General features: G+C 59.1%; 49 protein-coding genes and 4 pseudogenes (1 of these 53 cut by a window edge). 30 read left to right on the forward strand and 23 right to left on the reverse strand.

Annotated features, from left to right (window positions below; genetic code table 11):
- Positions 1–74: pseudogene (locus ACA048_RS07480) on the forward strand (fructose-bisphosphate aldolase); it begins 219 nt to the left of the window's first position.
- Between the two features lie 42 nt (positions 75–116).
- On the opposite strand, the gene ACA048_RS07485 reads toward ACA048_RS07480, so the two are convergent.
- From ACA048_RS07485 to ACA048_RS07500, 4 genes are all read right to left on the reverse strand, one after another.
- Complete coding sequence (locus ACA048_RS07485) at positions 117–1,058, reverse strand: LysR family transcriptional regulator (RefSeq protein WP_497628581.1); 942 nt, start codon at positions 1,056–1,058, stop codon at positions 117–119.
- 69 nt (positions 1,059–1,127) lie between these two features.
- Positions 1,128–2,657 (reverse strand): tripartite tricarboxylate transporter permease, encoded by a 1,530-nt coding sequence (locus tag ACA048_RS07490; RefSeq protein ID WP_497628582.1) that lies wholly within the window; start codon positions 2,655–2,657, stop codon positions 1,128–1,130.
- Positions 2,654–3,187: a tripartite tricarboxylate transporter TctB family protein gene (locus ACA048_RS07495; RefSeq protein ID WP_140665809.1), complete on the reverse strand. Its 534-nt coding sequence runs from the start codon at positions 3,185–3,187 to the stop codon at positions 2,654–2,656. The genes ACA048_RS07490 and ACA048_RS07495 overlap by 4 nt, the downstream gene beginning before the upstream one ends.
- Positions 3,188–3,239: 52 nt before the next feature.
- Positions 3,240–4,256, reverse strand: a complete 1,017-nt coding sequence (locus tag ACA048_RS07500) for a Bug family tripartite tricarboxylate transporter substrate binding protein (RefSeq protein ID WP_497628583.1) — start codon at positions 4,254–4,256, stop codon at positions 3,240–3,242.
- Positions 4,257–4,664: 408 nt separating this feature from the next.
- Here ACA048_RS07500 and ACA048_RS07505 point away from each other — a divergent pair, with 408 nt between their 5' ends.
- Genes ACA048_RS07505 through ACA048_RS07515 form a run of 3 tightly spaced genes read left to right on the forward strand, consistent with a single transcriptional unit; the run spans position 4,665 to position 7,922 of the window.
- On the forward strand, positions 4,665–5,978 hold the full coding sequence (locus tag ACA048_RS07505) for an MFS transporter (protein ID WP_497629819.1): 1,314 nt from the start codon (positions 4,665–4,667) through the stop codon (positions 5,976–5,978).
- Positions 5,971–6,927 carry an amidohydrolase family protein gene (locus ACA048_RS07510; protein ID WP_497628584.1) on the forward strand — a complete coding sequence of 319 codons (957 nt, stop codon included), beginning with the start codon at positions 5,971–5,973 and terminating at the stop codon, positions 6,925–6,927. Before ACA048_RS07505 ends, ACA048_RS07510 begins: the two co-directional genes overlap by 8 nt.
- Positions 6,924–7,922, forward strand: a complete 999-nt coding sequence (locus ACA048_RS07515; RefSeq protein ID WP_497628585.1) for a 4-hydroxythreonine-4-phosphate dehydrogenase PdxA — start codon at positions 6,924–6,926, stop codon at positions 7,920–7,922. Before ACA048_RS07510 ends, ACA048_RS07515 begins: the two co-directional genes overlap by 4 nt.
- A gap of 202 nt (positions 7,923–8,124) precedes the next feature.
- Here the strand turns inward: ACA048_RS07515 and ACA048_RS07520 are convergent, their stop codons facing one another.
- Positions 8,125–11,019: a ribonucleoside-diphosphate reductase subunit alpha gene (locus tag ACA048_RS07520; protein WP_497628586.1), complete on the reverse strand. Its 2,895-nt coding sequence runs from the start codon at positions 11,017–11,019 to the stop codon at positions 8,125–8,127.
- A gap of 734 nt (positions 11,020–11,753) precedes the next feature.
- On the opposite strand from ACA048_RS07520, the gene ACA048_RS07525 reads away from it, so the two are divergent.
- Together ACA048_RS07525 and ACA048_RS07530 are read left to right on the forward strand one after the other, a co-directional pair.
- Positions 11,754–12,476 (forward strand): response regulator, encoded by a 723-nt coding sequence (locus ACA048_RS07525; RefSeq protein WP_497628587.1) that lies wholly within the window; start codon positions 11,754–11,756, stop codon positions 12,474–12,476.
- Positions 12,473–14,083: an ATP-binding protein gene (locus ACA048_RS07530; protein WP_497628588.1), complete on the forward strand. Its 1,611-nt coding sequence runs from the start codon at positions 12,473–12,475 to the stop codon at positions 14,081–14,083. Before ACA048_RS07525 ends, ACA048_RS07530 begins: the two co-directional genes overlap by 4 nt.
- Positions 14,084–14,212: 129 nt before the next feature.
- Here ACA048_RS07530 and ACA048_RS07535 read toward each other — a convergent pair whose 3' ends face one another.
- Both ACA048_RS07535 and ACA048_RS07540 read right to left on the reverse strand, forming a co-directional pair.
- Positions 14,213–14,938: a 4'-phosphopantetheinyl transferase family protein gene (locus ACA048_RS07535; RefSeq protein WP_497628589.1), complete on the reverse strand. Its 726-nt coding sequence runs from the start codon at positions 14,936–14,938 to the stop codon at positions 14,213–14,215.
- A gap of 63 nt (positions 14,939–15,001) precedes the next feature.
- Positions 15,002–15,793 carry a dienelactone hydrolase family protein gene (locus ACA048_RS07540; RefSeq protein WP_497628590.1) on the reverse strand — a complete coding sequence of 264 codons (792 nt, stop codon included), beginning with the start codon at positions 15,791–15,793 and terminating at the stop codon, positions 15,002–15,004.
- A gap of 144 nt (positions 15,794–15,937) precedes the next feature.
- Here ACA048_RS07540 and ACA048_RS07545 point away from each other — a divergent pair, with 144 nt between their 5' ends.
- From ACA048_RS07545 to ACA048_RS07580, 8 genes and pseudogenes are all read left to right on the forward strand, one after another.
- Positions 15,938–16,243: a hypothetical protein gene (locus tag ACA048_RS07545; RefSeq protein ID WP_497628591.1), complete on the forward strand. Its 306-nt coding sequence runs from the start codon at positions 15,938–15,940 to the stop codon at positions 16,241–16,243.
- A gap of 54 nt (positions 16,244–16,297) precedes the next feature.
- Entirely contained in the window at positions 16,298–16,975 is a 678-nt protein-coding gene (locus ACA048_RS07550) for a response regulator (protein WP_497628592.1), read from the forward strand.
- Positions 16,972–18,315, forward strand: coding sequence for an ATP-binding protein (locus ACA048_RS07555; protein ID WP_497628593.1), 1,344 nt, complete (start codon positions 16,972–16,974; stop codon positions 18,313–18,315). Before ACA048_RS07550 ends, ACA048_RS07555 begins: the two co-directional genes overlap by 4 nt.
- Before the next feature lie 159 nt (positions 18,316–18,474).
- Positions 18,475–20,895, forward strand: a complete 2,421-nt coding sequence (locus ACA048_RS07560; RefSeq protein WP_497628594.1) for a hypothetical protein — start codon at positions 18,475–18,477, stop codon at positions 20,893–20,895.
- Between the two features lie 391 nt (positions 20,896–21,286).
- Positions 21,287–21,607: pseudogene (locus ACA048_RS07565) on the forward strand (DUF6124 family protein); the annotation flags it as partial.
- Between the two features lies 1 nt (position 21,608).
- Positions 21,609–21,749 (forward strand): annotated as a pseudogene (locus ACA048_RS07570) (histidine kinase); the annotation flags it as partial.
- A 159-nt stretch (positions 21,750–21,908) separates the two neighbouring features.
- Positions 21,909–24,563, forward strand: coding sequence for an immunoglobulin-like domain-containing protein (locus ACA048_RS07575; RefSeq protein ID WP_497628595.1), 2,655 nt, complete (start codon positions 21,909–21,911; stop codon positions 24,561–24,563).
- 504 nt (positions 24,564–25,067) lie between these two features.
- Positions 25,068–25,424, forward strand: coding sequence for a DUF6124 family protein (locus ACA048_RS07580; RefSeq protein WP_497628596.1), 357 nt, complete (start codon positions 25,068–25,070; stop codon positions 25,422–25,424).
- Positions 25,425–25,576: 152 nt separating this feature from the next.
- Here the strand turns inward: ACA048_RS07580 and ACA048_RS07585 are convergent, their stop codons facing one another.
- The gene (locus tag ACA048_RS07585; RefSeq protein WP_497628597.1) at positions 25,577–26,575 is read right to left on the reverse strand and encodes an AraC family transcriptional regulator; all 999 of its coding nucleotides are present in this window, start codon (positions 26,573–26,575) and stop codon (positions 25,577–25,579) included.
- A gap of 340 nt (positions 26,576–26,915) precedes the next feature.
- On the opposite strand from ACA048_RS07585, the gene ACA048_RS07590 reads away from it, so the two are divergent.
- Positions 26,916–28,250, forward strand: a complete 1,335-nt coding sequence (locus tag ACA048_RS07590) for a dicarboxylate/amino acid:cation symporter (protein ID WP_497628598.1) — start codon at positions 26,916–26,918, stop codon at positions 28,248–28,250.
- A gap of 144 nt (positions 28,251–28,394) precedes the next feature.
- The gene (locus tag ACA048_RS07595; protein WP_497628599.1) at positions 28,395–29,576 is read left to right on the forward strand and encodes a CaiB/BaiF CoA transferase family protein; all 1,182 of its coding nucleotides are present in this window, start codon (positions 28,395–28,397) and stop codon (positions 29,574–29,576) included.
- A 118-nt stretch (positions 29,577–29,694) separates the two neighbouring features.
- On the opposite strand, the gene ACA048_RS07600 is transcribed toward ACA048_RS07595, so the two are convergent.
- Both ACA048_RS07600 and ACA048_RS07605 read right to left on the reverse strand, forming a co-directional pair.
- Positions 29,695–30,189, reverse strand: a complete 495-nt coding sequence (locus ACA048_RS07600; RefSeq protein ID WP_497628600.1) for a SprT family zinc-dependent metalloprotease — start codon at positions 30,187–30,189, stop codon at positions 29,695–29,697.
- A 160-nt stretch (positions 30,190–30,349) separates the two neighbouring features.
- Positions 30,350–30,952, reverse strand: a complete 603-nt coding sequence (locus ACA048_RS07605; RefSeq protein ID WP_497628601.1) for a Yip1 family protein — start codon at positions 30,950–30,952, stop codon at positions 30,350–30,352.
- Positions 30,953–31,366: 414 nt separating this feature from the next.
- On the opposite strand from ACA048_RS07605, the gene ttcA reads away from it, so the two are divergent.
- Together ttcA and ACA048_RS07615 are read left to right on the forward strand one after the other, a co-directional pair.
- Positions 31,367–32,191, forward strand: coding sequence for a tRNA 2-thiocytidine(32) synthetase TtcA (gene ttcA / locus ACA048_RS07610; protein WP_497628602.1), 825 nt, complete (start codon positions 31,367–31,369; stop codon positions 32,189–32,191).
- A gap of 75 nt (positions 32,192–32,266) precedes the next feature.
- Positions 32,267–32,941 (forward strand): DNA-3-methyladenine glycosylase I, encoded by a 675-nt coding sequence (locus ACA048_RS07615; protein WP_497628603.1) that lies wholly within the window; start codon positions 32,267–32,269, stop codon positions 32,939–32,941.
- 97 nt (positions 32,942–33,038) lie between these two features.
- On the opposite strand, the gene ACA048_RS07620 is transcribed toward ACA048_RS07615, so the two are convergent.
- Genes ACA048_RS07620 through arsC form a run of 3 tightly spaced genes read right to left on the reverse strand, consistent with a single transcriptional unit; the run spans position 33,039 to position 34,412 of the window.
- Entirely contained in the window at positions 33,039–33,464 is a 426-nt protein-coding gene (locus ACA048_RS07620) for a DUF2069 domain-containing protein (protein ID WP_497628604.1), read from the reverse strand.
- A gap of 1 nt (position 33,465) precedes the next feature.
- Positions 33,466–34,062 carry an NAD(P)H:quinone oxidoreductase gene (gene wrbA, locus ACA048_RS07625; protein ID WP_223519738.1) on the reverse strand — a complete coding sequence of 199 codons (597 nt, stop codon included), beginning with the start codon at positions 34,060–34,062 and terminating at the stop codon, positions 33,466–33,468.
- Positions 34,059–34,412 carry an arsenate reductase (glutaredoxin) gene (gene arsC, locus ACA048_RS07630; protein WP_497628605.1) on the reverse strand — a complete coding sequence of 118 codons (354 nt, stop codon included), beginning with the start codon at positions 34,410–34,412 and terminating at the stop codon, positions 34,059–34,061. Before arsC ends, wrbA begins: the two co-directional genes overlap by 4 nt.
- Positions 34,413–34,526: 114 nt before the next feature.
- Between arsC and ACA048_RS07635 the strand changes: the two genes are divergently transcribed.
- On the forward strand, positions 34,527–34,994 hold the full coding sequence (locus tag ACA048_RS07635; protein ID WP_497628606.1) for a TlpA disulfide reductase family protein: 468 nt from the start codon (positions 34,527–34,529) through the stop codon (positions 34,992–34,994).
- A gap of 95 nt (positions 34,995–35,089) precedes the next feature.
- On the opposite strand, the gene ACA048_RS07640 is transcribed toward ACA048_RS07635, so the two are convergent.
- The 4 genes from ACA048_RS07640 to ACA048_RS07655 form a co-directional block, all read right to left on the reverse strand.
- Positions 35,090–35,494, reverse strand: a complete 405-nt coding sequence (locus ACA048_RS07640) for an META domain-containing protein (RefSeq protein WP_497628607.1) — start codon at positions 35,492–35,494, stop codon at positions 35,090–35,092.
- Complete coding sequence (locus tag ACA048_RS07645) at positions 35,494–35,928, reverse strand: hypothetical protein (RefSeq protein WP_497628608.1); 435 nt, start codon at positions 35,926–35,928, stop codon at positions 35,494–35,496. The genes ACA048_RS07640 and ACA048_RS07645 overlap by 1 nt, the downstream gene beginning before the upstream one ends.
- A gap of 155 nt (positions 35,929–36,083) precedes the next feature.
- Entirely contained in the window at positions 36,084–37,073 is a 990-nt protein-coding gene (locus ACA048_RS07650) for a 2-hydroxyacid dehydrogenase (RefSeq protein WP_497628609.1), read from the reverse strand.
- An 82-nt stretch (positions 37,074–37,155) separates the two neighbouring features.
- Positions 37,156–39,909 carry a response regulator gene (locus ACA048_RS07655; protein WP_497628610.1) on the reverse strand — a complete coding sequence of 918 codons (2,754 nt, stop codon included), beginning with the start codon at positions 39,907–39,909 and terminating at the stop codon, positions 37,156–37,158.
- A gap of 214 nt (positions 39,910–40,123) precedes the next feature.
- On the opposite strand from ACA048_RS07655, the gene ACA048_RS07660 reads away from it, so the two are divergent.
- From ACA048_RS07660 to ACA048_RS07695, 8 genes are all read left to right on the forward strand, one after another.
- Entirely contained in the window at positions 40,124–40,846 is a 723-nt protein-coding gene (locus ACA048_RS07660) for a response regulator transcription factor (RefSeq protein WP_497628611.1), read from the forward strand.
- Positions 40,833–42,263: a sensor histidine kinase gene (locus ACA048_RS07665; RefSeq protein WP_497628612.1), complete on the forward strand. Its 1,431-nt coding sequence runs from the start codon at positions 40,833–40,835 to the stop codon at positions 42,261–42,263. Before ACA048_RS07660 ends, ACA048_RS07665 begins: the two co-directional genes overlap by 14 nt.
- Before the next feature lie 182 nt (positions 42,264–42,445).
- Positions 42,446–43,468: a PDDEXK nuclease domain-containing protein gene (locus ACA048_RS07670; protein WP_497628613.1), complete on the forward strand. Its 1,023-nt coding sequence runs from the start codon at positions 42,446–42,448 to the stop codon at positions 43,466–43,468.
- 114 nt (positions 43,469–43,582) lie between these two features.
- Complete coding sequence (gene cysM / locus ACA048_RS07675) at positions 43,583–44,485, forward strand: cysteine synthase CysM (RefSeq protein WP_497628614.1); 903 nt, start codon at positions 43,583–43,585, stop codon at positions 44,483–44,485.
- Positions 44,485–45,837, forward strand: a complete 1,353-nt coding sequence (rlmD, locus tag ACA048_RS07680; RefSeq protein WP_497628615.1) for a 23S rRNA (uracil(1939)-C(5))-methyltransferase RlmD — start codon at positions 44,485–44,487, stop codon at positions 45,835–45,837. The genes cysM and rlmD overlap by 1 nt, the downstream gene beginning before the upstream one ends.
- A 123-nt stretch (positions 45,838–45,960) precedes the next feature.
- Entirely contained in the window at positions 45,961–48,204 is a 2,244-nt protein-coding gene (gene relA, locus ACA048_RS07685; RefSeq protein ID WP_497628616.1) for a GTP diphosphokinase, read from the forward strand.
- 119 nt (positions 48,205–48,323) lie between these two features.
- On the forward strand, positions 48,324–49,157 hold the full coding sequence (gene mazG / locus ACA048_RS07690) for a nucleoside triphosphate pyrophosphohydrolase (protein ID WP_007949508.1): 834 nt from the start codon (positions 48,324–48,326) through the stop codon (positions 49,155–49,157).
- Positions 49,158–49,185: 28 nt separating this feature from the next.
- Positions 49,186–49,728 carry a DUF2058 domain-containing protein gene (locus ACA048_RS07695; protein WP_452625369.1) on the forward strand — a complete coding sequence of 181 codons (543 nt, stop codon included), beginning with the start codon at positions 49,186–49,188 and terminating at the stop codon, positions 49,726–49,728.
- A gap of 70 nt (positions 49,729–49,798) precedes the next feature.
- On the opposite strand, the gene ACA048_RS07700 is transcribed toward ACA048_RS07695, so the two are convergent.
- The 6 genes and pseudogenes from ACA048_RS07700 to ACA048_RS07725 all read right to left on the reverse strand — a co-directional run.
- Positions 49,799–49,987: a hypothetical protein gene (locus ACA048_RS07700; protein WP_497628617.1), complete on the reverse strand. Its 189-nt coding sequence runs from the start codon at positions 49,985–49,987 to the stop codon at positions 49,799–49,801.
- A 404-nt stretch (positions 49,988–50,391) separates the two neighbouring features.
- Positions 50,392–51,612 carry a beta-ketoacyl-ACP synthase I gene (gene fabB, locus ACA048_RS07705; RefSeq protein ID WP_497628618.1) on the reverse strand — a complete coding sequence of 407 codons (1,221 nt, stop codon included), beginning with the start codon at positions 51,610–51,612 and terminating at the stop codon, positions 50,392–50,394.
- An 11-nt stretch (positions 51,613–51,623) separates the two neighbouring features.
- Entirely contained in the window at positions 51,624–52,139 is a 516-nt protein-coding gene (fabA, locus tag ACA048_RS07710; protein ID WP_008148022.1) for a 3-hydroxyacyl-[acyl-carrier-protein] dehydratase FabA, read from the reverse strand.
- A 247-nt stretch (positions 52,140–52,386) separates the two neighbouring features.
- Positions 52,387–54,288 (reverse strand): ATP-binding protein, encoded by a 1,902-nt coding sequence (locus ACA048_RS07715; protein ID WP_497628619.1) that lies wholly within the window; start codon positions 54,286–54,288, stop codon positions 52,387–52,389.
- Complete coding sequence (locus ACA048_RS07720; RefSeq protein ID WP_497628620.1) at positions 54,285–55,217, reverse strand: ABC transporter substrate-binding protein; 933 nt, start codon at positions 55,215–55,217, stop codon at positions 54,285–54,287. Before ACA048_RS07720 ends, ACA048_RS07715 begins: the two co-directional genes overlap by 4 nt.
- Positions 55,218–55,301: 84 nt before the next feature.
- Positions 55,302–55,480: pseudogene (locus ACA048_RS07725) on the reverse strand (hypothetical protein); the annotation flags it as partial.
- Positions 55,481–55,696: 216 nt separating this feature from the next.
- Here ACA048_RS07725 and ACA048_RS07730 point away from each other — a divergent pair.
- The 3 genes from ACA048_RS07730 to sixA are packed head-to-tail and all read left to right on the forward strand — an operon-like array spanning position 55,697 to position 57,551.
- Positions 55,697–56,722: an NAD(P)H-dependent glycerol-3-phosphate dehydrogenase gene (locus ACA048_RS07730; protein ID WP_497628621.1), complete on the forward strand. Its 1,026-nt coding sequence runs from the start codon at positions 55,697–55,699 to the stop codon at positions 56,720–56,722.
- Positions 56,723–56,754: 32 nt separating this feature from the next.
- A complete protein-coding gene (locus ACA048_RS07735) occupies positions 56,755–57,102 on the forward strand; it encodes a DUF4389 domain-containing protein (protein WP_497628622.1) in 348 nt (115 codons plus the stop codon).
- Positions 57,099–57,551 (forward strand): phosphohistidine phosphatase SixA, encoded by a 453-nt coding sequence (sixA, locus tag ACA048_RS07740; RefSeq protein ID WP_497628623.1) that lies wholly within the window; start codon positions 57,099–57,101, stop codon positions 57,549–57,551. The genes ACA048_RS07735 and sixA overlap by 4 nt, the downstream gene beginning before the upstream one ends.
- Positions 57,552–57,671 lie beyond the last annotated feature (120 nt).

Consider the following 57,671-nt stretch of genomic DNA (forward strand, 5'->3'; position numbering starts at 1 on the left):
TCATGGTCCAGGATGTGAGTGACGTGTTTCGGGTGATTGAGCAGCGTGGGTTTGATACGCCCAAGGAACAGTGATTGATTTTTAGGCAGTAAAAAACCCGCATTTCTGCGGGTTTTCTATTTGGCCAGCGCATGCTCGGCCCGCACCGAATTCATGAACGCCTGCATCGCCGACGACTGAATACGATGACGCCGGGTGATCAGCCCATAAGGCGGCAGCCGCGCTTCGAACTTGATCGGCAAAATGGCCAGCAAATCACGCCCTGGATAGTCTTCCACCACCGACACCGGGGTGACGCCGAGCATGTCAGTCTGCTGCACCAACGAAAGCAAAGTCATGATCGACGTGGTTTCGACAATGCTGTTGGGGATGTCGACCCGCGCGTTGTGAAACACCTGATTGATGATCGCGCGCATCGGGCTTGGATGCTGTTGCAGCACCCAGGTCATGTTTTGCAACTCCGCCCAGCTCAGCTGCGTCTCCTGCGCCAGTGGGTTTTGCGCGCCGGCGATCACGCACAAAGCTTCTTCGCCGAGGCTGTCAAAGAGTAATTCTTCGGCCCGAGCACCTGCCGGAATCCGGCCCAATACGATATCCAGTTGATCCTGCAAAAGCGCCTGCACCAGCACGTCGCTGGTATCGACCTGGATGCTCATCGACAAGCGTGGATGGCTTTGTTTCAAGGTCGCGATGGTGCGGGTCAACAGCCCCGAGGCCAGCGCCGGAATCGCGCCGACCGCGACCCGCCCGAGGTTGCCGGATTCGAGCGCGACCAATTCTTCACGCATACCGCTGAGTTCGGCAAACACCATGCGTGCGTAGTAAATAACGGTTTCCCCGAACGGGGTAGAGCGCATGCCCCGAGGCAGGCGTTCGAAGAGTTCGACGCCCAGCAGGTCCTCGGCCTCGTGCAGCATCTTGGTCGCCGCCGGTTGAGTCATGCCGATGTGGTCGGCGGCGCGGCGCAACGAGCCGAACTCCTGCAACGCCAGCATCAGCCGCAGTTGGCGCAGACGCAGTCGGCTGTGGATCAAGTTGGCTTCAGGAATCCGGGTCATGGGCCATGCTCGCAAAAAGGACTGCGGCAAGCCTGACAACAAATGTCAGGCGTTGCCAGCATTGCTGTGTCACAGCACCGATTTGGTTTTGCCGACGTGGGGTTTGCGCAGGCCCATCAGGGTTCCCAGTGCCTTGGAAATCAGCGGCCAGAACAACATCAGCAGCGCCGCCGTGGTCAGGGAGCCCACCAGTGGGTTGGACCAGAAGATCCCCAAGTGACCGTCGGAAAACAGCATCGACTGCCGGAACGCATCTTCCGCCTTGTCGCCCAACACAGCCGCCAACACCAGTGGCGCAATCGGGTAACCGAGTTTCTTGAACAGATAACCCAGCGCGCCGAAGCCCAGCATTAGCACCACGTCGAAGAACGAGTTATGTACCGAATAGGCACCGATGGCGCAGACCATGATGATGATCGGCGCAATGATCGAGAACGGAATGCGCAGGATCGAGGCAAACAGCGGCACGGTGGCCAACACCACGATCAGGCTGACCACGTTGCCCAGGTACATGCTGGCGATCAGGCCCCAGACAAAATCATGCTGCTCGACGAACAATGTCGGACCAGGGTGCAGGCCCCAGATCATCAGGCCGCCAAGCATCACCGCCGCCGTGGCCGAACCGGGAATGCCCAGGGTCAGCATCGGCAGCAAGGCGCTGGTGCCGGCGGCGTGGTCGGCGGTTTCCGGGGCGATCACGCCTTCCAGTTCACCTTTGCCGAAGTTCTCGCGGTTCTTCGAGAAACGCCGCGCCAGGCTGTAACTCATGAACGAGGCCGCCGTCGGCCCGCCCGGCGTGATGCCCATCCAGCAACCGACCAGTGTGCTGCGCACAATTGTCCACCAGTAACGCGGCAATTTGGCCCAGGTGCGCAGGATCACCATCGGTGTGATGCGCGCATGTTCGCCGCGAAACACCAGGCCTTCCTCGACGGTGCAGAGGATTTCACCGATGCCGAACAGACCGATCACCGCCACTTCGAAACTGATGCCGGTCATCAAGGTCGGCTGATCGAAGGTCAGGCGCAGGTTGCCCGAGACCGTGTCCATACCGACCGCCGCCATGGCGAAGCCGATCATCATTGCGACTACGGTTTTCAACGGTGGGTTCTTGCTCATGCCAATGAAGGTGCAGAACGCCAACAGGTACACCGCGAAGAACTCCGGCGAACTGAACGACATGGCGAACGCGGCAATTTTTGTCGACAGGAACGTCAGCAGCAACACCCCGGCCAGAGCGCCAATCAGTGCCGAACTGAACGCGGCGGTCAGGGCCTCGGCGGCGCGACCTTCGCGAGCCATCGGGTAACCGTCGAACGTCGTCGCCACCGATGAGGGCTCACCGGGGATGTTGAACAGAATCGAGGTGATCGAGCCGCCGAACAGCGCGCCCCAATACATGCACGACAGCAAAATGATCGCCGACACCGGCGACATGGTGAACGTCAGCGGCAGCAGCAACGCCACGCCATTGGGGGCGCCGAGGCCGGGCAACACGCCGACCAGAATGCCCAGCAGCACGCCGATCACCATCAGGCCAATATGGCCCGGGGTCAGGATCAGGTTCATGCCTTGCAGCAGGGAATCGAACTCGCTCATTTGAAATGTCTCCCGGCCAGGGCAATCCAGTCGCCCATCGGACCGGCATCCAGCGGGACCTTGAACCACAGCGCGAAAATCAGGTAGCTGGCGAGCACCGCACCCAGCGACACCGTGCCGATCATCAACTTGCCGTAGGGTTTGACGCGGACCTTGTCACGCCACATGAACCAGGCGATGAAACAGGCCGAGGCCACGTAGATGCCGGTGAACGGCATGGCGCCGACAAACAGCGCAATCGGGATGAACACCGACAACACTTGTTTGAAGGCGCTGCGGCTGACAAATGAAACACTCAGGGCTTGCCAGCGCACCACGGTCAATACGCCGTTGCCGACACTGGCGGCGCTCAACAACAGGCCGATGTAAAAGGGGAAGTAACCCGGCTCGGGGCCGGAATCGCCCCAGCCGATACCTTGTTCGACGCTGCCGAACATCACCACCGCGCCGATCAGCGTGGTGAAGAGTGTCAGACCGAGTTCGACCCAGCGGGTGCCGACCAGCGCCGGTGAATCCGAAGATTGGGACATGAAACACCTCCAGCAGGTGACGGCCGCGCGCGTGCGAACGGCCGTTGGCAACTCAGTTTTTCAGCCAGCCGGCTTCTTTGAACACCGGCGTTACGCGGGCGGTGTCTTTCTCAATGTAGGCGGTCAGCGGCTCGCCTTCGAGGAAGGTCGGCACCAGTGCGTTCTGTTTCACGTAGGCCTTGAACTCCGGCGTCTCGGTGACTTTGCGCATCAGCTCGACATAGAACGCCCGCTGTTCGGCAGTGACATCGCCGGGCATGAACACGGTGCGCGGGAAGCGGTACTGATCAATGCCCAGGCCCTCTTCGTGGCAGGTCGGTACGTCGGCCCAGGATTTATCCCCGGCGACTTTCTCGGTGTAGCTCATGCGTTCCTTACTGAAGACGCAAAGCGGCTCGACCTGATCGCCACGCCATTGGCTGATGCTTTCGCTGGGGTTGTTGACGTTGGCGGCGATGTGTTTGCCGGCCAGTTGGGTCGCGGCTTCACTGCCGCTCTTGAACGGGATGTAGACGAGTTTGGCGTCGTTGGTCTGGTTCAGCAGCAGGGTCAGGGTCTGGTCAACATCCTTGGACTGGCTGCCGCCCATGCGCAGGTTCGACGGGTCGGCCTTGACCGCGGCGTAGAAACCCTTGGCGTCCTTCCACGGCGCGTCTTTGTAGCTCCAGAGAATGAAGTCATCCTCGGCCACGGCGGCGACCGGCGTCAGCTCCTGCCATTGGTAACCGAGCTTGGACACCAGCGGCAACAGGTAGATGTTGTTGGTGCCGATCACCAGTTTTTCGGGATCACCCTTGTTCATTTTCAGGTCGAGAAAGGCTTCGGCACCATTGCCACCGCCCTTGTTCAGGACGATGGTATTCACATCGAGAAATTTGTGGGTAGTGATGATCGACTGGATCAGGCGACCCAGTTGGTCAGTGCCGCCACCAGGACCACCGGCGACGACGATTTCGACGTTCTTGTCCGGCTGCCAGGCAGCGTGAGCGAGAGCGGGAAGGGCGCCAGCGGCGATCAGTGTGCAGCCAAGAACCAGACGGGATGTGCGACGGACGAATGCATTTCGCATGATGGAAGAGCCTCGTTTTTGTAGTTGTTATGAGTGACTTGTCGATGCAGTAAAGCTGCAAGCCTGGCCTGAGTGTGTGAAGCCACTGGCTCCGCGTCTAGTCAAAACAATACATACACCGATAGCCTGGGGTTATAGGTCTTGGCAGTGAAAGTGTCGGCTGACGCTCCAGGCGTTGAGCCAGAGCGGTTTTCGAGGAAAGCTGAAAAGGGCGATACCCGTTGAAAGCTATCTGAAAGCAGGGCATGCCATAACTCAAGGCTATCGCCTGATTTCAAGTTTTGATTAGACGGTTATCACTGAGCCTTCGATAGTGCTCACCAACGCCGCCAGGCAGCGGCAATGTTGTCACCACAAAAATAATAAATCGAGGTACGCACCATGGCTCGTCCCAGTGCTTCCCTGCATATGCCCAGGGCAGGTGTTCAATCACCGGCAGTGGCAACTCCGCTAAGCGGCACCACCAAAGCCAGCAGCGTGCGCTGGCGGATCTTCGCGATTATCTTTGCGTTGACAATGGTCAACCTGATTGATCGGGTGTCGCTGTCCATCGCGATGCCAACCATCGCCCATGAATTTTCCCTGTCGCCGAGCCTGCAAGGGCTGATCCTCAGCAGCTTCTTCTGGGCGTATGCGCTGTTGCAGATTCCTGGTGGCTGGCTGATCGACCGTTTTGGTCCGCGCCGGGTCATCAGTTGGTCCACGGGTTTGTGGGGTACATTTCAGGTACTGGCGGCGTTTGCCACGGGCGGCTTGTCATTGTTGTTCGCCAGGGTGGCGTTAGGTGCCGCCGAAGCGCCGCTGTTTCCTTCGGGGGGCAAGCTGATTTCCCTGTGGCTGGCGCCGAGCGAGCGCAGTCGCGGCGCGGTGCTGATGGACAGTGGCAGCCCGTTGGGCGTGGCGCTGGGCGGTTTGATCATTGCGTATCTGATCGCTTCGCTGGATTCGTGGCGTCTGGCCTTCGTGATCGCCGGCATCGCGACATTGGTGCTGGCCTGGGTGGCGCGGCGTTATCTGCGCGATGACCCGGCCACGCATCCACAAGTGAATACCCAAGAGCTGGAGAAGATCAACGCCGGACGTGCCACGCCTGCCGCCGAAGCCGCACGTGCGCCGGTCAAGGGGTTGGGGATCGCGGCCCGTTCACTGACGGGGTTGCTGATCGGTCGTGCCAGTTGGGCGATGGTCTATTTTGGCTTGCTGACCTGGGGGCCGAGTTATCTGGCACAGGCTCGTGGCTTCGACATCAAAGGCATTGGCGCGGCCACGTTCGTGATTTTCATCTGCGGTGCGCTGGGTTCGTTGACCGGTGGTTTTCTCTGCGACGGCCTGATTCGCAAAGTCGTGAGTCGCGGCATCGCGGTCAAGAGTCTGCTGGCGTTTTCTGGTGTCGTGGCCCTGGGCGCGTTCTTGTTGCTGCCGACCCTGAGCGATCCATTTGCGGCGGTGGCGTTGTTGGCCATGACCGCGTTTTTCCTGATGTGGGGCAGCCTCTACTGGAGCTTTCCGGCGTTGCTGGCGGCACCGGCGCGGGTCGGTTTGATCGGCGGCGTGATGAACATGGCCGGCAGCACGGGCGGCATTGCGGTGCCGATTCTGGTGGGCGTCATTGTGCAAATGGCCGGCGGGTTTGCGCCAGTGCTGGGCTTCTTTGCGGCGTGCTCGGCGGTCTTCGTTTTGGCCACGTTGTGTATCAGCCTGGATGAGGTGCGTCATGACTGAGTTTTGGAACGGCCCAATCGTAGACGCCCATCACCATTTCTGGGACCCGTCGATCAATGACCATCCGTGGCTGGCGCCAGAGGCCAATATCCCGTTTCGCTACGGCGATTACAGCGCGATCAAGCGCCGCTATTTTCCCGATGACTACTTCGCGGATACCGGCTCCCATAACGTCGTACAAACGGTGTACGTCGAGACCGAATGGAACCCGCAAGACCCCATTGGCGAAACCCGTTTCATCGAAGGGCTGGCCGCTCGCTACGGCGTGCCAAACGCCATCGTCGCACAAGCCTGGCTCGACCATCCGGACGCCATTGCGGTGCTGACCGAGCAAGCGAGTTTCAAGTGCGTGCGCAGTGTGCGCCACAAGCCCGGCGGCCCGACCACGCCTGCGCAGGTGGGGCACACTCGCAGCCTGATGAGCAACGAGCACTGGCGCCGCAGTTACGCCACGCTCGAAGCCCTGGGCCTGCACTTCGATCTGCAGACGCCCTGGTGGAACCTGCACGAAGCCGAACGCCTGGCCCGGGACTTTCCCGGCATCACGCTGATTCTCAACCACGCCGGATTGCCCAACGACCGCAGCGCCGAAGGCCTGGCGGGTTGGCGCCTGGCGATGGCGCGGCTGGCGCAGTGGCCGAACGTGCGGGTGAAAATTTCCGGCCTGGGGCAGGGTGGTCAACGCTGGCGGGCCAAAGACAATGCCTGGATCGTGCGCGAAGTCATCGCCATGTTCGGCAGCGACCGGGCGATGTTCGCCAGCAACTTTCCCGTGGACAGCCTGTGCGGCTCGTTCGACGACATCTACAGCGGTTTCAAATCGATCGTTGCCGATTTTCCGAGTGCCGATCAGCAACGGCTTTTCTACAGCAACGCACAGCAAATCTATCGCTGCGAGCCCTGCGCCATTGACCGGAAATGGCCCGAACCCTTGAGGAGTGAAGCATGAACAAAACCACCATCGCGATGGTCCTGGGCGACCCGGCAGGCATCGGTCCGGAACTGATCGCACGCCTGCTCGCCGAGCCCGAGGTGCGCAGTCAGGCCAATGTCATCCTGATTGCCGACGAGGCGGAAATGCGCCGCGGGATGCGCATCGCCGGGACGGAATTTCCTTACCGTCGCGTAGAGTCGCTGGAGCAACTGTCGTTTGTCGATGACACGCCGCTGTTCTATGACTTTCGCGGCGACACCCTTGGCGAATTTGCGCGTAATGAAGCCAGCGTCATCGGCGGCCGCTACAGCCTCGACACACTGGAAAAAGCCTTGCGTCTGACCGAGGCCGGCATCACCGACTCAGTGCTGTTCGGACCGCTGAACAAAACCTCGCTGCACATGGCCGGCATGGCCCATAACGATGAGTTGCACTGGTTCGCCGAGTTGCTGGATTTCCACGGACCTTTCTGCGAGTTCAACGTGCTCGACAACCTTTGGACTTCCCGCGTGACCTCCCACGTGGCGCTGGCTGAAGTGCCAGGCATGCTCACGCAAGCGCGGGTCGTGGAAGCCATTCAATTGATCGACACCGCGCTCAAGCGCAACGGCCTGGAAAAACCGCGCATCGGCGTGTGTGGCTTGAACCCGCATAACGGCGACAACGGCTCGTTTGGTCGCGAAGAACTGGACATCATCGGCCCTGCTGTTCGATCCGCTCAGGCGTTGGGCATTGCGGCGGAAGGGCCGTACCCGGGGGACACGATTTTCCTCAAGGTGCAGGGCGATGCCAGTGCTTTTGACGCGGTGGTGACGATGTATCACGACCAGGGGCAGATCGCGATCAAGTTGATGGGGTTCTCCCGTGGGGTGACCGTGCAGGGCGGCTTGCCGATTCCGATTACCACCCCGGCGCACGGCACCGCGTTTGATATCGCGGGGCAGGGCAAGGCGAATGTCGGGGCGATTCGCCAGGCGTTCGAGATTGCGTGTCGGATGGGCGTCAAATAGCTAAAACAACATAGATCCTGTAGGAGCAAAGCTTGCTCGCGATAGGGATGGCACGATTTTCACCGCGTCACCGCGTCACCGCGTCACCGCTCATCGCGAGCAAGCTTTGCTCCTACAGATCAGGCAAAAGAAAACCCCCGATCAATCCAGAGGACTGATCGGGGGTTTCGAGTAAGCGCCTTGCGGCGCCTACCGGCTCAGCTTATTGGCAAGCTTCGCAATCCGGCTCGTCGATGGCACACGCCTTTGGCACTGGAGCAGGGCCGGCAGGTGCTGCCAGGACCGAATCTTCACCGTGGTTGCCGCCGCTGGAAACAGCGTTCAGCTTGCCGGTGTTGATGGTCGACTTCTCGGTGCTGGTCGCAGCCAGGGCACGGAGGTAGTAAGTGGTTTTCAGACCACGGTACCAGGCCATGCGGTAGGTCACGTCCAGCTTCTTGCCCGATGCGCCAGCAATGTACAGGTTCAGCGACTGAGCCTGGTCGATCCACTTCTGGCGACGGCTTGCCGCGTCAACGATCCACTTGGTGTCCACTTCGAAAGCAGTCGCGTAGAGCTCTTTGAGTTCTTGCGGGATGCGCTCGATTTGCTGCACCGAACCGTCGTAGTACTTCAGGTCGTTGATCATGACCGCGTCCCACAGACCGCGAGCCTTGAGGTCGCGAACCAGGTACGGGTTGATCACGGTAAATTCGCCCGACAGGTTCGATTTCACGTAGAGGTTCTGGTAAGTCGGTTCGATCGACTGCGAGACGCCAGTGATGTTGGCGATGGTCGCGGTCGGTGCGATGGCCATGATGTTGGAGTTACGAATGCCTTTCTGAACACGGGCGCGAACCGGTGCCCAGTCCAGGGATTCGTTCAGGTCAACGTCGATGTACTTCTGGCCACGCTGTTCGATCAGTATTTGTTGCGAATCCAGTGGCAGGATGCCTTTGGACCACAGCGAACCCTGGAACGTCTCGTAAGCGCCACGCTCGTCGGCCAGGTCGCAGGAAGCCTGGATCGCGTAGTAGCTGACCGCTTCCATCGACTTGTCGGCGAACTCGACGGCCGCGTCGGAACCGTAAGGAATGTGCTGCAGGTACAAAGCGTCCTGGAAGCCCATGATGCCCAGACCGACCGGACGGTGCTTGAAGTTGGAGTTCTTCGCTTGTGGCACCGAGTAGTAGTTGATGTCGATCACGTTATCGAGCATGCGAACGGCAGTGTTTACAGTGCGTTCGAGCTTGGCGGTGTCCAGCTTGCCGTTGACGATGTGGTTCGGCAGGTTGATCGAACCCAGGTTGCAAACGGCGATTTCGTCCTTGTTGGTGTTCAAGGTGATCTCGGTGCACAGGTTCGAGCTATGAACCACGCCGACGTGCTGCTGCGGGCTGCGCAGGTTGCACGGGTCTTTGAAGGTCAGCCATGGGTGGCCGGTTTCAAACAGCATGGAGAGCATTTTGCGCCACAGGTCTTTGGCCTGGATGGTCTTGAACAGCTTGATCTTGCCCGGGTACTGGGACAGCGCTTCGTAGTACTCGTAACGCTCTTCGAAGGCCTTGCCGGTCAGGTCGTGCAGGTCCGGAACTTCGGAAGGCGAGAACAGGGTCCACTGGCCATCATCGAAGACGCGCTTCATGAACAGGTCAGGGATCCAGTTGGCCGTGTTCATGTCGTGGGTACGACGACGGTCATCACCGGTGTTCTTACGGAGTTCGATGAACTCTTCGATGTCCATGTGCCAGGTTTCCAGGTAGGCACAGACAGCGCCTTTGCGCTTGCCACCCTGGTTAACGGCGACGGCGGTGTCGTTCACTACTTTGAGGAACGGTACTACGCCCTGGGATTTGCCGTTGGTGCCCTTGATGTACGAACCCAGCGCACGAACCGGCGTCCAGTCGTTGCCCAGGCCGCCAGCAAATTTAGACAACATGGCGTTGTCGTGGATCGCGTGGTAAATGCCCGACAGGTCATCCGGCACGGTGGTCAGGTAGCAGCTCGACAGCTGTGGACGCAGGGTGCCGGCGTTGAACAGGGTCGGAGTCGACGACATGTAGTCGAAGGACGACAACAGGTTGTAGAACTCGATTGCGCGGTCTTCTTTATGCTTCTCTTCGATCGCCAGGCCCATGGCCACGCGCATGAAGAAGATTTGCGGCAGTTCGAAGCGGATACCGTCCTTGTGGATGAAGTAACGGTCGTACAGGGTTTGCAGACCCAGGTACGTGAACTGCTGATCGCGCTCGTGGTTGATCGCCTTGCCGAGTTTTTCCAGGTCGAAGGTCGCCAGGACCGGGTTCAGCAATTCGAATTCGATACCCTTGGCGATGTACGAAGGCAGGGCCTTGGCGTACAGGTCGACCATTTCGTGGTGAGTCGCGCTCTCGGCGACTTCCAGGAAGTTCAGGCCTTCGGCACGCAGGGTGTCCATCAGCAGGCGAGCGGTCACGAACGAGTAGTTCGGCTCACGCTCGACCAGGGTACGGGCGGTCATCACCAGTGCGGTATTGACGTCGGTCAGTGCCACGCCGTCGTACAGGTTTTTCAGGGTTTCGCGCTGGATCAGGTCGCCGTCGACTTCTGCAAGGCCTTCGCACGCTTCGGTGACGATGGTGTTCAGGCGGCCCATGTCCAGAGGCGCAAAGGTGCCATCGGCGCGGGTGATGCGGATCGACGGGTGAGCGTTGACTGCTTCTTCGGCCGGTGCGTGGGCGGCGCGTTGTTTCGAACGGCCGTCACGGTAGATCACGTAGTCGCGGGCTACTTTCTGCTCGCCGGCACGCATCAGGGCCAGTTCAACCTGGTCCTGGATTTCTTCGATGTGGATAGTGCCGCCCGATGGCATGCGGCGCTTGAAGGTCGCGGTGACTTGTTCGGTCAGGCGGGCAACGGTGTCATGGATTCGCGACGAGGCGGCAGCGGTGCCGCCCTCAACTGCGAGAAACGCTTTGGTGATCGCGACGGTGATTTTGTCGACGGTGTAAGGAACGACAGTGCCGTTACGCTTGATCACGCGCAGTTGGCCAGGCGCGGTGGCGGACAGATCCGAAGTCGAATCAGCGGCCTGCGGCAAGGTGCCCTGCGGGTTCTCGCGAGTTGTGTCGGTTTGCATGGGGGGTTGTCTCCACATTCTCTATGTTTGTTTGGGCACCATTACGGCGCCCACCGTTCTGTCCTGAAGCACTACAACCGACGTGGTGTCGGGCATAACAACTCCGGGACAGTAGGAAAAAGGCTAATGAGGCCGCGTCCTTGCCGAAGTCTTTTGGTTGCGAGCCTGGGCTCGAAACCGGATTCCTTTCGGGGTGCCAGTATTGACTGCAACACCCGTACCGTTTTGGCTGTTCGGGCCTGAAAAAACGGTGCCATCCGCCAGTGCGGTTTGGTCTTGTAAAATCACGCTGTGTTCAACCATAAACAGGCAATAAAGCGCTTGAGTTTCTGGTCTGAAATGTGGTTGGGCTTTTAAGCTAAAACCCTACATGTAGGGTTTTTTTGGCGCCGGGGTACAAGATAGTGCGTTTTTGGAGGTGTTGCAACGTACTGCCTGTGGATAAACCTGTGTGTAAATTGTGTGTGAAAGGTGGAACCGGCGTGTAGGCCGCGACCTAGCGGGACCGAGGCGTTTTTCATCGATTTTCAATGATTGAAAACAGCCGTCCGGATTTTTAAGGGCGCGAACCCTACCACAAAAAACCGACATGTCCGAACGCATTTGCCGGCTTGTGTTCTCGACGGGCGGCGTTTATACAATCGTCCCATGGTTACGCATTCTTATCCTCCCAATCATTACAAAAAGACGGGCGGATCCTTCCTTATTAGTGTTGTTGGCAAGCAGAGGTCACCGTGGAGCAAGAAGCCTGGCAGGTATTGATTGTGGAGGACGACCAGCGTCTGGCCGAACTGACCCGCGACTACCTGGAAGCCAATGGCCTGCGCGTCTCGATCGAGGGCAATGGGGCGCTGGCGGCGGCTCGCATCATCAAGGAGAAGCCGGACCTGGTGATCCTCGACCTGATGCTGCCCGGCGAAGACGGCTTGAGCATTTGCCGCAAGGTTCGCGACAAGTATGACGGCCCGATCCTGATGCTCACCGCCCGCACCGACGACACCGACCAGATCCTCGGCCTGGACCTCGGTGCCGACGACTACGTGTGCAAACCGGTGCGCCCGCGCCTGTTGCTGGCGCGCATCCAGGCCCTGTTGCGCCGCAGCGAAGCACCGGAGGCCATTCCGGAAAAACAGCGGCGTCTGCAGTTTGGTCCGTTGGTGGTGGACAACGCGTTGCGTGAAGCCTGGTTGCATGACCACGGCATCGAGCTGACCAGCGCTGAATTTGACCTGCTCTGGCTGCTGGTGGCCAACGCCGGGCGCATCCTGTCCCGTGAAGAGATTTTCACCGCATTGCGCGGAATCGGTTACGACGGCCAGGACCGTTCCATCGATGTACGCATCTCGCGCATCCGCCCGAAAATTGGCGATGACCCGGAGCACCCGCGGCTGATCAAAACCATCCGCAGCAAAGGTTATCTGTTTGTTCCTGAAGCTTGCGTAGACCCGTCGCTGTGAATTCGATCTTCCTGCGCATTTATGGTGGCATGTGTGCGGCGCTGATTTTGGTCGCGGTGCTGGGCGTGCTGGCGTTGCACTTGCTCAACGAGGTGCGCAGCGAGCAATACCGCGAGCGCCTGGCCCACGGTACGTTTTCGTTGATGGCCGACAACCTCAAGCCGATGAACGAAACCGAGCGCCGTCGCGCCTTGCTGGTTTGGGAGCGCTTGCTCGGGATTCCATTGGCGCTGACCACGTTTACCCAGACCGACCTCGACCTCACCCAGCGCACCCGCGTCCTGCGCGGCCAGGCGCTGGTGGAACAGACCGGCCCGCACGCGGCGAAGGTCTATCGACTGGTCAGTGACAAGGAGCAATTGGTGCTCACCGGCGAGGTTCAGCAAATCAGCGAACAGCTGGCCCGCGCCACTATTTATCTGCTGGCCGATGAACTGGTGCGCTACCCGGTGGCGGAGCAGCCTGAGCGGCTGGCATTGTTGAAAGAAGACAAAGGCTTTGGTTTCGACTTGCGATTGATCAAGGTCGAGCAGGCGGACATGGACGAAGACCAGAGCCGCCGGGTGTCCGAGGGCGATACGGTGATGGCGCTGGGCAAGGGCGGTGACTCGATCCGGGTGTTTGCCGGTATGGTCGGTACGCCGTGGGTGCTGGAGATCGGCCCGCTGTACCAGATGAACCCTTATCCGCCTGAATGGCTGGTGTTGATCGCAGCCCTCGGTTTGAGCCTGATCGGTCTGATCGTCTACCTGCTGGTGCGGCAACTGGAGCGCCGTTTGCGCGGTCTGGAAGCGGCCGCCACGCGTATTGCCCAAGGCAGCCTGGAAACTCGCGTACCGGCGCGCGGTGCCGACTCGGTGGGGCGACTGGCCGCGGCGTTCAACGGCATGGCCGAGCACTTGCAGCAATTGCTGGCGATCCAGCGTGAACTGGTGCGCGCCGTGTCTCACGAGTTGCGCACGCCGGTGGCGCGCCTGCGTTTCGGCCTGGAGATGATCGGCTCGGCCACCACGCCGCAGCAGCTGGAGAAATACCGCGAGGGCATGGACCACGACATCGAGGACCTCGACAAACTGGTCGACGAGATGCTGACCTACGCGCGGCTGGAGCAGGGCTCGCCGGCGCTGAATTTCCAACGGATCGATCTGGACGCGCTGGTCAATCAAGTCATCGAAGAACTGGCACCATTGCGCGCCGAGGTCACGGTGCAGCGCGGCTTGTGTTTGTCGGCCGCTGATTGCGATGACGCCTGGGTCGAGGCCGAACCGCGCTACTTGCATCGGGCCATTCAGAACCTGGTCAGCAACGCCATGCGCCACGCCTCGTCGCGGGTGACCGTCAGTTATCAGGTGGGGCAGCAGCGTTGCCGAGTGGACGTCGAGGATGACGGGCCGGGTGTGCCGGAGTTGGCCTGGGAACGAATTTTCACGCCGTTCCTGCGCCTGGATGACAGCCGTACCCGCGCTTCGGGCGGGCATGGGTTGGGGCTGTCCATCGTACGGCGGATCATCCATTGGCATGACGGGCGGGCGTTGATCAGCAAGAGCAAGAGCCTGGGTGGGGCTTGCTTTAGCTTGAGTTGGCCGCGCAATCAGGAGAAGCGCTGAGAGGTGTGGTGAGCGTCAGGCCGCCATCGCGAGCAAGCTCGGCTCCCACAGGTGATCTTCGGTGTGTCAGAGATCCAATGTGGGAGCCGAGCTTGCTCGCGATGAGGCCAGCCCGACCACTGCAAACCTTCAGGCCTTGATACTGACCAGACTCAACAACTGCCCATCCATCACCCCAAACTGCGCCCCCAGCTCGGTGCCATTGCGCCACTCGCCAGACAAATCCGTCAGCAAACGCAACCTCACCTCACCGGCCTCGGTCCATTCCAGCACCTCGGCGTGTTCAAAATAGAAGCGCTGCTGAACAATCGGGTACAGCGCCTTGAACAGACTTTCCTTCACCGAAAACGTCAACGTCACCAGCAGCGCCAGATCATCGCGACGACCGGCCGCCATGCGCTTTAACTCCGGTGGTGTGAGAATTTCCCCGGCCAGGCGCTCGGCCCGTTCAGGGTTGAGCAGGTTTTCCAGGTCCATGCCCAGACCGCGCCAATCGGTTTTCCTCGCGACAATCGCCGCCGCCCGGCCGGTGCTGTGGGTGATGGAACCGGCAATGTGCGCGGGCCAGACCGGCGCCCGGTCTTCGCCAATGGCCGGGATAAAACTCAGCCCTTCCAATTGTTGCAACGCGGCCCGAGCGCACACCCTGCCAGCGAGAAACTCGGCCTGACGCTTGGCGACTGAACGCTGAATGCTCGCAGGCGGCTCGATGGCACTGCGCTGGAAATCATCGCCGGCCAGTTGCGCGCTATTGAAGTGGGTACTCAGCAGCACCGTATCGGGCAGCACAAGCGGCAGCGGCCAATGGGCGTCGAGTGGGGTGCAGCAGGCGGGTAGGGCGGGGGCGGGATTCATGCCGGGCATTTTGCCGTTTAGCGTTCAAGCTGGGTAGTAGTTATGGCTCCCTCGCCGCATAGGTCAGCTGAATATCTTTTTGAGAAACGCCTTCATATCCGCCCAGGACTGTTCATCCGCCGCTTTGTTGTACCCAATATCCGGCCCGCCATGCTCGCCATGGCTCAACCGATCTGCATCCGGATTGCTAAACCCATGCTTGGCGCCCTCAAGGCTGACGAATTTATAGTCGGCGCCGGCCTTGTCCATTTCAGCCTTGAACGCCGCCACGTTTTCCGGCGTGACCATACTGTCCATCGCCCCATGCTCCACGAGAATTTTCGCCTTCACGGTGCCAGGTGCAGCCGGTGTCTTGGTTGCCAGCGAGCCATGGAAACTCACCACGCCTGCCAGTGGCAAACCCTGACGGGCCGCGTTCAGCACCACCGCGCCGCCGAAGCAGTAGCCAATCGCCGCGATTTTATTCGGGTCGGTTTGCGGTTGTTGCTCCAACAGCCCCAGCCCGGCTTGAAAGCGCGCAGCGGCCGCCGAGCTGTCTTTCAGCACATCCTGCATGAACGCCATGGCGTCCTTCGGATGTTCGGTGTTCTTGCCGTTGCCGTACATGTCGATGGCCAGCGCGCTGTAGCCCAGACCGGCGAGATCACGGGCTCGGCGCTTGGCATAGTCGTTCAGCCCCCACCATTCATGCACCACCAGGACGCCGGGTCGCTGGCCTTTGATGGCGTCGTCATAGGCGTAATAGCCGATCATTTTTGTGCCATCGACACTTTGATAGGGGATTTCCTGGGTCTTGATGGCGGCTTGAGTCAGCCCGCTCATCACCAGCAAGCAGAGGGCGATGAAGGTGCGCATGGTCGGATCTCCTGCAAGAAAGTCAAAAAGACAGCCTAGTCGATCTTATTCAGCTTGGGTTCAGACTGTGTTCAGGGGCAGTTCAGGGACGGTTGAGTACTGTAGCGTCGTACCCAAAGCACCTGCGCATGAGGAAATTCCCTAATGACCGGCTTTAAAAACCTGATTTTGGCTTTCACCGTTCTGAGCGCGAGCACCGCGGCGTTAGCGTCCGATGACATCATCGCCAGCCTTGCGCTTGGAAAGACCAACGAGAAGATCAAAAAGTCCCTGAGCCTGAACAGCTTCAGCACGGTCACCCCGGTGGGACATGAAAGTGCCTGGCGCGCGCATTTGGGCCAACTGAACAACCCGGCCGATTACTCCGCCGGTTACGCCAACGTGTCGGTGACGCACAATGGTTTTAAACTCCGCCAGGAAGACCTCAAGGGCCGCTATGATCTGTCCTGACCGTTGGATGCGCCGTTGTGCCATTGGAGAGGTCGCTTTGCCCGGGAGAGCGTTATGAAACTGCTGGTCGTCGAAGATGAAGCGCTGTTGCGCCATCACCTGCAAACCCGCCTGACGGAGAGTGGCCACGTGGTCGAATCCGTGGCCAACGCCGAAGAGGCGCTGTACCGGACCGAGCAGTTCAACCATGACCTGGCGGTGATCGATCTTGGCTTGCCAGGCATGGGTGGGCTTGACCTGATCCGTCAGCTGCGCACGCGGGGCAAGACCTTCCCGATCCTGATCCTCACCGCGCGCGGTAACTGGCAGGACAAGGTCGAAGGCCTCGCCGCTGGCGCCGATGATTACGTGGTCAAACCGTTCCAGTTCGAAGAGCTCGACGCCCGGCTGAATGCCTTGCTGCGCCGTTCCAGCGGTTTCACCCAGTCGACCATCGTCGCCGGGCCGTTGCTGCTCGACCTCAACCGCAAGCAGGCCACGCTCGATGACGAACCGCTGGCGCTGACCGCGTATGAGTACCGGATCCTTGAATACCTCATGCGTCATCACCAGCAAGTGGTGGCCAAGGACCGCTTGATGGAACAGCTCTACCCCGATGACGACGAGCGTGATCCGAACGTCATCGAAGTACTGGTCGGCCGTCTACGCCGCAAACTAGAAGGCCCGGCCGGGTTCAAGCCAATCGACACCGTGCGGGGCCTCGGCTACCTGTTCAATGAGCGCTGCACTTGATTCGTTCCCTTCGTGTCCGCTTGATGCTCGCCGCCACCCTGTTGGCGGTGTTGTTCATGTTGGCGTTGTTGCCGGCAATGCAGGGCGCGTTCAGCCTGGCGTTGCAGGATTCGATTGAGCAACGCCTGGCCTCGGACGTCACCACGCTGATCTCCGCCGCGCGCGTGGAAAACAACACCCTGCAAATGCCGGCACAGTTGCCGGATGAACGTTTCAATCTGACGGACAGTCGTTTGCTCGGCTACATCTTTGACCGCGAAGGTCACTTGGTCTGGCGATCGAAGGCCACTGGGGAATTGATCAACTACACGCCGCGTTACGACGGACATGGTAATGAGTTCGCGCGCATTCGTGAGGCCAACGGTCAGGAATTCTTCGTCTATGACGTCGAAGTCAAACTGCTCGGCGGCAAAAGCGCGGCGTTCAGCATCGTCGCCCTGCAACCGGTGCGCGAATACGAAGCCACCCTCGAAGGCCTGCGCGAAAACCTTTACCTGGGCTTCGGTGCGGCGCTGTTGGTGTTGCTCGCGTTGCTGTGGATCGGCTTGACCTGGGGCTTGCAGGCCTTGCGCCGGCTCAGTCAGGAACTGGACGAAATCGAAAGCGGCGCCCGGGAAAGCCTCAGCGAACAACACCCGCGCGAACTGTTGCGCCTGACCGGCTCCCTCAACCGCTTGCTGCACAGCGAGCGCGAACAGCGCAGCCGCTATCGCGACTCCCTCGACGACCTGGCCCACAGCCTGAAAACCCCGCTGACCGTGCTGCAAGGCGTCAGCGAAGACATGGCCCAGCGCCCGCAAGACCGCGATCAGGCCTGGGTGCTGCAAACCCAGATTGAACGCATGAGCCAACAAATCAGCTATCAACTGCAACGCGCCAGCCTGCGCAAAAGCGGTCTGGTGCGCCATCAGGTGCGCCTGCAACCGGTGCTGCAAAGCCTGTGCGACACGCTCGACAAGGTCTACCGCGATAAGCACGTGCGCGTCGCCATCGATCTGCCGCCGCAGTGTTATGTACCGATCGAGCAGGGCGCCTTGTTGGAAATGATGGGCAACCTGCTGGAAAACGCCTATCGGCTGTGTCTGGGCGAAGTGCGTATCAGCGTGCGTGAAACGTTGAGCGGGATTGAGTTGTGCGTTGAAGATGACGGGCCCGGTGTGCCGCCGGATCAGCGGGCGCGGATTCTGCAAAGGGGCGAACGGCTGGATCGTCAGCATCCGGGGCAGGGGATAGGGCTGGCGGTGGTCAAGGACATTATCGAGAGCTACAGCGCGAAGCTGACGCTGGGGGATTCGGCGCTGGGTGGTGCGGCGTTTCGGATTCATTTTTCGGTGGTTTGAGACTGGATTTCAGGAGAAATGGGTGAGCAACGCGTCCTTTCTCCTGCTATCCGCTCGTCGCTACTGTCAGATCTGACAGTAGTCGAATCTTCGCCCAATCCTGTGTGATGAGCTCTCGAGCGCCGGCCATTCGGATCGCTCATCTAAAGGAGCTCCTCCATGACCATCGCGCCCGGCACCTCACCTGATAATGCTCTGTTGGTGCTGTACGCACCGCGAGTTCCGAGAGGAACCCAGCCGGTAGTGGGAGGGCACTGTGGTGTCCCTTTACACATTTATGATCTGGAGCCCATGGGGCTGGAAGTCTCCGTTTACCCGTATCTTGGCCAGCAGCCAAACGATGAAGTGGCACTCAACCTGAACGTCCAACTTGATATCGTCAGCAAGCTGACTCAGAGTGAAAACGACACCGTTACCTTTTACCTGCCCAAAAAACTGCTGTTTCCCGATTTCGTCAACCGTCTCACTTTTACAGTGACGCGTGGGAGCCAGAACATGGGCACGTCCGAGCCCCTGGAGGTGTTGTATAACGCCATTCGCCCCGGCAAAGAGGACACGGACCCCGGTGTCGAGGGCCATTCCCGATTGGTCTTGTTGCTACCAGATGCCATCAAAAATGGCGTCGGCCCTGACTTTCCTGAAGCGGGGGCGCAGGTCTGTGTGTCCTACCCCTATTGCCGCGCTTACGATGTCATTCGACTGAACTGTAATGGCCATGACGTTTTTCACACGGTGACGGCAAACCAGGCACCACTGCCGGGCTCGGATACCCCGGTGACAGTGTGCTTCACCGTGACCCGCGCTGATCTGGCTGGCGGTGATAGCCCGCATTTCGCGTTTTCCTACACGGTCACCGATCAGCTCGGTAACAGCCCGGACTCCGATTCGCCGTGGTCGGCTTCACAGATCGTCGACGTGGATCTGGCCGGGACCCGTCTGCCGGCACCCATTTTGCGCGAGATCCTGAACGATTCGGCCGATGATCCAGGCATCATTGATCGGGACAAACTGGCGGGTAATCCGCTATCGGTGATTGTCTTGACGGGCGATCCCCGCTTTCAGGTGGGGGACACGATTGAAGCCACCTATACCGCGACAATCGCGGGGCAACCCGAAGTGGTGCCAATAACAGGCACTGTGGAGTCGGACGAATTTGGGCAGAAAAAGCCCTGCATACTCCAGGTCGCAAACGAAAGGGTCGTCACCAGCAGCGTGGTGACCGTGGTATTTGTGCTGAAAAGTAGAGAAACGGTAGTCGCCAGTTCCAAAGCGGCCACTGCGCGAGTTATCGGTAGGGATACCATTACCCTTGATCCGCCGGTTCCCGCTGCCAATCCCGTCGACCCGCTGGCATACCCTCAAGGCCTGACGGTTCAGGTCTCCTTTGCGGCCTCCTTGCCGGGGGACCAGGCTCGATTGGTCTTGCTCAATCCTTTGCCTGGATCACCGACGTTTGCGGCGCTGCCGATCGACCCGAACCATCAAGCCACCTTTACACTCGATGCGGCGTTTCTCGGGGCGTGGCATGGACAGTTTCCCCAGTTATGTTGGGTGCTGATTCGCGGTGGTGTAGATTTTGCGCATTCAGCGGTGTTGGTGTTGAGCGTGAATCGGATCGCCAATGGCGACCCACGGTTACCGACGCTTGAGATGGATGGCGCGGTGGGTAACCAGTTGGATGTGACCCAAATGCAGCCTTCGGATCTGCTGCGCATTGCAGCATGGTGGCCTCAACCGGGCGTGCAGAATACCTGTTGGTTGCACTATGCGGGTGTCGACATGAATGGCAGCACAACATTCGACGATCTGGTAGGGCAACCGCATGAAGGTGGGAAGGCGCTGACGCGATCAGCACCGATAGGCTGGTTGAAAACACTCAGCAATGGCAGTTCGGTAACGGTCACGTTCAGGGTCAGGTTTTCATCGGGCGCGGACCTGGTGACATTCCCTGTCCGCACGTACACGGTCAAGACCGAGGCGCTCATCCTGCCTGCCATTTCACAGTTGACGGACAGCGCCGACCGGGTCATTTCTCCGGGGACGGATACCGTAGCCCGCTCGGTGAAACTATCCGGGACTGCGCTAGCGGGGGCGGACGTCGAAATCTATGACAATGGGCAACTACAAGGGCGCACTGCTGCGATTGGAGGGCGATGGGAGCTTCCAGTCACTGGGCTCCTGGTAGGCGAGCATACCTACAAAGCAAAAGACGCTCGCGGTACTTCTGAAATCTGGACGATTCGAGTTGTCGCGGCTGTAGCGCCGCGGCTGGAGATTATTCGCAGACAGTTCGGAGGTACCTACCCAAGTGGCACCAGGATACCCATTTCGGCACCCGAAAGAGGGCCTATCTCCTTTCAAGTGACGTGCCAGGCGCTACCCTATGACCGATTCATCAACATTAAACAAATATACTACGGTATGACATCTGTGTTAGTTCCCGCCGGCAAGACCTCGGCAGTCTCCGCTGCCACTACCAGTTCGATACTACCCTTTTCGGGACGGACCGAATGGACGCTTACAGATACTGCATCCGGAATCACTTCTGCTTTGCCTGCGTATTGGAACCCGGTTAATTAGCGGAAAAGGGGACGCAATTATTTATCCGTCTGATCTTGCGTCCGGTGAGGTCTGAGTGGGCATTAAACGGAGATGTTTAAAAGACACTTCCAGACACTCACTCAGGCTACACATTCTTGCGTCGCAGCCTACAGCTGCGCCAGAATCCGCCGGCTTGTACGCCTGGGGCGTGGGCTCTATCGTTTTCCGGTCGCTGATTATCAGCGATCGGGTTTAGCAGCCCGGGTCATCTCTAGACGTACAACGACAGTCGTTGATTTTATGGCGGCTTTGCGTGGGGCACTTCGGTGCGCCGGGTTCTAGAGTCCTGGTCTGCTAACCCGCGCATAGCCGCCACCCTTTTTTCGTCTAGCAGCGATGTGTAGCGGCTCCATAACTCTAGGAGCTTCAAATGTTCAAGATCACACCCAACCCACCCGAAACCGACGACGTCTCCCCCTACGAAACCCCCGATTCCAAAAAACTCAACGAAGCCGCCGACCGCGCCCTCGATTACTACCTCAAACCGGTCATTCCCAAAGACACCCCGCGCAAACCCAGCACGATCTACTTCGTCGGGCCCGACACCGATGACGAAACCCTGCTGGTCAACGCCTGTGAATCCATGGCATCGGCGAGTGTGATGCTAAGTAATTTCGCGGGGCTGGTGGAGGGGACGCACCGCAACACGGTGCTGGGGATTCAGCAGGTTGTGATGCAGGGGGAGCTGGCGGCGGCTGGATGCTCAGCATCCGGGGCAGGGGATAGGGCTGGCGGTGGTCAAGGACATTATCGAGAGCTACAGCGCGAAGCTGACGCTGGGGGATTCGGCGCTGGGTGGTGCGGCGTTTCGGATTCATTTTTCGGTGGTTTGAGACTGGATTTTAGGAGAAATGGGTGAGCAACGCGTCCTTTCTCCTGCTATCCGCTCGTCGCTACTGTCAGATCTGACAGTAGTCGAATCTTCGCCCAATCCTGTGTGATGAGCTCTCGAGCGCCGGCCATTCGGATCGCTCATCTAAAGGAGCTCTTCCATGACCATCGCGCCCGGCACCTCACCTGATAATGCTCTGTTGGTGCTGTACGCACCGCGAGTTCCGAGAGGAACCCAGCCGGTAGTGGGAGGGCACTGTGGTGTCCCTTTACACATTTATGATCTGGAGCCCATGGGGCTGGAAGTCTCCGTTTACCCGTATCTTGGCCAGCAGCCAAACGATGAAGTGGCACTCAACCTGAACGTCCAACTTGATATCGTCAGCAAGCTGACTCAGAGTGAAAACGACACCGTTACCTTTTACCTGCCCAAAAAACTGCTGTTTCCCGATTTCGTCAACCGTCTCACTTTTACAGTGACGCGTGGGAGCCAGAACATGGGCACGTCCGAGCCCCTGGAGGTGTTGTATAACGCCATTCGCCCCGGCAAAGAGGACACGGACCCCGGTGTCGAGGGCCATTCCCGATTGGTCTTGTTGCTACCAGATGCCATCAAAAATGGCGTCGGCCCTGACTTTCCTGAAGCGGGGGCGCAGGTCTGTGTGTCCTACCCCTATTGCCGCGCTTACGATGTCATTCGACTGAACTGTAATGGCCATGACGTTTTTCATACGGTGACGGGAAACCAGGCACCACTGCCGGGCTCGGATACCCCGGTGACAGTGTGCTTCACCGTGACCCGCGCTGATCTGGCTGGCGGTGATAGCCCGCATTTCGCGTTTTCCTACACGGTCACCGATCAGCTCGGTAACAGCCCGGACTCCGATTCGCCGTGGTCGGCTTCACAGATCGTCGACGTGGATCTGGCCGGGACCCGTCTGCCGGCACCCATTTTGCGCGAGATCCTGAACGATTCGGCCGATGATCCAGGCATCATTGATCGGGACAAACTGGCGGGTAATCCGCTATCGGTGATTGTCTTGACGGGCGATCCCCGCTTTCAGGTGGGGGACACGATTGAAGCCACCTATACCGCGACAATCGCGGGGCAACCCGAAGTGGTGCCAATAACAGGCACTGTGGAGTCGGACGAATTTGGGCAGAAAAAGCCCTGCATACTCCAGGTCGCAAACGAAAGGGTCGCCACCAGCAGCGTGGTGACCGTGGTATTTGTGCTGAAAAGTAAAGAAACGGTAGTCGCCAGTTCCAAAGCGGCCACTGCGCGAGTTATCGGCAGGGATACCATTACCCTTGATCCGCCGGTTCCCGCTGCCAATCCCGTCGACCCGCTGGCATACCCTCAAGGCCTGACGGTTCAGGTCTCCTTTGCGGCCTCCTTGCCGGGGGACCAGGCTCGATTGGTTTTGGTCGACCTCATGCCGGATCCACCGACGTTTTCGGATTTGCCGCTTGACGTAAATCATCAAGCCACCTTTAACCTCGACGCACGGTTTCTCGGGGCGTGGCACGGCACAGCCGTGCAGTTTGTATGGGCGCTGATTCGGGGGGGCAAGGAGATTGCCCGGTCCGGGCCGTTGGTGTTGAACGTGAACCGGATGGTGGATGGGGATGGGCGGCTTCCAAAACCGGTCATTCTTGGTCATGAAGGGCCAGAGTTGGATGTCAACAAACTGGTGGCTACCGATAAATCGAGCATTGCGCAGTGGCTGCTTCAAATGGCGGGGCAGTATGTGTGGTTGCGCTATGACGGGTATAACAGCAGTGGTGCACCGGTATTCTTCGACGACCTCAATGGTGTGCCGCACAACGAAGCGCAGGGGTTGGCGCGGCCAATCGGGCAGGCGTTGGTTGACTGGTTGAAAGCGCTCAGGCATGGCAGCGCTGTGACGATTACATTCAGAGTCAACTTTGCCCGCAATTCCGACCCGGCGAGGGCAGTAGCTTTTCCGGTACGTACTTATACGGTCAAGGCAGCCGTGGAGTTAGGGCCGGAGATCTACTCGATAAAGGACTCTAACGGCGTAGAGATCCCTCATGGCACCTACACCTTCGATAACAAGGTGACGATAAAAGGTACGGCACAGGTGGGTCGAGATGTGGAAATTTTCGATAATGCAATACCAAAGGGTATTGCAACCGCCACAAGCGGTCTCTGGACTAAGGAAGTATCCGATCTGACGTTGGAATGTCACAGCTTTAAAGCCGTCGCCCGCTACGGCGAAAACCAGTCAACACAGCCCTGGGACATTCTGGTTACCAGAAAGTTGGAGATTGATAACAGTCGAATGTCATTGGGTGGTTTGGCGTATAAAGAAGCGCCATGGACCCCGAGATATGATTTTCCAGGCAACACAGATGTCCGCCATGCGTCCGGAGGCACTCCTCCATATAAATACACATCGGCGGATGAACGTATAGCAAGAGTGAGTAATGTAGGTAAGGTGGAAGGCTTTGGAAGGGGCACCACAATGATTACCGTCGAAGATGCGTCCGGACAAAAAAGCGGGTATGAAGTCGCGGTGCACGGCACATATAAGTTGTATCTATCCTCATCTCCTATGAACTACGACGAGGGGACCTATTGGCGTCAGTCACTCGGATCGCTAAATTTTAACGAGCCACAGTCGGCGCTTCTATGGGCGATGTACAGTATGGGATTTACAACAAATATTCGAACAGCCACAGGGGCGAATATCTACGGAGACTTCCAAAGAACTAGAAGTGGAGCGTCGGTTTATGGTCTGCGCACTGATAAATTACCAACGTTAGCTTTGGTTGCTATTACGGTGAATTAAGTTCAGTTGGCTAACTTAGGCAAGAAGTGGGAAGGGGATGAAAAGGGGGCGTGGAATAGGGGGCGCATTTATTTATCTCGTGGAATAGGGGACGCATTGATTTATCTGGCCGATCTCGCGTCCCGTGAAGCCTGAGTGAGCATTAAACAACGGTGTTTAAAAAACATCTCCAGATACTCACTCAGGCTACACATCCTTGCGCCGCTGCCTACGACTACGCCAGAATCCGCCGGCTTGTGCGCCTGGGGCGTGGACTCTATCGTTTCCGGGTCGCTGACGAATCAGCGATCGGGTTTAGCGATCCGATCCCCTACACAGACGCAAAAGCGCCCAGGTTTTGATTGCAGTTTTTAGTCTCTGCAATTCGCGTAATGGTGGCTGTGCGTGGGAGACCTTCGAGTCTACCCGGGGTTTCTGTGACCCGGATCGCTAACCTGCGTACAGCCGCCACCTTTACTTGTTTAGCGATAAGTCGTGGCGGCTCAACCAACCACGGAGCTTCAAATGTTCAAGATCACACCCAAGCCACCCGAAACCGACGACGTCTCCCCCTACGAAACCCCCGATTCCAAAAAACTCAACGAAGCCGCCGACCGCGCCCTCGATTACTACCTCAAACCGGTCATTCCCAAAGACACCCCGCGCAAACCCAGTACGATCTATTTCGTCGGGCCCGACACCGATGACGAAACCCTGCTGGTCAAAGCCTGTGAAACCATGGCTTCGGCGAGTGTGATGCTGAGTGAGTTTGCGGGGCAGGTGGAGGGGACGCAGCGCAACACGGTGCTGGGGATTGCGCAAGTTGTGATGCTGGGAGAGCTGGCGGTGAACCGGATGCTGGACAGGCTTGATCCGCCTTAGTCACCCGTCAGATAGACCGCGTCATCGTTCTTCGCGAGCAAGCCCGCTCCCACATTTAATCGCATTCCCCAGAAAGAACTCGGTCGAATGTGGGAGCGGCGGTGCGACGATTCGACTTGCTCGCGAAGGCGCCAGTCAATTCAACTCAATATTCAATTCTCTTGCGCGCGATAGGCCCCCGGCGTCAACCCGGTCCATTTCTTGAACGCCCGGTGAAACGCTGAAGGCTCGGAGAACCCCAGCTGCTCGGCAATCTGCTGCAACGACAAATCCGCCCGCCCCAAGTGATAAATCGCAATATCGCGCCTTAGCTGATCCTTCAACTCCTGAAAACTCGACCCTTCCTCACGCAAATGCCGACGCAACGTCTGCGGGCTGATGTGCATCTTCGCGGCCACGGCTTCAAGGTCTGGCCAGCGAGAACTGTCGCGGCTAAGCAATCGACGTAACTGGCTGCTCAGGCTGTCGCCGTCATCCGGGCGCGACAGCAGGTCGGCGGGGGAGTGTTCGAGGAAGTGTTTGAGTGTTCGTTCGTCCTGCAACAGTGGCATGTTCAGGTAACGATTGTGAAACAGCAGGCTGCTTTGTGCTGCGCCAAACTGCATCGGGCAGGGGAACAGCAAGTCGTATTCGGCGCCGTGTTCGGGTCTTTGATAACTGAACGTCGCCTGCTCCAGACGCATACGCTGGCCAATCAGCCAGCTGCCGAGGCGGTGCCAGACCATCAGCTGGCTTTCGGTGAGGAAATGGTCCGGGTCCTGAAACTTCGAATCATCGAGGCTCAGGCGGACCATTTCGCCTTCGTGAGTCAGGGTCAGGCGCGGACCCTCGGGGAATAAGCTATAAAACAATAAGCCGCGATGCAGTGCTTTTTCCAGATTGCGGCAGTGGATCACCGCGTGGCACATCATCGCGAAGGTCCCGGTTTTGCTCGGGACCGGCCCGAAGCCGAGGTATTCGTCGTCCAGTGCCAGCCACAGACCCTGAATCAATCGGGTGAACTGCTCAGGTGCGATACGCGCACGCGGCTCGTCCAGCAACTCGGGGCTGATGCCCAATTGCTGCAACAGGTCTGAATAGTCATAACCCAGCCGCCGCGCGCCACCGAGGACGGCACGGGCGAAATGACTGGCGATGGTGCGTTCGCGCATAGAAGGCAAGTCCGTCCATTGAACGACGGATGGTAGCCGCGCTGCCTTGCGATGGACAAGGCGGATATCCGCCAAATTGCAGGACGAGGCCTGGTCGATGGGCGGAAATCCGCCACATTGTTGTAGTCGATGGATGACAAGGAGAATCCTGTAACCCTTGGCGTCAAAAGGCTTGCAGGCAGTTTTCGGAAGGTGGCACGGGCCTTGCGATACAACCAGCAGATGCCTGCCGTTGCGCAGCTCGACAAAACAAATCCCTCCAGAAGCAGGAGGGTTCGCAATTGAAGTGTCTTGGGCAACAGATGGATGTTGTCACCGGACACTCTTGAGGAACTTTGCAATGACGACTCGTCAGCCACTGTACAAATCCCTGTATTTCCAGGTGATCGTTGCCATCATCATCGGCATTTTGATCGGTCACTTCTATCCGCAGACTGGTGTGGCCCTCAAGCCGTTGGGTGACGGGTTCATTAAACTGATCAAAATGATCATCGCCCCGATCATCTTCTGTACGGTGGTCAGCGGTATCGCGGGCATGCAGAACATGAAATCGGTCGGCAAGACCGGCGGTTACGCGCTGCTGTATTTCGAAATCGTGTCGACCATCGCCCTGCTGGTCGGTCTGGTGGTGGTCAACATCGTCCAGCCGGGTGCCGGCATGCACATCGACGTGACCACGCTGGATGCTTCCAAAGTGGCTCAGTATGTCGCCGCCGGTGCTGATCAAAGCGTTGTCGGCTTCCTGCTGAACGTGATCCCGAACACCATCGTCGGTGCCTTCGCCACCGGCGATATCCTGCAAGTGCTGATGTTCTCGGTGATCTTCGGTTTCGCCCTGCATCGCCTGGGTGCCTACGGCCGGCCGCTGCTGGACTTCATCGATCGTTTCGCCCACGTGATGTTCAACATCATCAACATGATCATGAAGCTCGCGCCAATCGGTGCCTTCGGTGCGATGGCGTTCACCATTGGCGCCTACGGTGTCGGTTCGCTGGTGCAACTGGGTCAGCTGATGGCCTGCTTCTACATCACTTGCCTGCTGTTCATTTTGGTCGTGCTGGGTGGTATCGCTCGCGCTCACGGCTTCAGCGTGTTGAAAGTCATTCGCTACATCCGTGAAGAGCTGCTGATCGTGCTGGGTACTTCTTCTTCGGAATCGGTGCTGCCGCGCATGCTGATCAAGATGGAACGTCTGGGCGCGCAGAAATCCGTTGTGGGTCTGGTGATCCCGACCGGTTACTCGTTCAACCTCGACGGTACCGCGATCTACCTGACCATGGCGGCGGTGTTCATTGCTCAGGCGACCGACACCCACATGGACATCACGCACCAGATCACCCTGCTGGTGGTGTTGCTGCTGTCCTCCAAAGGCGCTGCTGGCGTGACCGGCAGTGGTTTCATCGTGTTGGCTGCCACCTTGTCCGCTGTTGGCCACCTGCCGGTTGCCGGCCTGGCGCTGATCCTCGGTATCGACCGCTTCATGTCCGAAGCTCGCGCACTGACCAACCTGGTGGGTAACGCTGTGGCTACGCTGGTCGTGGCCAAGTGGGTCAAGGAGCTGGACACTGACGTGCTGCACGCTGAACTGGCTTCTGGCGGTCGCGGTATCTCCGACGAACGCGTAGAAGACGACCTGGGCGTAGCTGAAGGCCCAACCCCAACCAACGTCAAGTAACCCTCGCTGTACTGAAAAACCCGCTTCGGCGGGTTTTTTCTTGCCCGGGATTTGAGCGTAACGGTCACCTTTGCTGACACTTCGGGTGATTGCCGCAATGCGATCGGCTGCCTAGGCTGGAGGCATCGTTTAGGGAGATTGCACATGCTCGGGCCACTGGCATCACTCAAGGTTCTGGATTTTTCAACGCTGCTGCCGGGGCCGTTTGCCTCGTTGTTGCTGGCGGACATGGGCGCCGAGGTGTTGCGCATTGAATCACCTACCCGCATGGATCTGCTGCGGGTGTTGCCGCCTCACGATCACGGCGTGTCGGCCAGCCATGCCTACCTCAATCGCAACAAGCGCAGCCTGGCGCTGGACCTGAAACAGCCCGAGGCGCTGGAGGTGATCAAGCAGCTGCTGGCCGACTACGACATCGTGCTGGAGCAATTTCGTCCCGGTGTGATGGAGCGCCTGGGGCTGGGGTATGAAGCCTTGAAGGCAATCAATCCGAAGCTGATCTACGTGTCGATCACTGGTTACGGTCAGACCGGCCCCTACAAGGATCGCGCTGGACACGATATTAATTACCTGGCGTTGGCGGGATTGGCCAGCTACACCGGCCGCGCCGACAGCGGGCCGCTGCCGTTGGGCATGCAGGTGGCGGATGTCGCCGGGGGCTCGCTTCACGGGGTCATCGGACTGCTGGCGGCGGTCATCGCCCGGCAGCAAACCGGGCAGGGCCAGTATCTGGACGTGAGCATGACCGATTGCGCGTTCAGCCTGAACGCCATGGCGGGCGCCGGGTATCTGGCCTGTGGCGCGGAGCCGGGCAGGGAAGATCAGATGCTCAATGGCGGCAGCTTCTATGACTATTACCGTACTCGCGATGGGCGCTGGTTGTCGGTGGGCAGTCTGGAGCCGGCGTTTATGAGGCAACTGTGTACGGCGTTGGGTCTGGAGGAGTTGGCGTCCCTGGGCTTATCGCCACAGCCTGCGAACCAAAAAAAGCTGAAAGACGCGCTGATGACTGAATTCGAGAAACACGATTTCACTGATTTGTGCGCACTGTTTGCCGAACTCGATGCGTGTGTCGAGCCGGTGTTGAGTTTGAGCGAAGCGATTGAGCATCCGCAGCTGAAGGCGCGGGAGCTGGTGACGGATGTGCCGCGTGGGGATGGTTCGACACAGGCGCAGATGGCCTGTCCGTTGAAGTTTTCAAATGGGTTGCCTGAACCACGGCATATTGGCGCGGCGCTGGGGCAGCATACGGATCAGGTGTTGGGGGAGTTGGGGTTTAGTGCGCAGCGGATAGAAGAGTTGCGGTGTGCCAAGGTGATTCTCTAGCGGCTTACTGGCCCCTTCGCGGGCAAACCCGCTCCCACAGGGGATTGTCGGTAGGCATAGATCCAGTGTGGGAGGGAGCCTGCTCGCGAAGAGACCAGACCAGACACAACAAATCTGGCTACTCGATCCGCATCTCCCCGCTAAACACCAACGTACTCCGGCACCGCCGGCACAAATACCGCCGACCCTTCCTCACCAAACCATGGCGCTGCGCCGAAAACGGGAAATCGCTGTCCACGCACGGGCATTTGTAGATATAGCGCGTCACGCTCCGGCGTTTGACGTCGTAGGTGTGGCAGCGATTGGGCGGCAGTTCGTACACGCCGCGCATGATCAATTGCCACTCCTCGCCATGAGGCTGGATGCGGTCACCAAACAGTTGATGAGCGATCAGGTGGGCAACCTCGTGGGCCACGGTTTGCTTGAGAAAATCTTCGGTGTTTTCCCGGTATAGCTGCGGGTTGAAACGCAGCAGGTTCTCGTGCAAATGCGCGACACCGGCTTTTTGACCGCGCAGCTTGAGGCTCACCACGGGACGTTTGAAAGTGCGTTTGAAAAAGGATTCAGCGAGTTGGTAACAGTCTTCGATGCGGGTATTGAGTGGCTCGGACATGCTTGATGGATCTCCAGAGACGTCGAGTATGCCGCAACCCTGGGGTCTTGCGAATCGCCGAGGTACCGAATGGTCGTCAGCGCTTTCTATCCTTGAACATTAGAAGGCCGCCTTGCGGCGGCCTGTGTTGGCAGATCTTGTTTTTGGGTGGAAAGAACCACTAATTAGTATAGACCGGCCCCACGCCGAGTCCCCAGACAATGACTGTGAACGCCATGATGGCCACCAGCACCACCAGGCCTACCGCAAGTACCGAACTTGAAAACAGGAACCCCTCGTCTGATGGAATGTTCATGAAAGTGGGTAGCCCCACATACAGCAGGTACACCGTGTAGCAGATGGCCGCCGTCCCGACGATCATTCCCAGCCACAGGTGCGGGTAAAGCGCCGCCAGTCCGCCGATAAACAACGGGGTGGCGGTATAGGTCGCAAACGCAACGCAACGGGCCAGGCTCGGGTTGGCGTCATAGGTGCGAGCCATCCAGTGGATGAACGCGGCCATCACTGCAACACCGCCGAGCATCGCCACGTAAGACATGATCGTCATCCATAGCGCGCTTTCCTGCGTCAGCATCACCGGTGCCCGGGTGCCAATCACCCAGCCGACCTTTGTGGTGCCGATAAACGCTGACACGGCAGGGATCGCCGCCAGAATCAGCGTGTGGGTCAGGTACATGTGGCTAATGCTTTCCTCGTGGTCGCCACGGATCTCTTTCCATTCCTGGTCGGGGTGGGTGAAAAGCCCCACTACGTGATGGATCATGCCAGTCACTCCTCTTTTTTTACCGTCGCCCCCCAGCGGAGCGCCTACGGGCCAAAGTGGCCAAGTAAGTAAAGGTCTGGATTTGAATGCGACCTTATGTCGCAGTATAGAAAGGTCTTAACCGTACAGGTAATAGGGGCTTAGAGCATATCGCGCTGAAAACACTTCGGTTAATCGCGTCTAAGTCTTGCGAAGCCTTTGTGGAGAGGGAGCTTGCTCGCGCTCGACTGCGAAGCAGTCGCAAAATGTGCTGCCTGATCTTTTTTTGGGGCCGCTTCGCGACCCAGCGGGAGCAAGCTCCCTCGTCACAGGGGTATGCTCAGTTCAGATAAAGTGCAGCCCGCAAGCTATTCGCCGACAATGAGTTTTTGCGTAAAATGCCGGCCTTTCGTCACACCTCACGGATTTCGCGACATGGGCACTCTTACGGTCAACCAGAACAAACTGCAAAAGCGCCTTCGCCGTCAGGCCGGTGAGGCGGTTGCCGATTTCAACATGATTGAAGACGGCGACAAGGTCATGGTCTGCCTGTCCGGTGGCAAGGACAGTTACACCATGCTCGACGTGCTGATGCACTTGCAGAAGGTCGCACCGATCAAGTTCGAGATCGTGGCCGTGAACATGGACCAGAAGCAGCCAGGTTTCCCGGAACATGTGCTGCCGGCCTATCTCAAAGAGCTGGGCATCGAGTACCACATCGTCGAGAAAGACACCTACTCGGTGGTCAAAGAACTTATTCCTGAGGGAAAGACCACCTGCTCGCTGTGCTCGCGCCTGCGTCGCGGCACGCTGTACACCTTTGCCGACGAAATCGGTGCGACCAAAATGGCCCTCGGTCATCACCGTGACGACATCGTCGAGACGTTCTTCCTGAACATGTTCTTCAACGGCTCGCTCAAGGCCATGCCGCCAAAATTGCGCGCCGACGATGGCCGCAACGTCGTTATCCGTCCGCTGGCCTACTGCAACGAAAAAGACATTCATGCTTACTCGGACTTCAAGCAATTCCCGATCATCCCGTGCAACCTCTGCGGTTCTCAGGAAAACCTGCAACGTCAGGTGGTCAAGGACATGCTGCAAGACTGGGAGCGCAAGACCCCGGGCCGCACCGAAAGCATTTTCCGCAGCCTGCAGAACGTGATCCCGTCGCAACTGGCAGATCGCAACCTGTTTGACTTCACCAGCCTCAAAATCGACGAAACGGCGGCTTCGCGCTTCGTCAATGTGGTCAATCTCTGACACAAATTGTGTGTGAGCGAGCCTGTGGTGAGGGGGCTTGCTCCCACAGGTCATTTTCAATCCTCAGGAGAGGGCATGCGCGATTACAAGTGGCTGCACGAATACTGTCTGAACCGCTTCGGTTCAGCAGCTGAACTGGAAGCCCATCTGCCCGTTCCGAAAACCCCGGCGCAATTGCGCAAGATCAGCGACGACCGCTACCTCTCCACCATGGCACTGCGCGTGTTCCGTGCCGGGCTCAAGCACAGTCTGGTGGACGCCAAGTGGCCAGCCTTCGAAGAAGTGTTCTTCAAGTTCGACCCGGAAAAAGTCGTGCTGATGAGCGCCGAACACCTCGAACGCCTGATGCAGGACGCGCGAATCATCCGTCACCTGGGCAAGCTCAAGAGCGTGCCGCGCAATGCGCAGTTCATTCTGGACGTGGCCCATGAGCAGGGCAGCTTTGGCGCGTTGATCGCCGATTGGCCGGTAACGGATATCGTCGGGCTGTGGACATACCTGAAAAAGCGCGGTCATCAATTGGGCGGGTTGTCGGCGCCGCGATTCTTGCGCATGGTCGGCAAGGACACCTTTGTGCCGAGCTACGACGTGGTCGCAGCGTTGAATGCGCAGAAGATCGTCGACAAGGTGCCGAGCAGTCAGCGGGATCTGGCCTTGGTGCAGGATGTGTTCAACCAGTGGCATGAACAGAGTGGCGGGCGGCCGATGAGCCAGATTTCGATGATGCTCGCCTACACAGTGAATCATTGACACCGAGTCGCCCGCATCGCTGGCAAGCCAGCTCCTACAGGGGATTTGTGTCGTTCACACATCCTGTAGGAGCTGGCTTGCCAGCGATAGCGGTCTTTCAGGCGACGGAGGTCTCGCCCTCGCCAGCCAGCTTGCGATTCAACTGAAACCGCCACCGCACATACAACAGCGCCGAGCAGAACACTGCCAGACTCGCGCCCATCTCCAGCAACCCAAACAGCTGCCGGTTCGGGTCATACGCCGCCAGTGCGCCTTTGATGAAATACAGGTTCACCACAAAACACATCCACGAATGCCCACGGGCGCTGCCGATAATCATCCCCGGTGCGAGCAACAGCAGCGGCACCAGTTCGATCAGCAAAATCACCCACGGCCGTGCGCCATGCAGGTCGGCAAACACCAGGTAGTAGGCGCATAACAGCCCAACCAGTCCGAAAAAGCACAGCAGGCTGACGACGCGCATCGCCCGCACCCGTGGTTCGAGCCATTCAATGGAGGGCAGAATCTTCGGCTTCTTGGCCACGTCAGTTCCCCAGCTTTTGCGCAGTTTTCGCCAACCGCAGGCCCAAGGCCCGGCACAGCGCCACTTCATGCTCATTCAAGCCGCTTTTTCCATCGGCCCCGGCGTGGTGGCTGGCGCCATACGGCGTGCCGCCGCCACGGGTTTCCAGCAAGGCGGATTCGCTGTAAGGCAGGCCGGTGATCAACATGCCGTGGTGCAGCAGCGGCAGCATCATCGACAGCAGCGTGGTTTCCTGACCGCCGTGCAGGCTTGCGGTGGAGGTGAACACGCCGGCCGGCTTGCCCACCAGCGCGCCGGTCAGCCACAGGTTGCTGGTGCCGTCGAGGAAGTACTTGAGCGGTGCCGCCATGTTGCCGAAACGGGTTGGGCTGCCCAAGGCCAGGCCCGCGCAGTTCTTCAGGTCATCGAGGCTGGCGTACAGCGCGCCTGCGTCCGGAATGTCGGGCGCCACGGCTTCGCATTCGGTGGAGATCGCCGGCACGGTGCGCAGGCGTGCTTCCATCCCGGACTGCTCGACGCCACGGGCAATCTGTCGGGCCATTTCATTGGTCGAGCCACTGCGGCTGTAATACAGAACCAGAATGTAGGGTGCGCTCACGGCAGCAACTCCAGAACGTTCTCTGGTGGACGGCCGATGACGGCTTTGTCGCCGACTTCGAGAATCGGTCGCTCCATGAGTTTCGGGTGAGCAGCGATGGCCGCAATCAATTGCGCTTCGCTCAGGCTACTGTCGGCCAGGTTGAGGGTTTTGTATTCGTCCTCGCCAGTGCGCAACAGTTGCCGGGCGCTGAGGCCAAGCTTGGTCAGCAAGTTCTGGATTTGCGCGGCGTCCAGCGGGGTTTCGAGGTAGCGGACGACAGTCGGGGTCAGGCCTCGGGCTTCGAGCAGTTCGAGCGCACCGCGGGATTTCGAGCAGCGCGGGTTGTGATAAAGCGTCAGATCGGTCATGGGCGGGTCGCTTCTTGCGTAAAGTGGCAGCTATTCTAACTGTGCAGCGCGTAATCCTGAACCTTGCGAGGCGATGGGTTGCAGGCGCATTCAATTTTGAACAAGGAACACGACATGACAAGGCGACTGGCAGCGGCATTGGCGATTTTCGGGGCGTTGATGTTGGGGGGCTGCGGCAATGACTATGGCGTCGACCAGAACGGCCAGAAAGTTGCGTCCGAACGGCTGGACAAACAATGGGTGGTGCTCAATTACTGGGCCGAATGGTGTGGCCCATGCCGGACCGAGATCCCGCAGTTGAATGCGTTGGCTGATCAATTGAAGGACAAGAAGATTGGCGTGTTCGGGGTCAACTACGACAATGTGCAGGGTGAAGAGCTGAAAAGCGCCAGTGAAAAACTGGGGATCAAGTTCACGGTACTGGCTTCAGACCCGGCCGATCTTTTTGAACTGCCGCGCAATGAGGCCTTGCCGGTGACGTACATCATCGATAACAAGGGCAAGGTTCGCGAACAGCTGATGGGCGAGCAGACGGCGGCGGGGGTGATGGCGAAGCTTGAGGCGTTGCAGGCAGTCAACTGATCGGACGCGGGTCTGTGGCTGACTGAATTTTGTGGTGAGGGAGCTTGCTGTGGCGAGGGGGCTTGTCGGAACGCCGCATCGCCACACTGGGGTTGTTAACCCTCTTCAAGCCACCAACGCATTGGCTTGCCTTCCGCCGGCCAGAAGCGCATCTGCTCGATCGGCGAAACATCCCAGCGCTGTACGCCTTCCAGCGCCTGTAAGAAGCGCTTTTCCTGTTCCATGATCGCTGGCGCACAGAGCTTGCGGGTGCTGCCGATCTTGCCGAAGCTCAATTTGTCGCCTTCCAGGGTGTACGGCGCGAACCAATGGTTGCAGCCGCCATTGCCATAGGCCCGACCGTCTTCACCGAGGGTGATGGTCAAGTGGCTGTAGTCCATCAATGGAATTTCGCCGATCCATTCCAGAATGTAGCTACGATTTTTTTCGAGTTGCACCGGCTCGGCGGCGCAGCCCAGCAGGCTGGCACCAACCATAGCGGTCAGAGCGAGGCGTTTCATCACACAGGCTCCTGGCATTTCGGGCACAGGTGTTTCTCGCCAACAGAGGTCCAGCCCAATTCGGCAATCCGCGCCGTGGCAGCAGGTTTTTCAGCCTTGTTGCCGAGCTTGGCGTCGACCGCGAACTCAAAGCTCAGCGCTTTGGCACAGCTGTCGCAATGGACTTCCCAGGTGTGGATCGCCAATTCGCCGAACACCGGGCCACTGCTCACCGCGACCCATTGGCCAGGCGGGTTGATCAAGTGGCGAACCGTTTCGACGGTCAGGCGCATGGACAAGTCCTTGCTGCCTTTAAGGGTCACTACCAGCACGTCGCCAATCCGGATCGAGCCGCCGTTACCGGTGACTTGATAACGCCCCGGCACCAAGGCGCGGCATTCGGTGAGGGTGTGTTGCGGGTTCATCAGGGTGTAGCGGAAATCGTGTTCGACCATGGGTCCTCCAAATATGCGCGGTATGCTATCACGGGCCTGCGCGCAGCATGGCGCGGGCAGATGACCTTCGATCAGGTTCAAACGCCCCGACAACTCATGGCACAGTGCCGCTTTTGCACATCTAAAGAGCGGACAATGTCCAAAGCCTGAGTCAATCAGCCCTCGACCTGATTCTGCGTAGTACCGTCGGCCCAGGCCACGATGTTTTGCAGGGTCGTCGCGGCAATCGCGCCCAGCGCTTCGCGGGTCAGGAAGGCCTGGTGCGCGGTGATGATCACATTCGGAAAGGTCAGCAGCCGCGCCAGCACATCGTCTTGCAGCGGCAGGTCGGACCTGTCTTCGAAAAACAGCTGCGCCTCTTCTTCGTACACATCGAGCCCCAGATAGCCCAATTGGCCGTCCTTTAATGCGTCGATCAGCGCCGGGGTGTCCACCAGACCGCCACGCCCTGTGTTGATCAGCATCGCGCCGGGTTGCATGTGCGCCAGTGATTCGCGGTTGATCAGGTGTTTGCTCTGCTCGTTGAGCGGGCAATGCAGGCTGATGATCTGCGACTCGGCCAGCAGTTCCGGCAGGCTCAAGTAGCGAGCGCCAAGGGCTTCGACCTGCGGATTAGGGTAGGGGTCATAGGCCAGCAACCGGCAGCCGAAACCGTTCATGATCTTGGCGAACGTTGCGCCGATCTGCCCTGTGCCGACCACGCCAACGGTTTTGCCCACCAAGTCGAAGCCGGTCAGCCCGTGCAGGCTGAAGTCGCCTTCGCGGGTGCGGTTATAGGCACGGTGCAAGCGGCGGTTGAGTGCCAGGATCAGCGCCGCCGCATGTTCGGCCACGGCGTGTGGCGAGTAGGCCGGGACGCGCACGATCGACAATCCCAGCAATTTCGCCGCCGCCAGATCAACGTGGTTGTAACCGGCCGAGCGCAGGGCGATCAGGCGTGTGCCACCAGCCGCCAGACGTTCCAGCACCGGGGCGCTGAGGTCGTCATTGATAAAGGCGCAGACCACCTCGTGAGATTGCGCCAGCGCCACGGTATCGAGGCTCAGCCGCGCGGACTGAAAGTGCAGCTCGATACCGGCGGGCAGGTCGGTACTCAGAAAACTGTCGCGGTCGTAGGTCTGGCTGCTGAAAAGAATCGTGCGCATGCGGTCCTCCTGGATATCTCGGTCAAGCTTTATGTAACAGGGCCAGCTTAGCGCTTATGGTGATCGGCGCGGTTGCGTTGCATCAAGCGTTGATACGGGCATGAGCGGCCAGGCGATTGATCGCCCGTTCGAGCTCTTCCAGTGCGCCGGGCGCTTTCGGATCCTGTTGCTTGAGCAGCGTTTCACTGCGCTGGCAGGCGGCGCGCAGTTGCGGGACGCCGCAATAACGGGTTGCCCCGTGCAAGCGATGGACGCGCTCGATCAATGCATTCCGGTCGTTGCTTTCCCGGGCCGTGCGAATGGCCTCGCGGTCGGCTTCAAGCGAGGCCAGCAACATCGCCAGCATGTCCGCTGCCAGATCCGCTTTGCCAGCGGCCAGACGCAAACCTTCTTCGGGGTCGAGCACCTGCAAATCATGCCCGCCGCCGTGGCTGTCGCTGGAGCGTTCCGGTCCATGATTGCGCAGGGCCAGGCCTGTCCACTTGAGTACCACCTGCGCCAATTGCCTCTCGCTGATGGGTTTGGTCAGGTAATCGTCCATGCCGCTTTGCAGCAGAGCACGTTTTTCATTGGCCATGGCGTGGGCGGTGAGAGCTACGATCGGCAACGGTGTGCAATGCCGTTCACTTTCCCACTGACGAATCGCTTCGGTACTTTGACGCCCATCCATGCCGGGCATTTGCACGTCCATCAACACCAGGTCAAAGGTTTCGTTCTGCACTGCCTTGACCGCCGCGTAACCACTCTCCACGGCCAGCACCTTGGCGCCCATGTCTTCGAGCAGGGTTTGTACCAGCAACAGGTTGGCCGGGTTGTCGTCGACGCAAAGCACCTTCGGCGCGCGACTGGACAGCGGTTCGCCCGGTTCGCTGCGCTTCTGGCGCGGGTTGACCAGATCAGACAAGGCCCGACGCAGTTTGCGAGTACAGGCCGGTTTGGCCTGAAGCTGACTGTGCGGGTTAGGCACCGAGAGATGGAACAGTGTCTGCTCTGTGGTTGGACACAGCACCAGGACTTTGCAACCCAGGTGTTCGAGGTCCCAGATGTGCTGGTTGAGACGCTCCGGCGGCATGTCGTTGCTGGTGATGCCGAGCACTGCCAGATCGATGGCCTGATCGGTCTGATGCGCGCCGGTCACGCCATTGGTCAGGCTTTCCAGGGTATTGAATGGCGTTACGCTCAGGCCGCAATCTTCCAGTTGATGCTGCAACGCCTGCCGGGCCAGGTCATGGTTTTCCAGCACCGCCACGCGGCGCCCGAGCAGGGGAGGGCCTGGCAGGTCTTCGGCGTCGTCGCGGGTCTTGGGCAGACTCAGGCTGATCCAGAACTCCGAACCTTCGCCCGGTGTACTGTCGACGCCAATTTCGCCGCCCATCTGCTCAATCAGTCGTTTGGAAATCACCAACCCCAGTCCCGTGCCGCCGGGTTGCCGGGACAACGAGTTATCGGCCTGGCTGAAGGCCTGGAACAGCGCGCGCACGTCCTGGTTCGACAGGCCTATGCCGGTGTCCTGAATGCTGATGCGCAGTTGCACGCTGTCTTCATGCTCTTCTTCAAGCATGGCGCGGGCAATGATGGTGCCTTCGCGGGTGAACTTGATCGCGTTGCTGACCAGGTTGGTGAGGATCTGCTTGAGCCGCAACGGGTCGCCCACCAGCGACAAGGGCGTGTCGCGATACACCAGGCTCACCAGTTCCAGCTGTTTGGCGTGGGCCGCCGGGGCGAGGATGGTCAGCGTGTCCTGCAGCAGGTCGCGCAAGTTGAACGGAATATTGTCGAGCACCAGTTTGCCGGCCTCGATTTTCGAGAAGTCGAGAATCTCGTTGATGATCCCCAACAGGCTGTCGGCGGATTTCTCGATGGTGCCCAGGTAGTCGAGCTGGCGCGGCGTCAGTTCGCTTTTTTGCAGCAGGTGCGTGAAGCCGAGAATGCCGTTGAGCGGCGTGCGGATTTCATGGCTCATGTTGGCCAGGAATTCGGATTTGATCCGGCTCGCTTCCAGGGCTTCCTTGCGCGCCAGGTCCAGCTCGATGTTCTGGATCTCGATGGTTTCCAGATTCTGCCGCACGTCTTCAGTGGCTTGGTCGACGCTGTGCTGCAATTCTTCCCGCGCATTTTGCAGGGTGCCGGCCATTCGGTTGATGCCGGACGCCAGGTCATCCAGTTCCTGACTGCCGAGGGGCGGCAAGCGGGTTTCCAGATGACCGTCCTTGAGTTGCGCTACCGCCAGTTTGATCTGGCTGATCGGTCGGTTGATGGTCCGCCCCATCCGCAGTGCCAGCAGCGCCGCGCCGGCCAGACCAGCGGCAATCATCAGGAGACTGGCAAACAGGCTGCGGTAACCGCGCAGCAACATGCCGCTGTGGGACAGTTCAATTTCGACCCAGCCCAGCAGGCGGTTGGCTTCATCGGGAATCAAGTCGCCGGCCAGGTTGCGGTGTTTGCCGAACACCGGCAGCAGATAACGCGTCGCATCATTGCCGCTGCGACGCAGCATTTGCGAACCGTTGCCCACCGGCGCCTGATTGAGCATGGTCGGGCCGGCGTGGGCCAGCAGCGTGCGGTCGGGGGCGAGGAAGGTCACTGCGCGCACGTCCGCTGTTTCCAGCGACTGGGTGGCGATGCGCTCCAGCAGGTCATTGTCCTTGCGACCCATGGCCGGGGCCACCAGGGGCGCAAGCTGTTCGGCAATCATCTCGCCGCGCTGCAACAGCTGGGATTGCAGGTCGGATTGCTGCATCCAGGTGAAATAGCCGCCCAGGACCAATGCCATCAGAGTCGTCGGCAACAAGGTCAGCAACAGCACGCGGCCTTCAATTCCCAGTTTCTTGAGCACGCATCTCTCCTGCATCCAGCGATTGATTGACCAGCGTGTACGTCCGATACGCGCCACCCGGGCAGTGTAGCGAGTTGCAGGCAGGCAATCTTCGTAAAATTGATGTCGTCATTCGTCGGACGCCGTGCTGCTTTTGCGTCTTGGGCAAACCTTGGGTTGCCCATCGGCAGGCAATCTTGAATAATCGTCAACTGAGAATTATTTGCAGATACTCATGACTCCCATCTCTATTGGCCATCCCCGAATCCTATCCATCGAAGACGACCTCGTGCTCGGTGCCTATGTGCACGAACATTTGGGCCGTTGTGGTTTTCAGGTGACCTGGTGCCAGAACGGCCAGGAAGGCCTGGCCATCGCGCGTCAGCAAGCCTTCGATGTGGTGTTGATGGATATTCTGTTGCCGGGTCTGGACGGCCTCAATGTGTTGACGCAGTTGCGCCGGAGCCATTCCACCCCTGTGGTGCTGATGTCCGCTCTGGGCGCCGAAGAGGATCGCATCAGCGGCTTTCGCCTGGGGGCCGATGATTATTTGCCAAAACCGTTCAGCATGGCCGAATTGCGCGTACGCATCGAAGCGATCCTGCGTCGGGTGGCGCTCGACCGGAGGCCAGAGCCGGCACCGCTGGCCAGTGAGGCGGACAGTCTGCGTTTCGACGATGAACTGTGTGAAGTTTTCTATAGCGAACACGCTGCCGGGATGACCCGCAGCGAGTATCGATTGCTGGAAACACTCAATCGCAATGGCGATGAAGTGTTGAGCAAAGCCTTCCTGTATCAGCACGTGCTGCAACGCGGTTACGCCGCTCATGACCGCAGCCTCGATATGCACATCAGTCAGATCCGCCGCAAACTCAAAGGCATCGGCTATACCGAGCGAGAAGTGCGCACGGTCTGGGGCAAAGGCTACGTCTTGAGTGCTGTCGATGAAATGGTCTGACCTGCCAGGCCGACACTCGCTGTTCTGGAAACTCGCCTGCTTGTTGGTGGCGTTCTGTCTGCTGATGATTTGGCTGAGCTGGTCGTGGGGCCGGTACATGGAACAGAAAAACCTGTTCTTGTCCGAAGAGGCCCGGATCACGCTGACCCGCTACGCCGCCGAAGCCGAGCAAGCCTGGAATCAACGCCAGAGTGCAGGCGTCGATGTCTGGCTGCAGGGTATCGGCCAGCGCGAGACGTCTTGGGTCGGTGTCATCGGCGCTGATTTGCAGTCGTTGAGCAGCTATCCGCTGAGGGAAAAAGAAGTTCAGCGCATGACCTTTTTGCGCGGACTTGATTGGCCAACGAGTCGCCACACCAGAGGGTTGCCATGGTTGAGAATCCCCTTTCCAAACGACCCGGCTGCCGGCAGCCTGGTGATCGAGCTGCCCCAGCGCTTTGTTCCGGGGCAATACCGGCGGTTCTGGCGCGTGATCACCAACGGCATCATTCCGGGATTGTTCACGCTGTTGTTATGCGTCGGTCTGTATCGACTGCTGGTCGTGCCGTTGAACAGTCTGCGCGAACAGGCCAACGCCTGGCGCGCGGACCAGTTGAACGTGCGCTTGTCGAGCAGCACCACCAATCGTTCGGATGAACTCGGTGAGTTGGGCAGGGCCTTCGATCACATGTCCGAGCGCCTGCAAAGCACCGTGGCCTTGCAGCAACAATTACTGCGCGACCTGTCACACGAACTGCGTACACCTCTGAGCCGCTTGCGGGTGGCCAGCGAAAGCGAGCAGGGGCTGTCGGCGTTGCGCGAGCGTATCGGTCGGGAAGTCGATGGCATGCAGCGTCTGGTGGAAGACACGCTGCAACTGGCCTGGCTCGACACCGAGCGTTCACCGTTGCCCGATGAAGCAATCCAGATTCAGGCGCTGTGGGAAATGCTCACGGAAAATGCTTGCTATGAAAGCGGATGGCCGGGCAGCCAATTGCGCTGCACCGTGGATTCATCGTGTTGGGTTCGCGGCAACCTCAACACCCTGGCGCAGGCGCTGGAAAACATTCTGCGCAACGCCATTCGTCATTCGCCGAAGGGCGGCGTGGTGCGTCTCGGTGGGCGGCGCGATGGCGACTTCTGGCATTTGTGGCTGGAGGATGAGGGCGGCGGGGTGGCTGAGACCGATCTTGAACGGATCTTCTGTCCGTTCATTCGACTCGACGGCTCGCGTCCGGGGGATGGCGGGTTTGGGTTGGGATTGAGCATTGCGAGGAATGCGGTGCGGCGGCAGGGTGGACAGCTTTGGGCTCAGAACACTGGGGTTGGGTTGCGGCTGAATATGCGGTTGGTAGCTGATATTGATGGTGTGAGTGATGACGCTATCGCGAGCAGGCTCGCTCCCACAGGAGATCTGTGTCACCCACAAATGGTGTGATCATCCCGATCCCCATGTAGGAGTGAGCCTGCTCGCGATGAGGCCTTCCCTGCCACCAAAAAGCTGGTTTTGCCGGAGCGTTCCCGTTCTTTTGTACGACCTTACCCATAGGGTATTGCCGACACCTTCAACCTGACTCGACGGAATAGACTCGCGGTTTTCCTCGTCCTCAGGAGTCCGGCATGAATGCATCCAGCGTCCCCGACAATGCAACCGACGACCGTTTCAATGAAGTGCTTGCGTTGATTCAAAGTGCCAAACAGCAGGCCATGCAGGCGGTGAACACCCAACTGATTGAGCTGTATTGGCAGGTGGGTGCTTACATCAGTCGCACGCTGGAAAAAGCCGAATGGGGCGATTCTGTGGTCAGTCAGTTGGCTGAGCATTTGGCCACGACTCAACCTGGGTTGCGTGGTTTTACCCGGCGTAATCTGTTCCGTATGCGCCAGTTCTACGAGGCTTACCGGGGAGATGAAATAGTGTCAGCACTGCTGACACAATTACCTTGGACCCACAACCTGCTCATTCTGAGTCAGAGCAAACTCCCCCAAGAGCGTGAGTTCTATCTGTGCCTGGCGCTCCAGGAAAAGTGGTCGACTCGGGAGTTGGAGCGTCAATTCAAGACCGCACTGTTCGAGCGAAGCGTGACCCAACCGGCAAAAACCTCTTCGGTGCTTAGACAAACTCACCCGGCAGCCCTTGATATATTCCGTGACGCCTACATGCTCGAGTTTCTCGACCTGCCTGGTGGCCATGCCGAAACTGATCTGCATAAAGGGTTACTGGTACGCCTCAAGGATTTTCTGAGCGAGCTCGGCCGCGATTTCTGCTTTGTCGGCTCTGAATACCCACTGCAAGTTGGCAGTCGTGATTTTGCTCTGGATTTATTGTTTTACCACCGTGGCCTCAATTGTCTGGTGGCCATAGAGCTGAAGGTGGGTCGATTTGAGCCGGAGTATTTGGGCAAGCTGGACTTTTATCTGGAAGCGCTTGACCGCGATGAGCGAAAATCCCACGAAAACCCCTCCATCGGTGTATTGCTCTGCGCCAGCAAGGAGAACGAGGTGGTGGAATACGCACTTAACCGCAGTCTGTCGCCTGCGCTGATTGCTGAGTATCAAGTCCAGCTACCGGATAAGCAGCTGTTGCAGGCCAAACTGCATGAGTTCTATGCATTAAATATCGCGCAAGCAGAGGAATCCTGAACCCGCTCAGGCTGCTTATTCCCATAAGCCATAAGCACCACACTTTGCGTGATATGGCCTGCGAACGTTTGTCGGTATGATAGTCGCCCCCGCAGTCTGGATTGCGAATACGCCATGACCTTGCAGTACCCAACCATCGCCGATTGCGTCGGCAACACTCCGCTGGTTCGTTTGCAGCGCCTGCCCGGCGCCACCAGCAATATCCTTTTGCTCAAGCTCGAAGGGAATAACCCGGCGGGTTCGGTCAAGGACCGGCCGGCGCTGTCGATGATCACTCGCGCCGAGTTGCGCGGGCAGATCCACGCCGGCGATACGCTGATCGAAGCAACGTCCGGTAACACCGGGATTGCTTTGGCGATGGCGGCCGCGATCAAGGGTTACAAGATGATCCTGATCATGCCGGACAACTCCAGCGCCGAGCGTAAAGCCGCCATGACGGCGTATGGCGCCGAGTTGATCCTGGTCACCCAGGAAGAAGGCATGGAAGGCGCCCGAGACCTCGCTCAGCGAATGGAAGCCGAGGGCCGTGGCAAGGTGCTGGACCAGTTCGCCAACGGTGATAACCCGCAAGCGCACTACACCACCACTGGCCCGGAAATCTGGCGTCAGACCGAAGGCACCATCACCCATTTCGTCAGTTCGATGGGCACCACCGGCACCATCATGGGCGTCTCGCGCTACTTGAAAGAGCAGAATGAGGGCGTGCAAATCATCGGCCTGCAACCGAAGGAAGGCTCGGCAATTCCGGGCATCCGTCGCTGGCCGCAGGAATACCTGCCGAAGATTTATCAGGCTGATCGCGTGGACCGCATCGTCGACATGGCACAAAGCGAAGCCGAAGACGTGACTCGTCGTTTGGCCCGCGAAGAAGGCATCTTTTGTGGTGTGTCCTCGGGCGGTGCGGTGGCAGCGATGCTGCGCCTGTCGAAGGAAGTTGAAAACGCGGTGATCGTCGCGATCATCTGTGACCGTGGCGACCGTTACTTGTCGACCGGCATTTTCGACGCGCCCAACTGATGGCCAAGCACGAGAGAGGCTTGCGCTTCCAACCCACGGGCGGCAGCAAGGCCCCACAAATCCCGACCGGCAAAAAGCAGCGCTTGAGCATCGAGCGCCTGGCCAATGACGGTCGCGGTATCGCATTTTTCGAAGGTCGCACCTGGTTTGTCATCGGCGCCTTGGCCGGCGAAGAAGTTGAAGCGCGGGTGTTGGGCGCCCATGGCAAAGTGGTCGAGGCGCGCACCGAACGCGTGTTCCAGGCCAGTGAATTGCGTCGTCCGGCACCGTGTCCGCATGCCGGTCGCTGTGGCGGCTGCAGCGTGCAGCATCTGCCTCATACCGAACAACTCGCCCTGAAACAGCGCATGCTCGCCGAGCAATTGTCCAAGGTCGCCGGTGTCGAACCGCAAGAGTGGGCAGCGCCGTTGAGCGGTCCGGAATTCGGATACCGCCGTCGCGCCCGTGTGGCGGTGCGCTGGGACATGAAAGCGAAAAAACTCGAAGTCGGATTTCGCGCAGCGGGCAGTCAGGACATCGTCGCAATCAACGAATGCACGGTGCTGGTACAGCCCTTGCAGCCGATCATGACCCACTTGCCGGAGATGCTCCGTCGCTTGAGCAAACCTCAGGCGCTGGGGCATGTGGAATTGTTCAGCGGCTCGTCGTTGGCCGTGTTGCTGCGGCACATGGCGCCATTGTCTGAAGCCGACCTGACAATCCTCAAGGATTTCTGCGCCTTCCATGAAGCCCAGTTGTGGCTGCACGGAGATGGCGAGCCGCAACCGGTCGAAGCCGGCCAGTCGCTGGGTTATCGCCTGGAGCGTTGGGACCTGGACCTGGCTTACCGGCCGGGGGATTTTATTCAGGTCAATGCCGGGGTCAACGAGGCCATGGTCGCCCAGGCGCTGGACTGGCTCAAGCCTCAGGCGGATGAGCGGGTTCTGGATTTGTTTTGTGGTCTGGGTAATTTCGCCCTGCCGTTGGCCAAGGCCGTTCGTGAAGTGGTGGCGGTGGAAGGTGTGCAGGCCATGGTCGAGCGCGCCGCCGTCAACGCGGCTAGCAATAATCTGCATAACGCGCATTTTTTTCAGGCCGATTTATCCCAGCCTTTGACTAATGCCGAATGGGCGCGCGAAGGCTTTTGTGCGGTACTCTTGGACCCACCGCGTGACGGTGCTTTCGAGGTGGTGCGCAAGCTGGCGTCCCTGGGTGCCAAACGGTTGGTGTATGTGTCGTGCAACCCGGCAACGTTGGCGCGCGATACAGTTGAGTTGATCAAGCAGGGCTACCGGTTAAAACGTGCCGGGATTCTCGATATGTTTCCTCAAACGGCACATGTCGAGGCCATGGCGTTATTTGAAGCGAGCTAGGACTGCTCGTCTGGTCCGACTGGCCCGCCCGTGCAGCTCTCGCATGAGCCCCGTGAGGGCAATCGGGCAACGAAGGTCAGCGATTTGACGCATTGAATCTGCGTCATAGGGAAGGTAAGCAAGATGGTACAGGTGAGAGCACACCAGCCGATCAATACAGACGGCAGTATCAATCTCGAGGCGTGGCTCGATCATGCGGTCAGTGTCGATCCGGCACTGGATCGCGAAGCCTTGAAGGAAGCGTGCGAGTTCGCTCGCATGTCTGAACAACAGGCCAATGCGGCGAAGAATCTCTGGTCCGAAGGGACCTCGAGTTTCCGCACGGGCCTTGAGATCGCCGAGATTCTGGCCGACCTCAAACTCGATCAGGATTCACTGGTTGCCGCGATCTTGTACCGTGGTGTGCGCGAAGGCCAGATCCTGTTGCCTGCCGTCAGCCAGCGCTTCGGTCCGGTGGTGGCCAAGCTCATCGACGGCGTGCAGCGCATGGCGGCGATCAGCGACAGTCTGAGCCCGCGTAAAACCATGGTGCTGGGCACCCAGGGTCAGGTCGAAAACCTGCGCAAAATGCTGGTGGCCATGGTCGACGACGTTCGCGTTGCGCTGATCAAACTGGCTGAACGGACCTGCGCGATTCGTGCGGTGAAAACCGCCGGCGACGAGAAGCGCAATCAGGTCGCCCGTGAAGTCTTCGACATCTACGCACCGCTGGCTCACCGCCTCGGTATCGGTCACATCAAGTGGGAACTGGAGGACTTGTCCTTCCGTTACCTCGAGCCTGAACAGTACAAGCAGATCGCCAAGTTGCTGCATGAACGTCGCCTGGATCGCGAACGCTTCATCAGCGACGTAATGAGCCAACTGAAAAACGAATTGCAGGCCACCGGCGTCGATGCCGACATCAGTGGCCGGGCCAAACACATCTATTCGATCTGGCGCAAAATGCAGCGCAAGGGTCTGGAGTTCAGCCAGATCTACGACGTGCGCGCCGTTCGCGTGCTGGTGCCGGAGATGCGCGATTGCTACACCGCGCTCGGCATCGTCCACACCTTGTGGCGGCACATCCCGAAAGAATTCGACGACTACATCGCCAACCCGAAGGAGAACGGCTACCGCTCGCTGCACACGGCGGTGATTGGTCCTGAAGGCAAGGTGCTGGAAGTGCAGATCCGCACCCACGCCATGCACGAGGAAGCCGAGCTGGGCGTTTGCGCGCACTGGCGCTACAAAGGCACCGACGTCAAATCCGGCTCCAACCACTACGAAGAGAAAATCTCCTGGCTGCGTCAGGTCCTGGAGTGGCACGAAGAGCTGGGCGATATCGGCGGCCTGGCCGAACAGCTGCGGGTCGATATCGAGCCGGACCGGGTCTACATCTTCACCCCGGACGGTCACGCCATTGACTTGCCCAAAGGCTCGACGCCGCTGGACTTCGCGTACCGCGTGCACACCGAAATCGGTCACAACTGCCGTGGCGCGAAAATCAACGGCCGGATCGTGCCGCTCAACTACAGCCTGCAAACCGGTGAACAGGTCGAGATCATCACCAGCAAGCACGGAACCCCGAGCCGCGACTGGCTGAACCCGAACCTGGGTTATATCACCACCTCGCGGGCGCGGGCGAAGATTGTCCACTGGTTCAAATTGCAGGCGCGCGATCAGAACGTCGCGGCCGGCAAGACCCTGCTTGAGCGCGAACTCAATCGCCTCGGCCTGCCGGCAGTGGACTTCGACAAGCTGGCCGACAAGGCCAACATGAAGACGGCCGAGGACATGTTCGCGGCCTTGGGCGCCGGTGATTTGCGCTTGGCACAACTTGTGAACCTGGCGCAGCAACTGGTCGAACCGGAACGCGGCAACGAACAGCTGGAACTGATCCCGCGCAAAGCCACCGGCTACAAACCGGGCAAGCGTGGCGACATTCAGATCCAGGGCGTCGGCAACCTGATGACGCAAATGGCCGGCTGCTGCCAGCCGTTGCCGGGGGATGCGATTGTCGGTTACATCACTCAGGGCCGTGGCGTGAGCATTCACCGCCAGGACTGCGCCTCGGTGCTGCAACTGGGCGGTCGCGAGCCAGAGCGGATCATCCAGGTCAGCTGGGGCCCGGTGCCGGTGCTCACCTACCCGGTGGACATCGTCATTCGTGCCTACGACCGTTCCGGTTTGCTGCGTGACGTGTCGCAGGTGCTACTCAACGAGCGGATCAACGTGCTGGCGGTCAACACCCGCTCGAACAAAGAGGACAACACGGCGTTGATGTCCCTGACCATCGAGATTCCGGGGCTGGATGCGTTGGGGCGGTTGCTGGGGCGGATTTCCCAGTTGCCGAACATCATCGAAACCCGTCGTAACCGGACGCCTTGAAATTGATCCCTGTAGGAGCCGAGCTTGCTCCGGGCGGCGTTCCGACGATTGCGATTTACCTGACACACCGCTATCGCGAGCAAGCTCGGCTCCTACAAGTTCGCCGAACGAGATGATAGATGTATTCACTTGAAGACCTGCTGCACTTGATGAACCGGCTGCGTGACCCGCAGTTCGGTTGCCCGTGGGACATCAAGCAAACGTATGCCACCATCGTCCCGCACACCCTTGAGGAAGCCTACGAAGTCGCTGACGCCATCGAGCGCGGCGACTTCGATCACTTGCAGGGTGAGTTGGGCGATTTGCTGTTTCAGGTGGTTTATTACAGCCAACTGGCGCGGGAAGAAGGGCGCTTCGAATTCGACGGTGTGGTCGATAGCATCACCCGCAAGTTGATCCGTCGGCATCCTCACGTGTTTCCAACCGGAGATCTGTATGCCCCCGTGGACATCCCGCGCCTGAGTGAAGAGCAGGTCAAGCAGCGCTGGGAAGAGATCAAGGCCGAGGAGCGCGCCGAGAAGTCAGCGGCACCGTTGCAGTTGTCGTTGCTCGACGACGTACCGGCTGCGTTGCCTGCCTTGTCCCGTTCTGCGAAACTGCAAAAGCGCGCCGGACAGGTCGGTTTCGACTGGCCGGACGCCTTGCCAGTGCTGGACAAGGTTCGCGAAGAGCTCGATGAAGTGCTCGAAGCCATGGCCGACAATGACTCGGCAGCGATTGCCGATGAGGTCGGTGACCTGCTGTTTTCGGTGGTCAATCTGGCGCGTCATCTCAAGGTTGATCCGGAAACCGCGCTGCGTGGCGCCAATAGCAAATTCGAAAGACGCTTTCGTTTTATCGAACAGGCATTGCGCGACACCCACCGTCCCATAGAAGATTGCACCCTCGAAGAGTTGGACGCCTTGTGGGGCGAAGCCAAACGTCAGGAAAAAAATTTGACCAGCTGCGGTTGAGCAGTTGCCTAAGTGAGAAACAAGCACCATGAGCATTTCCCTTCGCGACCAGTTGCTCAAAGCAGGGCTGGTCAACCAGAAGCAGGCCAAACAGGTCGGCAAAGAGAAGCAGAAACAGCAGCGCCTGGCCCACAAAGGTCAGATCGAACTGGATGACTCGCAGCAGCGTGCAGCACAGGAAGCCATGGCCGAGAAGGTCAAGCGTGACCAGGAGCTGAACCGTCAGCAGCAGGAAAAGGTCGAGGCCAAGGCCCGCGCCGCTCAGGTCAAGCAATTGATCGAAGTCTCGCGTCTGCCGAAGCTGACCACCGAGGATTACTACAACTTCGTTGACGACAAGAAGGTCAAGCGCCTCTGCGTCAACACGCTGATGCGCAACAAGCTCAGCAACGGTTCGCTGGCTATCGTGCACCACGCCGGCGGCTACGAGGTAATCCCGCGTGAAGCGGCGCTGAAGATCCAGGAGCGCGATCCACAGCGTATCGTGCAGATGAACGTGAAGACTGAAGAAGTGGCAGCCGAGGACGACCCGTACGCGGCTTATCAGATTCCGGATGATCTGATGTGGTAAACCGTTAAAGGCTTCAACAACGACAAACCCCGCTCATGGCGGGGTTTGTCGTTTTCAATGCTGTAGTTTCTCAGGCGCAGAGCGACGCTCTTTTCTGCTCCAGGGTTTCCAGTTCGGCTTTGTAGCTGTGGGCGTCGGTTTCGGAGTGGAACATCCCCACCAACAGGTCTTGTTGATGGACATCCCAGATGCGGATACCGGCCGCTACACCCTCATGGGATTTATGTGAATCGTCGCGTTCAGTTACTTTGACAGTCATCTGCTAGCTCCAATCATCAATGATCTACACCAAGGCATGTGCAGGACTCTGTTATATATTTTGGTAGCTTGCTAAGTAAATGCCTGGGATGGGTAACGAATAATTGTCAATTCTGTAAAAGTCCTGCAGCCCGCGTAACGCGCGACATTCGGTCGCAGAGCGTTGGGTTTTATGACAAAAGCTTCATGTTCGCCGGGCCCCAAACCACTGAAATCTGTAGGAGCCGAGCTTGCTCGCGATGAGGCCATCACATTCACCATCATCATCGACTGTGAAGCCGCCATCGCGAGCAAGCTCGGCTCCTACAGGTTTTGTGCCTGGCGAGGGGTATTGGTTTTAAAGGCACAAAAAAAAACGCCCCGAACCAGTCGGAGCGTTTTTGTGTGCAGCGAAACGGCGAGGTATTACTTACCTGCCCAGCGCTTCAGGACCAGCGTGGCATTGGTGCCACCGAAACCGAAGCTGTTGCTCATCACGGTGTTGATGGTGGCGTTTTCGCGCGTCTTGGTCAGGATCGGCATATCTGCCACTTCCGGGTCCAGTTCGTCGATGTTGGCGGAACCCGCCATGAAGTTGCCTTCCATCATCAGCAGGCAGTAGATCGCTTCATGAACACCGGCGGCGCCCAAGGAGTGACCCGACAAGCTCTTGGTAGAGCTGATGGCCGGAGCCTTGTCGCCGAATACCGCACGCACGCCTTCCATTTCCTTGGAGTCGCCGACCGGAGTCGAGGTGCCGTGGGTGTTCAGGTAGTCGATCGGGGTGTCGACGGTGGACATTGCCATCTGCATGCAGCGAATGGCGCCTTCACCGCTTGGCGCAACCATGTCGTAGCCGTCGGATGTAGCACCGTAGCCGACGATTTCCGCGTAGATTTTTGCACCACGGGCCAGAGCATGTTCCAGCTCCTCGACCACGACCATGCCGCCACCGCCGGCAATGACGAAACCGTCACGCTTGGCGTCGTAGGCACGGGAAGCTTTTTCCGGGGTTTCGTTGTACTGGGTCGACAGTGCGCCCATGGCGTCGAACAGGAACGACTGGCTCCAATGTTCTTCTTCACCGCCGCCAGCGAACACGATGTCCTGCTTGCCCAACTGGATCTGCTCGACCGCCGTACCGATGCAGTGAGCACTGGTGGCGCAAGCGGAGGAGATCGAGTAGTTCACGCCTTTGATCTTGAACGGCGTGGCCAGGCAGGCGGAAACGGTGCTGCCCATGGTCCGCGTAACGCGGTAAGGGCCGACACGCTTGACGCCTTTCTCGCGCAGAATGTCCAGCGCTTCCATCTGGTTCAGCGTGGAGGCGCCACCGGAACCGGCAATCAGGCCGGTGCGCGGGTTGGAAACCTGCTCGTCGGTCAGACCGGAATCGGTGATGGCATCTTTCATGGCCAGGTAGGCGTAAGCCGCCGCGTGGCCGACGAAGCGATAGATCTTGCGATCGATCAGTTCTTCGAGGGGAAGGTCGATGGAGCCGGAAACCTGGCTACGCAGACCCATTTCGGCATATTCCGGGTTGAACCGGATGCCAGGGCGGCTTGCACGCAGGTTAGCGGAGACGGTCTCTTTGTCATTGCCCAGGCACGAAACGATGCCCAGACCAGTGATAACGACGCGGCGCATGCGGATAACCCTTAGAAGTTGTCAGTGGAGGTGAAAACGCCGACCCGAAGGCCTTCGGCGGTGTAAATCTCGCGGCCGTCGACGCTGACCGAACCGTCGGCAATGGCCAGGTTCAGTTTGCCTTTCAACACGCGCTTGATCTGAATGTTATAGGTGACTTTCTTGGCGGTCGGCAGGACCTGGCCGAAGAATTTCACTTCGCCCGAACCCAGCGCACGGCCGCGGCCCGGCAGACCTTGCCAGCCAAGGAAGAAGCCGACCAGTTGCCACATGGCGTCAAGGCCCAGGCAGCCTGGCATCACCGGATCACCTTCGAAGTGGCAGGCGAAAAACCACAGGTCCGGAGTGATATCCAGCTCGGCGACCAATTCACCTTTGCCGTACTTGCCACCCTCGGCACTGATATGGGTGATGCGATCCACCATCAGCATGTTCGGGGCGGGCAGTTGTGCGTTACCTGGGCCGAACAGCTCACCGCGACTGCAGCGCAGCAGGTCTTCCCGAGTAAAGGCGTTTTGTTGGGTCATGCGAGCTCCTCAATAGTCCCATGCGGCAGGGTGGGGCAAATCTCCCGGCCGATCGAGGCGTTCATGCCTCGAGTCAGCAGCCTACTCATAGACTATTGCGTTGTGGTGAAAGTCACAGCACCAAGGACATGAATGTACACTTGTGCACTGAAATTATTATTCAAGCCCCTTTTCGGGCCTGTTCGGGTGCCTAAGACTGCCGCACTTTCGCCTTTCACGCCAGTCGCAGATGGTCGAAAGGCCTGTACTACTGCACCCAGCGCTGCAGAATTTGCTGCAAATCAGTACGTTTGAAGGGCTTGGCCAAGTAATCGTTCATGCCCGCCGACAAACAGGCTTCGCGGTCGCCCTGCAACGCATTGGCGGTCAAGGCGATGATCGGCAAGTCCGCGCAGCCGGGCAACTGGCGGATCTGTCGGGTCGCCTCGTAGCCGTCGACGATCGGCAGCTGGCAGTCCATCAGAATCGCTTCAAAAATCAGGCTCTCGGCACTGCGCACGGCTTGCGCGCCGTCGGTCGCGACGCTGACAGTAAAGCCCAGGCTGCGCAACATTGCTTCGATCACGGTCTGATTGACCGGGTTGTCCTCGACCAGCAGCACATTGCGACCTGCGCCATCATCGTTGCCGGTCTGTGCCCGGGGTGTCAGTACCGGCAGCGACTGCTTATAGAGCGCCAGCGGAATTTCCAGGGTAAACACCGAGCCTTGGCCTTCTACGCTTTGCGCCCGCAAGGTGCCGCCCATGCGCTCAGCCAAGGTGCGGGCAATCGGCAGGCCCAGACCGGTGCCACCGTAGCGCCGTGAAATGGAGCTGTCGGCCTGCTGGAAGGCATTGAACATCAACTCCAGGCTTTCAGCCGAAATGCCGATGCCGCTGTCGCGCACGGTGCAGGTAAACCACAGCAGTTCGTGATCCAGCGATTGCCACTGCGGTTCAATGCTGACGCGTCCCTGCTCGGTGAATTTCAATGCATTGCCGACCAGGTTGACCAGAATTTGCCGGATCCGTGTCGGATCGCCCTGAACCTGAAGGGCGCGCATGTCCTCGGGGATCAGCAACTGCAGATCAAGCTCGCGCTGTAACGCGCTGTGCTGGAACGATTGGGCGCAACTGCTGATCAGGTCCGCGAGGTTGAACGGGATGTGCTCCAGTTCCAGCTCCGAACGCTCGATGCGCGAGAAGTCGAGAATGTCGTTGATGACCTTGAGCAGGTGTTCGGTGGACTCCGAGGCCAGCGCCGCGTATTCAATCTGCTCCTCGGTCATGTCGGTGGTTTCCAGCAATTGCAGCATACCGAGCACGCCATTCATCGGTGTGCGCAGTTCGTGGCTCATCATCGCCAGGAAGTCAGACTTGGCATTGTTGGCCTTTTCCGCCTCCTCGCGCGTCTGGATCAATTGCGCCATCGCCTGATGCTGTTCGCGACTGGCTTGTTCGAGGCCGGCGGCGAGGTTGTTGATGTGCTGCGACAACGCGCTTAACTCGGTATCGTCGACAATCGGCAAAGGTGTTTTGTAATCGCCGTCCTGGATCGCCTTCACCGCATTGCCAATATCGCGGATCGGTTGCGACAGGCTGCCCGCCAGACGCCGGGCCACCAAAAAGGTAAACAGCAGGGCGAACAGCGCAAGGATGGCGGCCTTGAACAGGATTTCCTGCTGACGCTGGCTGAACGCATCATTTGAAAGACCGACGATCACCCGACCCAGATAGTCCTCGGCGGGGCCGATGCTGGCGGCTTTGGGGCCCTGGAAGAAATCATTGTTGAGCGCTATCCGTTGCAGCCGCACCGGTGCCTGGAACACTTCGACCTGCTGCGAGCGCCTGTAGGTTTCCGACGGGTGCTCGACGTACACCAAAATCCGGTTGGCATTGTCCTGGACCTCCAGAAAGCGCACGTTCGGCGTGGCGAGTGTCGCCTTGAGCAAACTTTCAAGCACCTCGTTGTTACCCGAAATCACCCCGTATTCGGTGGCGGGTGCCAATTGGTTGGCGATCAATTGCCCGGTGTGGTTGAGCTCCTGACGCAGGTCCTGGATCCGCACGAAGGTAAAGAAGCTGATCAGCAACAGCGTCAGCAGCAGGGCAGGGCCAAGGCTGATCATCTGGGTGCGAGTGCTGATGTCCCAGGGGCGTCGGAGGGTCATGGCAGGCTTTTTCCTTCAGCCAATTGGGTGGCAACAGCTGCTTCATTGATCGGTTCGATACCTAATGAACGAGCCACTTGCGGATTACTTGATACTTTGAAGTGTTGCGGATAGAGCGTACGCGGCCAACTCGCCGCCGCTAGATCGAGCAATTCGTCGAGCACCTGCAGCCAGTCGCCCTGATCGCTGTAAGTGCTGGCCAGGCTACCCGCCTTGACGAAAGCGGCATTGGGGCCGACCAAGGCCAGTTGCCGGGAATAGCTGCTCAACAGCAGGTTTTTTGCGGTTTTCGGGTTGTACAGGTCGGGATCGTCGAGGCCCAGCAGCACGTCACAGTTTTTCAGCAAGGTCTGCAAGGGGCGGCTGTCATGGGTGTTACTCCAGCGCTCGGCGACCACTTCAAGCTCAAGCCCAAGGGCGGCCAGGTGCAGTTCTTTCAACAGGAATTCGCTGTGATTGTCGTACAGGACACCAACGCGCTGCGCCTGGGGCAGGATGAGTCGGGTCAGGCGCAATTGCCGATCCAGCGGCGCATCGCTCCAGAGCAGACTGAGGTGGGGTGGAACGTTAACGCCAAACCGTTGCTGGGCTTGCAGGCGGCTGATGCGCAACACCAGCGTCGCCGGGCCCTGAGCCTCTTGCTGGCGCCAGTCGAGGCTTGCTAGATCAAGCAGGATCAGGCGGGTGGCGGCGGGCAGTTTACCTGGTGATGGAAGGCTCGCCAGTGGCTGGAAACGCACACTGTCGGCAGGGCGCATGTCGCTCAGCGCGCGGACGAAGGATTGCACGCCGGGATTGTCTTCGGCGCCGGTCAACAGAATGTCTGCGGCCTGTGTGGGCAGGGCGCCGAGCAGACAGCCAGCCACCAGGCACAACTTGGCCAGCAGACGGCCCAGTGGCGGCGATTTCCATGACAGGCGACGCCACATTTAAAACATCAGCTCCGCGCTGAAGTAAACCACCCGACGCTCGTCATAGTTGTTGTCGACGAACGTGGTGGGTTGGTTATCCAACAAATGGGTCACCCGGTAACTCCAGTTGACGTTGCTCTCGAACATGTCTGGCGAACGGATCGCCTCCGAGTACAGGTGGTGTCGTCGAGCGTGCCGTTGAAACAGGTCTCGGAATCTGCCCGGTCGTAACGATAGTTCATGCCACTGACCAGTCGCAGACTGTCGGACAGGCTGAGGGTGAAGGAGAACCAAACGACACGTCATACCCTTGATCGTGATGAGTTGGGGCGCATGTTAACCGAGCCCGTTGACTTTTCCATTCACGATGCCGGCATTTTCCTCGGATTTATTGGTCTTCTTCCTACAAGTGTTGGTAATTGAAGCGGGGGCTGGCCGCCACGGGGCCGCTCCGTATAATGCCGACATCGCCACTGGTATGGATTAACGGATTGCATATGACTGAACAGCGCCCAATTGCGGTCCTGGGAGGCGGAAGTTTTGGTACCGCCGTGGCTAATTTGCTGGCCGAGAACGGGCATCAGGTCCGGCAGTGGATGCGTGACCCCGAACAGGCCGAGGCCATTCGGGTCAATCGCGAGAACCCGCGTTACCTCAAAGGCATCAAGATTCTTCCGGCAGTAGAACCGGTGACGGACCTGCAAGCCACGCTGGAAGCCTGCGATCTGTGTTTCGTCGCGCTGCCCTCCAGTGCATTGCGCTCGGTATTGGTCCCGCACACCGAACTGTTGAGCGGCAAACTGCTGGTCAGCCTGACCAAAGGCATCGAAGCCCACACGTTCAAGTTGATGAGCGAGATCCTCGAGGAGATCGCCCCCAAAGCGCGCATAGGCGTGCTGTCCGGACCGAACCTGGCCCGTGAAATCGCCGAGCACGCGCTGACCGCCACCGTGGTCGCCAGCGAAGACGAAGAGCTGTGCCAACGGGTTCAGGAAGCGCTGCATGGTCGGACATTTCGCGTGTACGCCAGCGCCGACCGGTTTGGCGTCGAACTGGGCGGGGCCCTGAAAAACGTTTACGCGATCATTGCCGGCATGGCGGTGGCGCTGGGCATGGGCGAAAACACCAAGAGCATGCTGATCACCAGGGCGCTGGCGGAAATGACCCGTTTTGCGGTGAATCAGGGCGCCAACCCGATGACCTTTCTCGGTCTTGCCGGTGTGGGCGATTTGATCGTCACCTGCTCGTCACCGAAAAGCCGTAACTACCAGGTCGGGTTTGCCCTGGGTCAGGGCTTGAGTCTGGAGGACGCGGTCACGCGTCTGGGTGAAGTGGCCGAAGGTGTGAACACGCTGAAAGTGCTCAAGGCCAAGGCTCAGGAGGTTGGCGTCTATATGCCGCTGGTCGCCGGGCTGCACGCGATCCTGTTCGAAGGGCGCACGCTTAATCAAGTGATTGAGCTGTTGATGCGCGGTGAACCGAAAACCGACGTCGACTTTATTTCAACCAGCGGTTTCAACTAAGCACGCTTTGCAAAAAAGCAGGGGAGCGCGACATGAACGATCCGAAATTAGAAGCCAGGTACGAATCCATCCTGCTGCGGGTGCTGTGGATGATCGTCTTCCTGTTGGTCTGGCAAGTGGCGCAGTTCATCCTTGGGGCGTTGGTGCTGGTGCAACTGATCTATCGTTTGTTCTATGGCGCCCCGAGCGCCAGCCTGATGAATTTCGGCGACAGCCTAAGCCAGTTCCTGGCGCAGATCGGGCGTTTCGCCAGCTTCCACAGCGACCAGAAACCCTGGCCGTTCGCCGACTGGCCGACGCCGCGTACACCGGAAGGTGAAGCGCCACATGTGGTGGCGCCCGCGCCGCATCCGGCCCGAGATGAGGAGCCCAAGCTATGAAACTCTGGGTATTGCGTCATGGTGAAGCTGAACCGTATGGCTCGCGTCCCGATTCGGAACGAGCACTGACCCCTCATGGTTGCGAAGAAGTGCTGCGCAGTGCAGCGCATTTGATCGGTCAGCCAATTACCGCGATTTACGCCAGCCCTTACTTGCGTGCGCAGCAAACCGCGCAGTTGGTGCGCGAAGCCCTCGGTTTCGAGCCGGAGATCCGCACGGTCGAGTGGCTGACCCCGGAAACCGATCCGGACAAGGTGGCCGAACAACTCGTGTCAGTGAGCAATGTCCTGTTGGTCAGTCACAACCCGCTGGTGGGGCACTTGCTGAGCTACCTGCAACATGGCACCGGGCATCCGCCTGAAAAAGTCTCCACCGCCGGGCTGGCCGAGCTCAAAGGTGATGAGTTGCTGATCGGGTCGATGAAGCTCAAGGGCATCAAACACCCATAACCACTTCGCTTTGGCTTTTTGTAGGAACCGGCTTGCTGGCGAAGATTTCCATGCGGTGTGCCAGACCCCCCGCCTTCGCTGGCAAGCCAGATCCGACAGGGGCGGCGGTGATGCTGATTT

Source organism: Pseudomonas sp. LBUM1659 (genome assembly GCF_059716045.1).

Coding starts and splice junctions, on each gene's coding strand:
- ACA048_RS07575 (WP_497628595.1), top strand. CDS start 21,909: ATGACCATCGCGCCCGGCACCTCACCTGATAATGCTCTGTTGGTGCTG.
- ACA048_RS07540 (WP_497628590.1), bottom strand. CDS start 15,793: ATGCGCACCTTCATCGCCCTCTGCTTGCTGGTGATGAGCGGGCTGACT.
- ACA048_RS07650 (WP_497628609.1), bottom strand. CDS start 37,073: ATGCGCACGATTCTTTTCAGCAGCCAGACCTACGACCGCGACAGTTTT.
- fabA (WP_008148022.1), bottom strand. CDS start 52,139: ATGACCCAACAAAACGCCTTTACTCGGGAAGACCTGCTGCGCTGCAGT.
- mazG (WP_007949508.1), top strand. CDS start 48,324: ATGTATTCACTTGAAGACCTGCTGCACTTGATGAACCGGCTGCGTGAC.
- cysM (WP_497628614.1), top strand. CDS start 43,583: ATGACCTTGCAGTACCCAACCATCGCCGATTGCGTCGGCAACACTCCG.
- ACA048_RS07695 (WP_452625369.1), top strand. CDS start 49,186: ATGAGCATTTCCCTTCGCGACCAGTTGCTCAAAGCAGGGCTGGTCAAC.
- ACA048_RS07595 (WP_497628599.1), top strand. CDS start 28,395: ATGCTCGGGCCACTGGCATCACTCAAGGTTCTGGATTTTTCAACGCTG.
- relA (WP_497628616.1), top strand. CDS start 45,961: ATGGTACAGGTGAGAGCACACCAGCCGATCAATACAGACGGCAGTATC.
- ACA048_RS07585 (WP_497628597.1), bottom strand. CDS start 26,575: ATGCGCGAACGCACCATCGCCAGTCATTTCGCCCGTGCCGTCCTCGGT.
- ACA048_RS07490 (WP_497628582.1), bottom strand. CDS start 2,657: ATGAGCGAGTTCGATTCCCTGCTGCAAGGCATGAACCTGATCCTGACC.
- sixA (WP_497628623.1), top strand. CDS start 57,099: ATGAAACTCTGGGTATTGCGTCATGGTGAAGCTGAACCGTATGGCTCG.
- ACA048_RS07730 (WP_497628621.1), top strand. CDS start 55,697: ATGACTGAACAGCGCCCAATTGCGGTCCTGGGAGGCGGAAGTTTTGGT.
- ACA048_RS07670 (WP_497628613.1), top strand. CDS start 42,446: ATGAATGCATCCAGCGTCCCCGACAATGCAACCGACGACCGTTTCAAT.
- ACA048_RS07660 (WP_497628611.1), top strand. CDS start 40,124: ATGACTCCCATCTCTATTGGCCATCCCCGAATCCTATCCATCGAAGAC.
- ACA048_RS07500 (WP_497628583.1), bottom strand. CDS start 4,256: ATGCGAAATGCATTCGTCCGTCGCACATCCCGTCTGGTTCTTGGCTGC.
- ACA048_RS07640 (WP_497628607.1), bottom strand. CDS start 35,494: ATGAAACGCCTCGCTCTGACCGCTATGGTTGGTGCCAGCCTGCTGGGC.
- ACA048_RS07735 (WP_497628622.1), top strand. CDS start 56,755: ATGAACGATCCGAAATTAGAAGCCAGGTACGAATCCATCCTGCTGCGG.
- ACA048_RS07560 (WP_497628594.1), top strand. CDS start 18,475: ATGACCATCGCGCCCGGCACCTCACCTGATAATGCTCTGTTGGTGCTG.
- ACA048_RS07600 (WP_497628600.1), bottom strand. CDS start 30,189: ATGTCCGAGCCACTCAATACCCGCATCGAAGACTGTTACCAACTCGCT.
- ACA048_RS07550 (WP_497628592.1), top strand. CDS start 16,298: ATGAAACTGCTGGTCGTCGAAGATGAAGCGCTGTTGCGCCATCACCTG.
- ACA048_RS07510 (WP_497628584.1), top strand. CDS start 5,971: ATGACTGAGTTTTGGAACGGCCCAATCGTAGACGCCCATCACCATTTC.
- ACA048_RS07545 (WP_497628591.1), top strand. CDS start 15,938: ATGACCGGCTTTAAAAACCTGATTTTGGCTTTCACCGTTCTGAGCGCG.
- fabB (WP_497628618.1), bottom strand. CDS start 51,612: ATGCGCCGCGTCGTTATCACTGGTCTGGGCATCGTTTCGTGCCTGGGC.
- ACA048_RS07590 (WP_497628598.1), top strand. CDS start 26,916: ATGACGACTCGTCAGCCACTGTACAAATCCCTGTATTTCCAGGTGATC.
- ACA048_RS07645 (WP_497628608.1), bottom strand. CDS start 35,928: ATGGTCGAACACGATTTCCGCTACACCCTGATGAACCCGCAACACACC.
- ACA048_RS07605 (WP_497628601.1), bottom strand. CDS start 30,952: ATGATCCATCACGTAGTGGGGCTTTTCACCCACCCCGACCAGGAATGG.
- ACA048_RS07635 (WP_497628606.1), top strand. CDS start 34,527: ATGACAAGGCGACTGGCAGCGGCATTGGCGATTTTCGGGGCGTTGATG.
- ACA048_RS07505 (WP_497629819.1), top strand. CDS start 4,665: ATGCCCAGGGCAGGTGTTCAATCACCGGCAGTGGCAACTCCGCTAAGC.
- ACA048_RS07720 (WP_497628620.1), bottom strand. CDS start 55,217: ATGTGGCGTCGCCTGTCATGGAAATCGCCGCCACTGGGCCGTCTGCTG.
- ACA048_RS07485 (WP_497628581.1), bottom strand. CDS start 1,058: ATGACCCGGATTCCTGAAGCCAACTTGATCCACAGCCGACTGCGTCTG.
- arsC (WP_497628605.1), bottom strand. CDS start 34,412: ATGACCGATCTGACGCTTTATCACAACCCGCGCTGCTCGAAATCCCGC.
- ACA048_RS07715 (WP_497628619.1), bottom strand. CDS start 54,288: ATGACCCTCCGACGCCCCTGGGACATCAGCACTCGCACCCAGATGATC.
- ACA048_RS07615 (WP_497628603.1), top strand. CDS start 32,267: ATGCGCGATTACAAGTGGCTGCACGAATACTGTCTGAACCGCTTCGGT.
- ACA048_RS07520 (WP_497628586.1), bottom strand. CDS start 11,019: ATGCAAACCGACACAACTCGCGAGAACCCGCAGGGCACCTTGCCGCAG.
- ACA048_RS07515 (WP_497628585.1), top strand. CDS start 6,924: ATGAACAAAACCACCATCGCGATGGTCCTGGGCGACCCGGCAGGCATC.
- ttcA (WP_497628602.1), top strand. CDS start 31,367: ATGGGCACTCTTACGGTCAACCAGAACAAACTGCAAAAGCGCCTTCGC.
- ACA048_RS07535 (WP_497628589.1), bottom strand. CDS start 14,938: ATGAATCCCGCCCCCGCCCTACCCGCCTGCTGCACCCCACTCGACGCC.
- ACA048_RS07580 (WP_497628596.1), top strand. CDS start 25,068: ATGTTCAAGATCACACCCAAGCCACCCGAAACCGACGACGTCTCCCCC.
- ACA048_RS07700 (WP_497628617.1), bottom strand. CDS start 49,987: ATGACTGTCAAAGTAACTGAACGCGACGATTCACATAAATCCCATGAG.
- rlmD (WP_497628615.1), top strand. CDS start 44,485: ATGGCCAAGCACGAGAGAGGCTTGCGCTTCCAACCCACGGGCGGCAGC.
- ACA048_RS07665 (WP_497628612.1), top strand. CDS start 40,833: ATGAAATGGTCTGACCTGCCAGGCCGACACTCGCTGTTCTGGAAACTC.
- ACA048_RS07495 (WP_140665809.1), bottom strand. CDS start 3,187: ATGTCCCAATCTTCGGATTCACCGGCGCTGGTCGGCACCCGCTGGGTC.